Source organism: Selenomonas ruminantium subsp. ruminantium ATCC 12561 (genome assembly GCF_000424065.1).
Taxonomy (GTDB): Bacteria; Bacillota; Negativicutes; order Selenomonadales; family Selenomonadaceae; genus Selenomonas_A; species Selenomonas_A ruminantium.
In genome coordinates, this window is the sequence record NZ_AUJE01000001.1 from 1 (window position 1) to 57,217 (window position 57,217).

58 protein-coding genes, 1 other RNA gene and 1 riboswitch (1 of these 60 cut by a window edge) are annotated in these 57,217 nt (G+C 50.9%); of the genes, 42 read left to right on the plus strand and 17 right to left on the minus strand.

Annotated elements, in window-relative coordinates:
- Positions 1–251 (plus strand): IS3 family transposase (locus G598_RS0100005; protein ID WP_157833229.1); only part of this gene is annotated, 251 nt, incomplete at its 5' end.
- A 101-nt stretch (positions 252–352) separates the two neighbouring features.
- Here the strand turns inward: G598_RS0100005 and G598_RS0100010 are convergent.
- Positions 353–715, minus strand: a complete 363-nt coding sequence (locus G598_RS0100010) for a hypothetical protein (protein WP_026765194.1) — start codon at positions 713–715, stop codon at positions 353–355.
- A gap of 251 nt (positions 716–966) precedes the next feature.
- Between G598_RS0100010 and G598_RS16530 the strand changes: the two genes are divergently transcribed.
- From G598_RS16530 to ychF, 6 genes are all read left to right on the plus strand, one after another.
- Positions 967–2,175 carry a hypothetical protein gene (locus G598_RS16530; RefSeq protein WP_051179710.1) on the plus strand — a complete coding sequence of 403 codons (1,209 nt, stop codon included), beginning with the start codon at positions 967–969 and terminating at the stop codon, positions 2,173–2,175.
- A 59-nt stretch (positions 2,176–2,234) separates the two neighbouring features.
- A complete protein-coding gene (locus G598_RS0100020; protein ID WP_026765195.1) occupies positions 2,235–2,849 on the plus strand; it encodes a hypothetical protein in 615 nt (204 codons plus the stop codon).
- A 161-nt stretch (positions 2,850–3,010) separates the two neighbouring features.
- Positions 3,011–3,451, plus strand: a complete 441-nt coding sequence (gene rpiB / locus G598_RS0100025; RefSeq protein WP_026765196.1) for a ribose 5-phosphate isomerase B — start codon at positions 3,011–3,013, stop codon at positions 3,449–3,451.
- Positions 3,452–3,533: 82 nt separating this feature from the next.
- Entirely contained in the window at positions 3,534–4,787 is a 1,254-nt protein-coding gene (glyA, locus tag G598_RS0100030) for a serine hydroxymethyltransferase (RefSeq protein WP_026765197.1), read from the plus strand.
- A gap of 12 nt (positions 4,788–4,799) precedes the next feature.
- A complete protein-coding gene (upp, locus tag G598_RS0100035; protein WP_026765198.1) occupies positions 4,800–5,438 on the plus strand; it encodes a uracil phosphoribosyltransferase in 639 nt (212 codons plus the stop codon).
- A gap of 22 nt (positions 5,439–5,460) precedes the next feature.
- Complete coding sequence (ychF, locus tag G598_RS0100040) at positions 5,461–6,567, plus strand: redox-regulated ATPase YchF (protein WP_026765199.1); 1,107 nt, start codon at positions 5,461–5,463, stop codon at positions 6,565–6,567.
- Positions 6,568–6,590: 23 nt separating this feature from the next.
- Here the strand turns inward: ychF and G598_RS0100045 are convergent, their stop codons facing one another.
- Positions 6,591–7,385, minus strand: a complete 795-nt coding sequence (locus G598_RS0100045) for a carbon-nitrogen family hydrolase (RefSeq protein WP_026765200.1) — start codon at positions 7,383–7,385, stop codon at positions 6,591–6,593.
- A gap of 34 nt (positions 7,386–7,419) precedes the next feature.
- Between G598_RS0100045 and G598_RS0100050 the strand changes: the two genes are divergently transcribed.
- Positions 7,420–7,620, plus strand: a complete 201-nt coding sequence (locus tag G598_RS0100050) for a DUF951 domain-containing protein (RefSeq protein ID WP_026765201.1) — start codon at positions 7,420–7,422, stop codon at positions 7,618–7,620.
- Here the strand turns inward: G598_RS0100050 and G598_RS0100055 are convergent.
- Entirely contained in the window at positions 7,605–7,931 is a 327-nt protein-coding gene (locus G598_RS0100055) for a hypothetical protein (protein ID WP_026765202.1), read from the minus strand. The genes G598_RS0100050 and G598_RS0100055 overlap by 16 nt on opposite strands.
- Before the next feature lie 94 nt (positions 7,932–8,025).
- Here G598_RS0100055 and G598_RS0100060 point away from each other — a divergent pair, with 94 nt between their 5' ends.
- Positions 8,026–8,976, plus strand: coding sequence for a response regulator (locus G598_RS0100060; RefSeq protein ID WP_026765203.1), 951 nt, complete (start codon positions 8,026–8,028; stop codon positions 8,974–8,976).
- A gap of 103 nt (positions 8,977–9,079) precedes the next feature.
- Positions 9,080–10,456, plus strand: a complete 1,377-nt coding sequence (gene nagE / locus G598_RS0100065) for an N-acetylglucosamine-specific PTS transporter subunit IIBC (protein WP_026765204.1) — start codon at positions 9,080–9,082, stop codon at positions 10,454–10,456.
- Between the two features lie 45 nt (positions 10,457–10,501).
- On the opposite strand, the gene G598_RS0100070 is transcribed toward nagE, so the two are convergent.
- Both G598_RS0100070 and rpmF read right to left on the minus strand, forming a co-directional pair.
- On the minus strand, positions 10,502–10,702 hold the full coding sequence (locus G598_RS0100070; RefSeq protein WP_026765205.1) for a helix-turn-helix domain-containing protein: 201 nt from the start codon (positions 10,700–10,702) through the stop codon (positions 10,502–10,504).
- Between the two features lie 67 nt (positions 10,703–10,769).
- Complete coding sequence (gene rpmF / locus G598_RS0100075; protein WP_026759825.1) at positions 10,770–10,949, minus strand: 50S ribosomal protein L32; 180 nt, start codon at positions 10,947–10,949, stop codon at positions 10,770–10,772.
- Positions 10,950–11,199: 250 nt separating this feature from the next.
- Between rpmF and G598_RS0100080 the strand changes: the two genes are divergently transcribed.
- Positions 11,200–12,105 (plus strand): DMT family transporter, encoded by a 906-nt coding sequence (locus tag G598_RS0100080; protein WP_211221432.1) that lies wholly within the window; start codon positions 11,200–11,202, stop codon positions 12,103–12,105.
- A 279-nt stretch (positions 12,106–12,384) separates the two neighbouring features.
- Positions 12,385–13,251: an NAD(P)-dependent oxidoreductase gene (locus tag G598_RS0100085; protein ID WP_026765207.1), complete on the plus strand. Its 867-nt coding sequence runs from the start codon at positions 12,385–12,387 to the stop codon at positions 13,249–13,251.
- Positions 13,252–13,375: 124 nt separating this feature from the next.
- On the opposite strand, the gene G598_RS0100090 is transcribed toward G598_RS0100085, so the two are convergent.
- Positions 13,376–15,943, minus strand: coding sequence for a cell division protein FtsA (locus G598_RS0100090; protein ID WP_026765208.1), 2,568 nt, complete (start codon positions 15,941–15,943; stop codon positions 13,376–13,378).
- Positions 15,944–16,067: 124 nt separating this feature from the next.
- On the opposite strand from G598_RS0100090, the gene G598_RS0100095 reads away from it, so the two are divergent.
- Positions 16,068–17,324: a DAK2 domain-containing protein gene (locus G598_RS0100095; protein WP_026765209.1), complete on the plus strand. Its 1,257-nt coding sequence runs from the start codon at positions 16,068–16,070 to the stop codon at positions 17,322–17,324.
- Between the two features lie 372 nt (positions 17,325–17,696).
- Here the strand turns inward: G598_RS0100095 and G598_RS0100100 are convergent, their stop codons facing one another.
- Complete coding sequence (locus G598_RS0100100) at positions 17,697–18,977, minus strand: ArsB/NhaD family transporter (RefSeq protein ID WP_026765210.1); 1,281 nt, start codon at positions 18,975–18,977, stop codon at positions 17,697–17,699.
- A gap of 317 nt (positions 18,978–19,294) precedes the next feature.
- Between G598_RS0100100 and G598_RS16535 the strand changes: the two genes are divergently transcribed.
- From G598_RS16535 to G598_RS0100160, 12 genes are all read left to right on the plus strand, one after another.
- Complete coding sequence (locus G598_RS16535) at positions 19,295–20,287, plus strand: asparaginase (RefSeq protein ID WP_037362693.1); 993 nt, start codon at positions 19,295–19,297, stop codon at positions 20,285–20,287.
- 110 nt (positions 20,288–20,397) lie between these two features.
- Complete coding sequence (locus G598_RS0100110; protein WP_026765211.1) at positions 20,398–22,713, plus strand: ATP-binding protein; 2,316 nt, start codon at positions 20,398–20,400, stop codon at positions 22,711–22,713.
- A 169-nt stretch (positions 22,714–22,882) separates the two neighbouring features.
- Positions 22,883–23,344, plus strand: a complete 462-nt coding sequence (locus G598_RS0100115) for an Hsp20/alpha crystallin family protein (RefSeq protein ID WP_026765212.1) — start codon at positions 22,883–22,885, stop codon at positions 23,342–23,344.
- Positions 23,345–23,753: 409 nt separating this feature from the next.
- Entirely contained in the window at positions 23,754–24,101 is a 348-nt protein-coding gene (locus G598_RS0100120; protein ID WP_245582711.1) for a hypothetical protein, read from the plus strand.
- 35 nt (positions 24,102–24,136) lie between these two features.
- Complete coding sequence (gene atpB / locus G598_RS0100125; RefSeq protein WP_014423512.1) at positions 24,137–24,811, plus strand: F0F1 ATP synthase subunit A; 675 nt, start codon at positions 24,137–24,139, stop codon at positions 24,809–24,811.
- Positions 24,812–24,858: 47 nt separating this feature from the next.
- The gene (gene atpE, locus G598_RS0100130) at positions 24,859–25,110 is read left to right on the plus strand and encodes a F0F1 ATP synthase subunit C (RefSeq protein ID WP_014423513.1); all 252 of its coding nucleotides are present in this window, start codon (positions 24,859–24,861) and stop codon (positions 25,108–25,110) included.
- Between the two features lie 39 nt (positions 25,111–25,149).
- Complete coding sequence (gene atpF / locus G598_RS0100135; RefSeq protein ID WP_026765214.1) at positions 25,150–25,653, plus strand: F0F1 ATP synthase subunit B; 504 nt, start codon at positions 25,150–25,152, stop codon at positions 25,651–25,653.
- A complete protein-coding gene (gene atpH, locus G598_RS0100140) occupies positions 25,647–26,189 on the plus strand; it encodes an ATP synthase F1 subunit delta (RefSeq protein WP_026765215.1) in 543 nt (180 codons plus the stop codon). Before atpF ends, atpH begins: the two co-directional genes overlap by 7 nt.
- Before the next feature lie 23 nt (positions 26,190–26,212).
- Positions 26,213–27,730 carry a F0F1 ATP synthase subunit alpha gene (gene atpA, locus G598_RS0100145; protein ID WP_026765216.1) on the plus strand — a complete coding sequence of 506 codons (1,518 nt, stop codon included), beginning with the start codon at positions 26,213–26,215 and terminating at the stop codon, positions 27,728–27,730.
- 20 nt (positions 27,731–27,750) lie between these two features.
- Positions 27,751–28,602, plus strand: coding sequence for an ATP synthase F1 subunit gamma (gene atpG, locus G598_RS0100150; RefSeq protein ID WP_026765217.1), 852 nt, complete (start codon positions 27,751–27,753; stop codon positions 28,600–28,602).
- Positions 28,603–28,625: 23 nt separating this feature from the next.
- Positions 28,626–30,038, plus strand: coding sequence for a F0F1 ATP synthase subunit beta (gene atpD / locus G598_RS0100155; RefSeq protein WP_026765218.1), 1,413 nt, complete (start codon positions 28,626–28,628; stop codon positions 30,036–30,038).
- A gap of 3 nt (positions 30,039–30,041) precedes the next feature.
- Positions 30,042–30,485, plus strand: a complete 444-nt coding sequence (locus G598_RS0100160; RefSeq protein WP_026765219.1) for a F0F1 ATP synthase subunit epsilon — start codon at positions 30,042–30,044, stop codon at positions 30,483–30,485.
- A gap of 63 nt (positions 30,486–30,548) precedes the next feature.
- On the opposite strand, the gene G598_RS0100165 is transcribed toward G598_RS0100160, so the two are convergent.
- Entirely contained in the window at positions 30,549–32,105 is a 1,557-nt protein-coding gene (locus tag G598_RS0100165) for an alanine/glycine:cation symporter family protein (protein WP_026765220.1), read from the minus strand.
- A gap of 158 nt (positions 32,106–32,263) precedes the next feature.
- Here G598_RS0100165 and G598_RS19600 point away from each other — a divergent pair, with 158 nt between their 5' ends.
- Both G598_RS19600 and G598_RS16540 read left to right on the plus strand, forming a co-directional pair.
- Positions 32,264–32,434 (plus strand): hypothetical protein, encoded by a 171-nt coding sequence (locus G598_RS19600; protein WP_169534961.1) that lies wholly within the window; start codon positions 32,264–32,266, stop codon positions 32,432–32,434.
- Between the two features lie 225 nt (positions 32,435–32,659).
- Positions 32,660–34,474, plus strand: coding sequence for a putative bifunctional diguanylate cyclase/phosphodiesterase (locus G598_RS16540; protein WP_051179714.1), 1,815 nt, complete (start codon positions 32,660–32,662; stop codon positions 34,472–34,474).
- Between the two features lie 12 nt (positions 34,475–34,486).
- On the opposite strand, the gene G598_RS0100180 is transcribed toward G598_RS16540, so the two are convergent.
- On the minus strand, positions 34,487–34,924 hold the full coding sequence (locus G598_RS0100180) for a hypothetical protein (protein ID WP_026765221.1): 438 nt from the start codon (positions 34,922–34,924) through the stop codon (positions 34,487–34,489).
- Positions 34,925–35,202: 278 nt separating this feature from the next.
- Here G598_RS0100180 and brnQ point away from each other — a divergent pair, with 278 nt between their 5' ends.
- The 4 genes from brnQ (at position 35,203) to G598_RS0100200 (ending at position 40,201) form a co-directional block, all read left to right on the plus strand.
- Entirely contained in the window at positions 35,203–36,549 is a 1,347-nt protein-coding gene (gene brnQ, locus G598_RS0100185) for a branched-chain amino acid transport system II carrier protein (protein WP_026765222.1), read from the plus strand.
- 226 nt (positions 36,550–36,775) lie between these two features.
- Entirely contained in the window at positions 36,776–37,744 is a 969-nt protein-coding gene (locus tag G598_RS0100190) for a TAXI family TRAP transporter solute-binding subunit (RefSeq protein ID WP_026765223.1), read from the plus strand.
- Between the two features lie 59 nt (positions 37,745–37,803).
- Positions 37,804–38,283, plus strand: a complete 480-nt coding sequence (locus G598_RS0100195; protein WP_026765224.1) for a DUF1850 domain-containing protein — start codon at positions 37,804–37,806, stop codon at positions 38,281–38,283.
- Positions 38,276–40,201, plus strand: coding sequence for a TRAP transporter permease (locus G598_RS0100200; protein ID WP_026765225.1), 1,926 nt, complete (start codon positions 38,276–38,278; stop codon positions 40,199–40,201). Before G598_RS0100195 ends, G598_RS0100200 begins: the two co-directional genes overlap by 8 nt.
- Positions 40,202–40,288: 87 nt before the next feature.
- On the opposite strand, the gene ald is transcribed toward G598_RS0100200, so the two are convergent.
- Positions 40,289–41,413, minus strand: coding sequence for an alanine dehydrogenase (gene ald, locus G598_RS0100205; protein WP_026765226.1), 1,125 nt, complete (start codon positions 41,411–41,413; stop codon positions 40,289–40,291).
- 183 nt (positions 41,414–41,596) lie between these two features.
- A complete protein-coding gene (locus G598_RS0100215; protein WP_026765227.1) occupies positions 41,597–41,779 on the minus strand; it encodes a hypothetical protein in 183 nt (60 codons plus the stop codon).
- A gap of 165 nt (positions 41,780–41,944) precedes the next feature.
- Between G598_RS0100215 and G598_RS0100225 the strand changes: the two genes are divergently transcribed.
- Positions 41,945–42,208 carry a DUF896 domain-containing protein gene (locus G598_RS0100225; RefSeq protein WP_026765229.1) on the plus strand — a complete coding sequence of 88 codons (264 nt, stop codon included), beginning with the start codon at positions 41,945–41,947 and terminating at the stop codon, positions 42,206–42,208.
- A gap of 59 nt (positions 42,209–42,267) precedes the next feature.
- Here the strand turns inward: G598_RS0100225 and ssrS are convergent.
- A non-coding RNA gene (gene ssrS / locus G598_RS18850) (6S RNA) lies at positions 42,268–42,440 on the minus strand.
- Between the two features lie 168 nt (positions 42,441–42,608).
- Between ssrS and G598_RS0100230 the strand changes: the two genes are divergently transcribed.
- Together G598_RS0100230 and G598_RS0100235 are read left to right on the plus strand one after the other, a co-directional pair.
- A complete protein-coding gene (locus G598_RS0100230; RefSeq protein ID WP_026765230.1) occupies positions 42,609–42,923 on the plus strand; it encodes a hypothetical protein in 315 nt (104 codons plus the stop codon).
- A gap of 93 nt (positions 42,924–43,016) precedes the next feature.
- On the plus strand, positions 43,017–43,889 hold the full coding sequence (locus G598_RS0100235; protein ID WP_026765231.1) for an NAD(P)/FAD-dependent oxidoreductase: 873 nt from the start codon (positions 43,017–43,019) through the stop codon (positions 43,887–43,889).
- Here the strand turns inward: G598_RS0100235 and thiD are convergent.
- The 3 genes from thiD to thiM are packed head-to-tail and all read right to left on the minus strand — an operon-like array spanning position 43,882 to position 46,131.
- Complete coding sequence (thiD, locus tag G598_RS0100240) at positions 43,882–44,679, minus strand: bifunctional hydroxymethylpyrimidine kinase/phosphomethylpyrimidine kinase (protein WP_026765232.1); 798 nt, start codon at positions 44,677–44,679, stop codon at positions 43,882–43,884. The genes G598_RS0100235 and thiD overlap by 8 nt on opposite strands.
- 2 nt (positions 44,680–44,681) lie before the next feature.
- Positions 44,682–45,326 carry a thiamine phosphate synthase gene (thiE, locus tag G598_RS0100245; RefSeq protein ID WP_026765233.1) on the minus strand — a complete coding sequence of 215 codons (645 nt, stop codon included), beginning with the start codon at positions 45,324–45,326 and terminating at the stop codon, positions 44,682–44,684.
- A complete protein-coding gene (gene thiM / locus G598_RS0100250; protein ID WP_026765234.1) occupies positions 45,313–46,131 on the minus strand; it encodes a hydroxyethylthiazole kinase in 819 nt (272 codons plus the stop codon). The genes thiE and thiM overlap by 14 nt, the downstream gene beginning before the upstream one ends.
- Before the next feature lie 70 nt (positions 46,132–46,201).
- A riboswitch (TPP riboswitch) is annotated at positions 46,202–46,305 on the minus strand.
- Between the two features lie 189 nt (positions 46,306–46,494).
- Here thiM and G598_RS16545 point away from each other — a divergent pair.
- Positions 46,495–48,255: a diguanylate cyclase domain-containing protein gene (locus G598_RS16545; protein ID WP_051179715.1), complete on the plus strand. Its 1,761-nt coding sequence runs from the start codon at positions 46,495–46,497 to the stop codon at positions 48,253–48,255.
- A 60-nt stretch (positions 48,256–48,315) separates the two neighbouring features.
- Here G598_RS16545 and dcuC read toward each other — a convergent pair whose 3' ends face one another.
- Complete coding sequence (gene dcuC / locus G598_RS0100260; RefSeq protein WP_026765235.1) at positions 48,316–49,701, minus strand: C4-dicarboxylate transporter DcuC; 1,386 nt, start codon at positions 49,699–49,701, stop codon at positions 48,316–48,318.
- 272 nt (positions 49,702–49,973) lie between these two features.
- Between dcuC and G598_RS0100265 the strand changes: the two genes are divergently transcribed.
- From G598_RS0100265 to G598_RS19610, 5 genes are all read left to right on the plus strand, one after another.
- Entirely contained in the window at positions 49,974–50,582 is a 609-nt protein-coding gene (locus G598_RS0100265; protein WP_026765236.1) for a TetR/AcrR family transcriptional regulator, read from the plus strand.
- Positions 50,583–50,612: 30 nt separating this feature from the next.
- Positions 50,613–51,794 (plus strand): putative heme d1 biosynthesis radical SAM protein NirJ1, encoded by a 1,182-nt coding sequence (nirJ1, locus tag G598_RS0100270; protein ID WP_026765237.1) that lies wholly within the window; start codon positions 50,613–50,615, stop codon positions 51,792–51,794.
- Between the two features lie 12 nt (positions 51,795–51,806).
- Positions 51,807–52,805, plus strand: coding sequence for a putative heme d1 biosynthesis radical SAM protein NirJ2 (gene nirJ2, locus G598_RS0100275; protein ID WP_026765238.1), 999 nt, complete (start codon positions 51,807–51,809; stop codon positions 52,803–52,805).
- A gap of 162 nt (positions 52,806–52,967) precedes the next feature.
- The gene (locus tag G598_RS19995) at positions 52,968–53,105 is read left to right on the plus strand and encodes a hypothetical protein (RefSeq protein WP_157833232.1); all 138 of its coding nucleotides are present in this window, start codon (positions 52,968–52,970) and stop codon (positions 53,103–53,105) included.
- 32 nt (positions 53,106–53,137) lie between these two features.
- Positions 53,138–53,299, plus strand: a complete 162-nt coding sequence (locus G598_RS19610; protein WP_211221434.1) for a hypothetical protein — start codon at positions 53,138–53,140, stop codon at positions 53,297–53,299.
- Between the two features lie 143 nt (positions 53,300–53,442).
- On the opposite strand, the gene proC is transcribed toward G598_RS19610, so the two are convergent.
- On the minus strand, positions 53,443–54,225 hold the full coding sequence (gene proC / locus G598_RS0100280) for a pyrroline-5-carboxylate reductase (RefSeq protein ID WP_026765239.1): 783 nt from the start codon (positions 54,223–54,225) through the stop codon (positions 53,443–53,445).
- Between the two features lie 181 nt (positions 54,226–54,406).
- Here proC and G598_RS0100285 point away from each other — a divergent pair, with 181 nt between their 5' ends.
- Together G598_RS0100285 and hydG are read left to right on the plus strand one after the other, a co-directional pair.
- Complete coding sequence (locus tag G598_RS0100285; protein WP_026765240.1) at positions 54,407–55,753, plus strand: MATE family efflux transporter; 1,347 nt, start codon at positions 54,407–54,409, stop codon at positions 55,751–55,753.
- Positions 55,754–55,848: 95 nt separating this feature from the next.
- Positions 55,849–57,217, plus strand: the 5' portion of a protein-coding gene (gene hydG / locus G598_RS0100290) for a [FeFe] hydrogenase H-cluster radical SAM maturase HydG (RefSeq protein ID WP_026765241.1). It continues 80 nt past the right edge of the window; the window shows 1,369 of its 1,449 coding nt (coding positions 1–1,369); its start codon is at positions 55,849–55,851; its stop codon lies off the right edge, out of view.

Sequence of the window (57,217 nt, forward strand, 5' to 3'; positions counted from 1 at the left end):
ATCACAAATTGGAAAAACAGGGAATGACCCAAAGTATGTCCCGTGTAGCCCACTGCATTGACAACGGGCCTATGGAAGGATTCTGGGGCATCCTAAAGCGAGAGATGTACTACGGCAAACGATTTACCAGCAAACAGAATCTAATAGATTCGATTGAAAACTACATTCAGTATTACAACTACAAGCGTGTGCAACGTAATCTCGGAATCCTAACACCGATAGAGAAACACACCTTGTATTTAGCCGCATAAAAAGACCGGCAGACGAATCTACCGGCCTAAGAAATCTTATAATTTTTTATTGTCCTCTTGACGGGGAGCGGTTCATACAGCCCGTGTAATGGTTGTGATTCTTATTGAATCAGATTGTCAGCCTGACCGATGTCTGCTGACCAGTGGCGGCGTGGTGGTGGATAGTGGCGGCGTGGTGGTGGTGGTGGCGGCCGATGGTAGCGGCGGCGTTCCATTTCCCGGCGGCGGCGTTCTCTTTCCCACCGTTCACGTTCAATGCGGCGGCGTTCAGCCGGGGAGAGTTTCTCATCAATGGCAAAATCCTCAATGCCAATGGAGAAATCATAGGTTTGCATCTGCCCCGGAATCGTTACGGAGAAATCGGCGGCTTGTGGTGCTGTAGCTGCTTCTGTGGTTCCCGGCATAAAGCCGAAAGCGCTGCAAATCATGGCAGCTATAGCCAGTTTTTTCCATAGGTTCGGCATAATGTTCAACCCCTTCCTAGGTAATGAAGACATTGTGCTAAAACGGTTGATTTTTCATAAGACAAATCCTTATGGTACTATTATAATAAATAAAATAGAATAGTGCAATAATTTACATTGTTCCAATAATGTATACTTGAAATGTACATTGTTTTTCTGTGAAAAATCATAACTGCAGCAGGGAAAAGTGTTATCGGGGGAGAATTTACAGCAATACAGAGCAGGTGCGGAACTGAGGAAGGGGTATAACTATGAAATTCCGAGAAGTAGCGGCTGCTGGTTTGGCAGTCTTGCTTGTGTTGATTGCCTGGAATGGAGAGGCTTCCCGCCATCAATACGCTGAACGGCCGCTCAGCAGTCATTTGATGAAACCATGGCCGGTGGAAACACAGGATTCTGGTGGTGTGCTGCTCTTTTCCGACAGTCCGGAATATGTGAAGGAACATGGTATTTTGTATCGCGATGTGGTGCAGGGGGAGGCACGGATATTTTATTATCATGTCAATATGACTGCACAGCCTGGTAGATTGGCTGTGGTACTGGAGAATCTGGGGGCGAAAAGCACAACAGTAGTCATTACCCGGGGGGCGATGTCGATACCGAGTACGACGTATTTTGAAGTTGGCAAGGGGGTGGAAATTGGCTATATGCGCATGCCGCAGCCGGAGAAGAAGGTTTTTTTGGAAGCAGCAAGTGGTAAGCTTCTTCATCCGGGCATGGACGATTTGCTGGAGCCACGGAATCTGATGTCGGGTATGTATGATTTTAGAACCAGTGAGCGTGTGCAGGTGTCTGTTGTATTTTGCCCCGCTAATGCGGATCCGGTGAGTTTTGTCCGTAATGCCAAGGTACTGCCCAAGGATAAGGAAGCATTGCGGGGGACTTTTACGGGAATGAATCGCACGGTAAAAGCCAAGCGACCGTATGACCCGGAAAAAGATGGCATGGTGTATATCTCGATTGGGGATAATCGGTATGATGCCTATAAACAGGGGGTTGATGCTACCGATGGCAGCACGGCGCTTAACTATGGCAATTACGGCATTCTTTATCGTTATGAACTGCCGCTGCGGGGAAAAAATCCGACCTGCATGATGCTTACTCCCTTGGGAGGGCCCTATAGCGGGGCTGTGCGGGTAGAAACGGGCAGGAAGGAAGATCGTCTGGTACATACGCCTCGGGGGCAATTGTTCTTTGGCGAGGTTACGCCACCGGATTTAGAGGCAGATATTGGCCGCGATATACTGTTGACGGAGAATTTCGAACTGACGAATATTGGCAATTTCAATGCCTATAAGCGGTTTGCTCTGGAGTATTCACCACCGGGCGCATCGAATATGCCTGTACTGCTTATTTTGGCACCGAGCAGGGCGCGGCGCAGTATGTTTGACCGGCAGCGGCGTGGCACCATTGTCCATCGAGAAAGGTCTTTACACCGTAATAGAAGTGGGCTATACTAATCTAAAGAGTCTGATATTTCAGTTTTTGTTTTGGCAGTTTGTTCGTGAGGAGGGATTTTATGTTTCGCAAGTTGTTTTCCGCACTGGTGCTGGGCTTGATTATGATCTTGTCCGTGAATGCCTGTCAGGCGGGTACTTTCCAGAAGCTGTACGAGATACGGCTTTCGTCGGCCAAGTTGGGTTCAGACCAAGCTTGGTCCAGGACGTTTAACACTATGGACGGGGATTTGAAGCTGCAATTTCGGCGTCTGGCCGGGGAGGGCGATGCCAAGCGCTTCCATCTTACGGTAAAGCTGGGGAAAAAATACGTGTTTAAGAAACATTTCCCGGAGGTTGAGGGCGGTTACTCCATTATGGTCATTAAGGATACGTCTACCAGTCGTATGTTCTATGCCGTGCAGTCCATTGATCAGGCCTATCTGTATGGTTATGAAGGAGAAACGGCCAAGTTTGAAACCTATATCGACAGCGATAACTACTTGAATAAATATAATGGTGATTCGATTATTGCGGTGACGAAGGGGGGCGACTTGATTCTGGCCTTTGAACCGCCTTATGCCTCCCGTGTAGCACCAAATCAGCGCTATAGCTTCTTCTGGGATAATAATACAATCTGGTTTGCTTATCGTGATTTGGGAACCGGCTATGGCCCCATCTATAACGAAAGCCAGTGATGAAGACTTGAGGCTGGGGGCAATAGTATGTTGAACAAGAAAGTCCTGTATGAATCTTTTGACGGTGGAAGATTCATACAGGGCTTTATCAATTTTGGGTAGGCTTTTTAGGCTTATTGTGCTAAAATGGAATCTAGTATGTAAGAAAGGCGGGAATCCTGATGAAAATAACGATTGGCAGCGATCATGGTGCTGTCCAGCTCAAAGAAGAAGTGAAAATGGTTCTGAAGGAATACGGCGACGTTGAGGTAAAAGACGTGGGCACCTTCGGTACGGATTCGGTTGATTATCCCGATATTGCCGAAAAGGTCTGCGGCGATGTGGTAAGCGGCAAGGCGGATCGCGGCATTGTGCTCTGCGGCACGGGCATTGGCATTTCCATTGCCGCCAACAAGATTAAAGGCATTCGCTGCGCACTTTGCAACGATGTGTTCTCGGCCAAGATGTGCCGTCAGCACAATGATGCCAATGTTCTGGCTATGGGCGGCCGCGTAATGGGCTTTGGCCCTGCCGGCGAAATCGTCCGGGCCTTTGTGGAAGGCAAGTTTGAAGGCGGCCGTCATGAACGCCGGGTAAATAAAATCATGGCATTGGAAAAATAAAAGCCAGGATTAAAGCAAGTAAGGTAGTGAAAGTTAGGTAAAGTTTTTTGGTCTGAGCTAATGGCTCAAAGGAGGTCTCTACATGAATCTAAAGGAAGTTCTGCAGCAGTCTGATCCGGAAATCGCCAAGTATGTCAATAGTGAGTTGAACCGCCAGCGGGAGAAACTGGAGCTTATCGCTTCGGAAAATATTGTCAGTCCTGCTGTGCTCGCTGCTCAGGGCAGTGTGCTCACGAACAAGTATGCCGAAGGTTATCCCGGCAAAAGATATTATGGCGGCTGTGAATTCGTGGATGAAGTAGAGACGCTGGCCATTGAACGGGCGAAAAAACTCTTTGGTGCAGAGTACGCCAATGTGCAGCCGCATTCCGGTGCCCAGGCCAACATGGCGGTGTTCTTTGCCCTGTTGCAGCCCGGTGACACGGTGATGGGCATGAACCTCAACGATGGCGGTCATCTGACTCATGGCTCGCCGGTCAATATGTCCGGCAAGTACTTCAAGATTGTGCCCTATGGCGTGGACAAGGAAACGGAAACCATCGACTATGATGCGTTGGAGGCCCAGGCAAAGGAATGCAAGCCGAAGCTCATTGTGGCAGGAGCGTCTGCCTATGCACGTACGCTTGATTTCCCGCGACTGGCAGAAATCGCCCATGGTGTTGGCGCATACCTGATGGTGGATATCGCCCATATTGCCGGCCTTGTGGCGGCAGGTGAGCACCCAAGCCCGATTCCCTATGCCGATGTGGTCACGACAACGACCCACAAGACCCTGCGCGGCCCGCGTGGCGGCATGATTCTCTGTAAAGATGCAGAGTTTGGCAAGCAGTTCAATAAGGCGGTATTCCCCGGCATTCAGGGCGGGCCTTTGATGCACGTTATCGCTGCTAAGGCGGTGGCTTTGGGCGAAGCGTTGAAACCTGAGTTCAAGGAATATGCCAAACAGGTGGTTAAAAATGCGGCAGTTCTGGCCAAGACTTTGCAGGAGGAAGGCTTCCGCATCGTGTCCGGTGGTACGGACAATCATCTGATGCTGGTTGACCTTACGAATAAGGGGATTACGGGTAAGACAGCACAGACGGTGCTCGATGAAGTGAACATCACCGCCAACCGCAATACCATTCCGTTCGAACCATTGTCGCCCTTTGTGACCAGTGGCCTGCGCCTGGGGACACCTGCCCTCACTACCCGGGGCTTTAAGGAAGCCGACTTGCAGGAAGTCGGCAAAATCATCGCTCTTGTTCTGAGCGATGCAGAAAATGAGGAAAAGAAAGCCGAAGCACGGGAGCGTGTAGCTGCCCTGTGCAAGAAATATCCGCTCTATGCAGAGATGTAAAGGAGAATGAACATGTCTGACAAGCTTAATGTAAATGTAATTGACCATCCTCTGATTCAGCATAAACTCACCATGATGCGCCAGAAGGACACGGGCACGAAAGACTTCCGCGAACTCTTAGAAGAAATCGCTATGCTCATGACCTACGAGATTACCCGGGATTTTCCGCTCAAAGACATCGAAATCGAAACCCCGGTGGCTAAATGTACCGCAAAGGTGCTGGCTGGCAAGAAAGTGGGCGTTGTACCCATTCTGCGTGCTGGACTGGGCATGCTGAACGGCGTGGTCAATATGATTCCTGCTGCCCGTGTGGGTCATGTAGGCATGTACCGTGACCCCAAGACTCTGAAGCCGGTGGAATACTACTGCAAGCTGCCCGGTGATGTGGAAGAACGCACCCTGATTGTGGTTGACCCCATGCTGGCAACGGGCGGCAGTGCCTCCGCAGCCCTGTCCCTCCTGAAGGAAAAAGGTGCAACGAGTCTGACGCTGATGTGCCTCGTAGCTGCGCCTGAGGGCATTAAGGTTATCAATGAAGACCATCCCGATGTACCGGTTTATGTAGCTGCTATTGATGAAAAGCTCAATGAAAAAGGCTATATCGTACCAGGCCTCGGCGATGCTGGCGACCGTATTTTCGGTACGCTGTAATTATGATGAGGTGTTTTAGAAATTGAGTAATTTAGAAGTCGGTATTGTGGGCCTGCCCAACGTGGGCAAGAGCACCCTTTTTAATGCCATCACCAAGGCCGGAGCAGAAGCGGCCAACTTCCCCTTCTGCACCATCGAACCCAATGTGGGCGTAGTAGCTGTTCCCGATGAACGCTTGAACGTGCTGCATAAGATGTATGATTCCAAGAAGACTACGCCGGCATCTGTCCGTTTCGTGGACATTGCAGGCCTCGTTAAAGGCGCTGCCAATGGCGAAGGCCTGGGCAACAAGTTCCTCGAACATATCCGTCAGGTAGATGCTGTGGCCCATGTGGTGCGCTGCTTTGACGATGCCAACATCACCCATGTGGAAGGCGGCGTTGACCCGCTGCGCGATATCGACATCATTCAGACGGAATTGTGCCTTGCTGACCTCGAAGTCGTGGAAAAGCGCATCATGCGTTTGGCCAAGATTGCCAAATCCGGCAACAAGGAAGCCAAGGTGGAAGACGAAATCCTGCGCCGTGTCAAGGAAAGCCTCGATAACGGCAAACCGGCCCGTCAGGTGGAACTCACTGCAGATGAGCTCGAAATGATTAAGGACATCAACCTGCTGACCTTGAAGCCGACCCTCTATGTCACCAATGTGGCTGAAGACGAAGTGGCTACGGCTTATGAGGAAAATGCCTACGTGCAGAAGGTCAAGGAATTTGCCAAGGCCGAAAATGCTGAGGTGGTGGCTATCTCTGCCCGCGTAGAGGCAGAAATCGCTGAACTCGATGCCGAAGAAGCCAAGGCGTTCTTAGAGGATTTGGGCGAAACGGAAAGCGGCCTTGACCGTCTGATTAAAGCGGCCTTTGACCTCTTGGGCCTGCAGACCTTCCTGACCGCTGGCCCGGACGAATGCCGTGCCTGGACGATTACCAAGGGAACAACGGCACCGAAGGCTGCCGGCAAGATTCACACGGACTTCGAACGCGGCTTTATCCGCGCCGAAATCGTCAATTACGATGACCTCGTAGCCAATGGCAGTGTAGCTGCTGCCCGAGAAAAAGGTCAGGTTCGCGTCGAAGGCAAGGACTATGTGATGCAGGACGGCGATGTGGTAAACTTCCGTTTCAACGTATAATATCAGCATATAAAAAAGCTCCCTTAATGGGAGCTTTTCTCATAAAGTTTAGGGCGTCTGTCGCCAAAGACATTCATGGATTCTTTGATTTGTGCTTGTATGGCCAGCCGCAGATTGCCCTGCAGGATAGTTTCTTCCTCGTTGGCTTCGGCCAGGATTTCTCCCCAGGGGTCAATGATGGCGGAATGCCCTGCCAGTTTTTGGTCACTGCCGTCAGTGCCGGAAGCATTGCAGGCGACAATAAAAAGTTGATTTTCGATAGCTCTTGACCGAATAAGGGTCTGCCAGTGTATCAGCCGCTTCAGCGGCCAGGCTGCAGGGATAAAGAGTACGGAGATACCCGCAAGGGACAGCGCTCGTGCTGCTTCGGGGAAGCGTACATCATAACAGACCAGAATGCCGCATTTTATTCCGTCCAGCGTGAAGGTCACGAGCTTATCACCGGGAATAAAATCAGCAGACTCTCCGCTGGGAGAGAACAGATGCGTCTTATGATAAGTGGAAACAAGATGTCCCAAACGGTCAAAGATATAGCTGGTGTTAAATACCTTATCACCGATAGCATTAGCCACTGTGCCGCCCACCACATTGACCTGATACTTTTGGGCAATGGCCGCAAGCGCCTCGCGGGTTTGGCGGCCATCGGCATCAGCGTAAGAAAGTACAGGCCGTGGGTAAAAGCCCAACCGCCAAAGTTCTGGCAGGAGCAGTACATCAGGACGCTGCTCCATGGCCTGCGCTGCCATGCGGTAGAGATTGTCGATATTTTTTTCCGGCTCACCTAAAGCCACCTGCATCTGTAAAATCGCGGCTTTCACAAAAAACACCTCAACAGCAGAAAGGATAAATATTATGGAAAAGATAACCTACGCTTTAGGCGATATTGTCCGTCTGAAAAAGAAGCACCCCTGTGGCAGTTTCAATTGGGAAATCCTGCGCACAGGCATGGATTTCCGTTTGAAATGCCAGGGGTGTGGTCATCTTATCCTCATTCCCCGCACCAAATTTGAAAAGATGGTTAAGGGTAAAGTGGAAAATCAGCCGAAGAACTGATAGTAGAGATTGATTAAGAACAAAGCCACAGCAAGACCGATGGAACCCATACTGGCGGCGTTGACATAAGCTTTGACCTTATCGGAAAAGCCGGCGTGGCGGTAGAGATACGTAAGGGTAAGGGAAAGTGTCAGCAGGAAGTACATCGCCCTGTTGGTATTATCAAAATGCTCCCAGCCGATGAAAGTCAGGACAAAGGTCAGACCAATCATAATCAGCAGGAAATAATCCTTGCCTACTTTTGGCTGAGGTTCCTGCTTTACTGCTTTGGGATGCAGCTTGTTCTGCAATTTCTTATATTGTTTGGACATATTTATAGCTCCTATCTAATGAAATAATAAAAACCTGCTCTTAGTATACCATAGAGCAGGTTTTTTGGCTATTGTGGCGAAGTAAGAAAACATAGTGACGCAATTAAAACAGACGCAGGTGCAGGTGGAAACCGTACTCAGCGGCTATGAATGTCTGGCCAGGGCGGAAAAGGAGCATTTTGATTTAATCTTCCTCGACCATCGCATGCCGGGGCTGGATGGCATTGAAACCTTGCATCGTCTGCAGAAGCTGAACCAAGAGGAAAATGCCCTGAACGTGCATACTCCGGTGGTGGCACTTACGGCCAATGCGGTCAGCGGAGCGCGGGAGGAATACATTGCGGCAGGTTTTGACGATTACCTGACCAAGCCCATTGACAGTCGTAAGCTGGAGGATTTGCTGCGCAGTATGCTGCCCAAAGAGAAAGTGCGGGCGGCAGGTGTGTTAGCCGTACCCGCAGAGGAAAAACTGCCCGACTGGCTGGAATACGTCAGCGGTCTGGAACCGTATAAGGGCGTGGAGCATTGCGGCTCGGTGGCCGCCTATCTCGATGCCCTGCGCGTCTTTGCCGAATCCATTGAGAGCAACGCTGCTGAGATACAGCGTTACTTTGAAACGGAGGACTGCCGGAACTACACGACCAAAGTCCATGCGCTCAAAAGTACGGCCAGGGTTATCGGGGCCACGGAACTATCCGAAAAAGCCCGCCGGCTGGAAGATGCCGGCAACAATGGCTATGCGGAGGAAATCAAGGCAAATACCTTGCCGCTGCTGGAACTATACCGCAGCTTTGCCGTGAGTCTTTCACCGATAATTCCTGAGGATAATGCCGGGGAAAAATCGCCCATTAGTCCGGAGGAACTATCTGAAGCCTGGGAAGCTATGGGCGAGATTGCTGCAAGCTTTGACTATGACAGCCTGATGTATATGTTAGGGGAACTATCCGCTTATCAGCTGCCCGCTGCGGAGGCAGAAAAACTGGCCAAAATCCAAAGGGCCGCGGCAGTTCCTGATTGGGCAGCATTACAGAAGATTCTTAGCTAATTGGATTGTGAATAAATTGTACACATTGTAATATTTAGATAATTATGCTAAAATAAGCGAGGCAGTATATACTGCCTCGTATTTTTTATAGGGAGTGAATATTATGAGTAATTGGTTTACCAAGCTGCAAAGCATTGGCAAGGCCTTGATGCTGCCCATCGCCGTTTTACCGGCGGCGGCTTTGCTGCTGCGTCTCGGTGCGCCGGATGTGCTGAACATCCCGTTTATCACTAAGGCCGGTGGAGCGGTCTTTGATAATCTGGCACTGATTTTTTCCATTGGTATTGGCGTAGGATTGGCCAAGGATAACAATGGTGCGGCAGGTCTTGCGGGTGCTATCGGCTATCTGATTCTGACTTCGGCACTAAAGACGATTGATGAAACGCTCAATATGAGTGTTCTGGCCGGTATCGTCAGCGGCCTTGAGGCCGGTATTCTCTACAACCGCTATCATACGGTGAAACTGCCGGAATATCTGGGCTTTTTCGGCGGACGTCGTTTTGTGCTGATTATCACAGCGGCGGTATCTATTGTGTTAGCTGCTATCTTCGGTGTAGTTTGGGGGCCGTGTCAGGCGGTTATCCATGCCGTAGGCGAATGGATTATCGGTGCTGGCGCATTGGGAACCTTTGTCTATGGTGTGCTCAACCGCCTGTTGATTCCGGTGGGGCTGCACCATATCCTCAACAGCTTTATCTGGTTTGTGTTCGGTGAGTATACCAATCCTGTGACCGGGGCAGTGGCTACCGGTGACCTCAACCGCTTCTTTGCGGGCGATCCCACGGCGGGCATGTTTATGGCGGGCTTCTTCCCGATGATGATGTTTGGTATGCCGGCTGTGGCCTTGGCCATGTACCATGCGGCCAAGCCGGAGAACCGCGCTAAAATCGGCGGGATGCTGGCATCAGTGGCCTTTACGGCCTTCCTGACAGGCATTACGGAACCAATTGAGTTCATGTTCATGTTTCTGGCGCCGGCACTCTATGCGGTGCATGCTGTGCTCACTGGTCTTTCGCTGGCGGTAACGTATTCGCTAGGCGTGCTGGACGGCTTTGGCTTCTCGGCAGGCTTTATCGACTATGTGATTGACTGGGGCCTGGCGACCAAGCCGGAACTCATTATCGCCATCGGTATTGGCGTGTTTATCCTGTATTATGGTATTTTTAGCTGGGCTATCCGCCAGTTCGATATCCCGACCATTGGCCGTTATGATGAAGATCTGCCGGTCAGCAGCGGGGAAGTCACCATGAGTGAACTTTCCCAGCAGGTACTCGCGGCTCTGGGGGGCAAGGACAATCTGGAGGAAATCTCCAACTGTGCTACGCGTCTACGCTGCACGGTAAAGGACGTCAACAAGATGGATTTGGAGCGCGTCAAAAAGGTAAATGGCGTGCGCGGCGCTTTTGCTACGGGCAATGCGGTGCAGGTTGTCATCGGCACTAATGCTGAGCATGTGGCCAACGAAATTATCGCGCAATAATAAGTGCAAGAAAAAACCTTCCCGCGAAATAAGGGAAGGTTTTTCTTATACCGTAGCAATATCCAGACGGCCGAGAGCGGCCAGAATTTTTTCGTAGCTTTCGCGGCAAATGGGGCGTTTGCCTTGTTCAAATTCGATAATCAGGGAAGGGCGCATACCGCACATGAGGGCCAGGCGGCTGCAGGACAGGCCCTGGTCTAAGCGGGCACTGCGCACGAGGGAAATGGACTTAAATGATTTAACCATACACACACTCCTGGATAAAAATAAAATAACCGGACAATCGTAAGATTATCCGGTTACGAGGTACTGCTTATTCAGCAGCGGCAACAACTTCCTTGCCGTCATAGTAGCCGCATTCAGGGCATACATGATGAGGCATTTTCGGTTCGTGGCACTGGGGGCAGGAAACAAAACCCGGTGCTTCTAACTTCCAATTAGCACGGCGCTGGTCGCGGCGGGCCTTGGACATTTTTCTCTTTGGTACTGCCATTTGGTTTCACCTCCGGAACAATCCGACTTACTGTTTAGTGAAATCCATACATAGCTAGGGTTGATGCTGAATGGATTCATTTCACAATTGGTATGTGCATTGACACATGATAGTATTTTACCCTTTTTAGAACAGGATTGCAAGCTTTTTTTTCTTTTGCCTGGTTGAAATGCTAAGAGGAAGTTTTGTCTGTGGTAAAACTGGAACAGCGGCGTTATAATGAAGAAAATTGATATGAGGGAGGATTGTTGTGGGAGCACGATTAAAAGGCAATATAATGCTGCTCATGACGGCGATGATTTGGGGCGGCGGCTTTGTGGCGCAGAGTGCGGGCATGGATTATATCGGCCCGTTTACCTTTTGTGCGGCCCGTTATGTGCTGGCTATGCTTGCGCTGATTCCGGTGATTTTCCTGTTCAGCGTGCAGGCGCGGAAAAATCCGCAGGCCGGCTTGTGGGAAAAGTTTGCGCCTGACCGGCCAACGCTTTGGGGTGGCTTGTACTGCGGGCTGACCTTGGGTGTGGCCGATGCCTTGCAGCAGGTGGGCATCTGCTATACTACGGCAGGCAAGGCCGGCTTTATCACGGCGCTGTACATCATCATGGTGCCGCTGATGGAGCGGGTATTGGGCAAGCGGATTCCGAAAGTGCTGGCCTTTTGCGTGCTGCTGGCCATTGTGGGCTTTTATTTCCTCTGCGTCAATGAGGAATTGTCCGTGGGCTATGGCGATTTTCTGACGCTTTGCTGTGCGGTGTTCTTTTCGCTGCATATTCTCGTCATCGACCATTTTATGAAGAAAAAGGCAGATGGAATCAAATTGTCATGGGTGCAGTTTGCGGTGTCCTTTGTCTTTGCCAGTATGCTGACGGCGGTTTTTGAGACGGTAACCTGGGAAATGCTGTGGGCGGCACGCTATCCGCTGCTCTTTGCGGGGATAATTTCGAGCGGCATTGCCTATACCCTGCAGATTTTGGGGCAGAAGTATACCGACCCTACGATTGCGACTTTGTTGATGAGTCTGGAATCCGTCTTTGCGGTGTTGGCTGGCTGGGCTGTGCTGGGCGAAGTGATGAGCGGGCGCGAGATTTTTGGCTGTGGGCTGGTGTTTGTGGCGGTGCTGTTAGCACAGCTGCCGTTGCCGGTGTTGAAAAGGTAGATTGCACTAAATGATCGGAACGGCACTGGAGAGGGGCTTGATTTGCAGATTGCGCTAAATGTCTGGCATGGAAGACCGTGGTGTCTAGCAGCTTGCGCCGGTTACCACGGCGCGAGTTTTTCTTTGCTTCTAGTGGTGTTTGGTTTGCCAGCCAGCGGAGCAGTCGTTCCGTCCGCAAAACAAGCACCTCGGCCCAAGAAATTTTGCAGGAAATTTGCTTTGTGGAGCGAAGTCTTTCTATGTCTGGAGTTATCTGTGGAAAGGAAGATGAATATGGGCATTAAGAATATCGGTTTTATTGGTACGGGCATTATGGGCGCGGCTATGGCTGGGCATTTGCTGGAGGCGGGTTTTAACGTGAGTGTTTATAACCGTACCAAAGCCAAGGCGGAAGGCCTGCTCGCCAAAGGGGCACAGTGGTGTGAGAGCCCTGGTGCCTGTGCCAAGGGACAGGATGTGGTCATTACGATTGTGGGCTATCCTAAGGACGTGGAGGAAGTTTATCTCGGTGAAGATGGGATTTTGGCCAATGCCAAGGCTGGTGCCTATGTGGTGGATATGACGACTTCGTCGCCGATACTGGCGGAAAAAATCTTTGCCTGTGCGCAGGAAAAGGGGATTCATGCGGTAGATGCGCCCGTCACCGGTGGGGATACCGGGGCGAAAAATGCCACCCTGTCCATTTTAGTGGGCGGGGAGGAAAGTGCCTTTGCGGCCTTAAAACCGGTATTTTCGGCCATGGGAACAAATCTTGTCTATATGGGGACAGCCGGTGCCGGACAGAAGGCCAAAGCCTGCAATCAGATTGCCATTGCCGGAGCTTTGGCCGGGGCTTGTGAGGCCTATGCCTATGCCAAGGTTTCGGGCATTGACTTGGAGAAAACCTATCAGGCGATTTCAGCGGGGGCTGCAGGCAGCTTCCAAATGAGCAATGTCGTGCGCCGAGGGCTGGACGGTGACTTTGAACCGGGCTTTATGCTGAAGCATTTTGGCAAGGATTTGGCCATCGGCACGGAGACCTCGGCGGCCTACGGTACGGCACTGCCTGTTTTGGCACAGGTGCTCGGTGAGGTGCGGCAGATGGAACGGCTGGGTGAAGGTAATAAGGGCACGCAGGCGCTGTTGCAGTATTATGGGCTTAAGTAACTGCTTGAACTGGTGATGGGGATTGGTAATACATAGAGGAAAACGCAGCATGGAAGAAGGGAAAGTTGTGGTATGAAAAGACCGTCAGGCAAGTGCAGTGCTTGCTTGACGGTCTTTTGGCGTTTTAATCCCGCCGGATAAAATCGGCGATGGATTTCCGGACTGGTTTATCCGGTTGTGCAGAAGTTTGGCTTTGACCAATCGCTTCAGCCAGCCCAGGGATATGCTTTGCTGGTTCAGCGTGGTGCATGGGGGTGGCATTAGCGGCATTGATGGTGCTGAGGGTGGGCACGCCATGTACGGCAGTGGGGGGCGCAGTATTGGGCGTATTGGCAGCCATTGCCGTTGTGCCGGACATAGCCGACAGTGACGGCGTGATGGGGACATCACGGCTGGTGAGTTTTACTTCCAATGTATCGCCATTTTTCACTGGGTCAACGAAGTCTACAGGCTGACCGTTTACCAAAATCGTAAAGTTTACCCGGCTGGTGGCTGCAGGGGGTTGGAAATTTACGGCCAGCAGGGCATCGCTGACGGTCGTGGTTATGCGTTCGCTGGTATGGTAGGTTACTTCGCAGCCGTCATCGATAATGGTGCCGGGGCTGGCTGTGCGGCCGTTGACCATCAGTTCTACATTAGCAGAAGGAATGGCATATTCCTTGTTTTCATAGTAAATCAATACGTTCGTATCGGCGTTTTTGATATTCAGGATATCGCCCAGTTTCGGGTCTTCATCGGCAATGTATTCCACATGATCGCCTTCATGTATGGGCATGGAAATGCTGGCCGGGGCATCGTTAAGGAGAATTTCCGGTGTGCAGCTGTAGGTGGTTTCCTTGCCGTTCAGGGTATAGTGAATCTTGCGTCCTGTGGGAGGGTAGCCGGCGGCAAGCAGGGCCTCACCAAGGCTCTTGAATTCGCGGCTTTCAATGACATCGCCGTCTGCTAAAAGCTGATCGGCTTCGGCTTCTTTGCCGTTGACGGTGACGCGCTGGCGGATATGTTTTTCCCGGCCGTTGATGTAGATGGTGTATTCCTGACCGGCTGTTACCAAATCGCCCAGACGTACTGTAGGCGTAGTGCCGTTTTCACCGGGGATAACGGTAATCCTGGAACCGTCACGAATCACGGTATCGAGACTGGCTTCTTCGTCACCCAGCATGATTTTGGCAAAGGTGCCCAAAGTGCCGGGGAAGAATTTTTTCTCGGTGCCGATATTGACCATAAGGCCTAAGCCGGGGTGCCCGTTATACTTGCGCATATTGATGCCTGCATTCAGCAGGGCATCGGCAACGGTAAGTTCCCGGAAGTTAAAAAGACTGTATTCTTCTTCGTTGACGTAGACGGAAAGAAAGTGCAGGGTGTTTAACGAAGCGATTTTGAGGATACCCAATGGTGTTACCGCATCGGGATAGTGAAGTGCTTCGGGAATGTCTACGATTCCGTCCACCATATCGGGGGTGCGTACAGCTACGCGTGTTTCCGGCATACCCAGAGCATCAGCCACAAAATGGGCGAGTCCGGGTGTCTGAGAGCCGCCACCAACCAGCATGACGGCCTGCGGGGTGTCGCCGTTGAGCTCGAAAATCTGTTTGGCAATGGCATTGGCCAGGTTTTCGATATTGGGCATAACCGGGTCGAGGATATCGACCGCAGACAGATTGTATTCTGTACCCAAAATATCGGTGAAGGTTACATCTTGTCCGGCAGCAGCTTCTCGTTTTATGCGTTCAGCAATGTTGAAATCCAGCAGGAAACGCTGGCTGATGGCTTCGGTTACTTCGTCACCGGCCAGTGGTACCATGCCGTAAGCGATGACGGAGCCATTCTTGGTGATGGCTACGTCGGAGGTGCCGGCGCCGATATCGACCAGCACCAGATTGAGGTGGCGCATGGTGGGCGGAATCAGCACGTTGATAGCGGCAATCGGCTCCAGGGTCAGGGCACGCATTTCCAAATTGGTCGCATGGAGGGCACTCTGCATGGAGTCAATGACCTGCCGGGGCAGGAAGGTGGCAATGACGACGGCTTTGGCCTTTTTGCCCCGCTGGCCAATCAGCATCTTTAACTGGATATCGTCCAGTACATAGCGAATGGTGCTGTAACCTACGCAGTAATAGCGGCTGGGGTCATCTACCGTATGGCTTTCGGCCAGGGCTGCCTGAGCTGCCTGCACGCCGGCAAAGTCCAGATTGCGCTGCTGCTCGGCAGTGATGAGGCCGTTTACTTCCATTTCCGCCTCGGCAGTCATGGTGTAGAGGGCACGTCCGGCGGCAGCCACAGCGGCGGTTTTGATGGGGCCGGTCTTTTCAATCAGGGAATTTTTGACTTTTTCTACGATGGCGGCCACCTGCGGCACATCGTGAATCTGGCCGTCCAGCATGGCACGGGTCTTGTGTTCCATTCTGTCGGTAGCAATTACGTGCAGGTTTTCATCATCACCCTCCTCAGCAACGATGCCGATAACGCTGCGGGTGCCGATGTCCAAAGCAAAAATCCGTTCATGCTCCTTGACAGCCTTGGGCGGTGGTGTTTTAATGACATTGATGGCTTCGACTATCTCGGGACGCAATTCTTCTGCTGATTCTTCCACCGGCATTGCTTCCGGTGCGGGGCGGAAGGCAGTTGTTTTCGGAGCAGCGGCTTTTTCCGCTGACTTTATATCAGTGGTGTTTTTCTTGATAGTTGGCATAAAAAAACTCCTCACTTTGCATAAAATAAAAGGTTATTTGTATTATTTCGCGAAATATACATTATAATCCTGTTTTTACGAGGAAAATCTTATAATTAGCTGTTACAGAAATGAGTGTGATACTATGACAGGAAATCGTGAAGTTATTACCGGCAGTGATTTTAAGCGCATGGTGGCAGGTGCTTATAGTGAATTTTTGTTGGAATATGAAGAGATAAACCGCATGTCCGGTGCGGGGACAATGCCGGGCACCCATGTCCTGCGGACTATCGGTGCGGCAGTTATGACGCTAAAAGATACCAAAGATGACAGTATTGGCGGTCTTTCACGCCGCGTGGCCGCAGGTGCGATCTTTGGTGCCCGTGGCAGTGCCGGCGTGGTTCTGGCACAGATGTTCCGCGGTCTGGGCAAGGGGCTTTTGGGCAAGCACAATGCGACTTCCTCGGAGTTTGGCAAGGCCTTCCAGTATGGTATACTCTATGCGCAGCGTGTGATTCCGGAAAAGCCGGAGCGGCCGATTATCACGATGGCCAAGGAAGTGGCCAAAGGGGCTTATCATGCGGTGCGGGCCAATAAGCCGATTTCGGAAATCCTGGAAACGGCTATTGCTGCCGGCGAAAAAGCCCTGGTGAAAATTGGTGAGGAAGATGCCGGAGCGCGGATTATGTTTGCGTTCCTGCAGGGGTGCCTGAAAGGGCTTGATGGTAACTTTGTATCTCCTGCGGTGAGCCTGTCTTTGGGGCTGGAAGCTCAGCAGGTTGGGCTGCCTGACCCGCGTAATGATGTTGTCCGTCCGTATTGCGTACGTTTTTCTGTGAAAAATGTACAAGTGGATATGCAGGAACTGGAAGCCCATCTGCGGGAGTTTTCCACCTTTGCACTGGTGGAGCGGGCAGCAACGGGCGTAGATGTACATTTGCATACGGATCAGCCCGGCAAGGTCATCGAACAGGCTATTGGCTGGGGGCCAATCAAAGGGATTCATGTGACCAATATGAGTGAACCGCATAGTCTGTCGCCGCATGATGCCATTATGAAGGTTGCACTTCTGGCTGTGTCCGAAAATAAGGTACAGGCCAAGGAAATGCAGGATCAGGGGGTACAGATTCTGGTTACGGGCAGTGCTGTAGAAAGTCCTTCGGTGGCAGAGCTTATCAATGCTGCGCATAGCGATTTGGCCTTTGCTTATGTGCTGGTGGCTTGGAACCGGGATTTCTGGCAGGCCTTCCGGCAGGCCAAACGTTTGCTCGGGGAACGCGTTGAACTGGTGCTCTGTGAAAACAAGCAGCAGCAGGCTGCGGCTATCCGTGCGTTTGACCCGAATCTGACGGCAGTAGAGAATGCTATCGTTATGCGGGAAGCTGCAGAAGAAGCAAAATAAGCAATATCGTTCGAGGTAAAAGGCGCGAGCCACAGTATAATACTTTTTCTTCGCTGAGACAAGCTTGTCAAACGCTGCGAAAAAGCATCATACTGTGGCTCGCTTAGTGTGCGTTTATATGCGTGCTTGGCGATGGGTGAAGTTCGCTATATAAAGACGCCGGGGGTACTGGTAATATTTTCCTTCGCTGAGACAGGCTTGTCAAACGCTGCGGAAAACATCACCAGTACCCCCGGCTTAGTGCTTAGATTACAGCAGATATGCTAAGACGCCCGCGGGACTGGTAATATTTTTCCTTCGCCATAGACAGGCTTGTCAAAAGCTGCGGAAAAACATCACCAGTCCCACGGGCTTAGTTCGTCTTATGCGAGATTACGGGAGCAGGTAGCGTATGTAGACGTAGACGGTGGAGGTGATGATGGTCAGAATCATCAAGGGGAAGCCGATTTTGAGGTAGTTGATGAAGGTGATTTTTACCCCGCGTTCGGCGGCCATGCCGGCTACAATCAGGTTGGCGGAGGCGCCGACGAGGGTGCCGTTGCCGCCAAGGCAGGCGCCTAAGGCCAGGCTCCACCAGATGGGTTCGAGGTTGTCGATGCCCATGGCACCCATGTTCTGAATCAGAGGAATCATGGTGGCGACAAATGGAATGTTATCCAGCACCGCCGATACGAGAGCACTGAGCCAGAGTACCAAGAGAGAGGTGGCGGTTACATCACCGCCGGTGAGTTCTACGGCTTTGCCAGCCAGGCTGCCGATGATGCCGGTTTCGATAAGGCCGCCAACGGCGATAAAGAGACCGATGAAGAAGAAAATCGTGGCCCATTCCACGGCTTTCATGGAGCTTTCCACCAGATGATGGCTGCCGCCAGCCAAGAGCAGCAGCAGGAAGCCGCCGGCCAAAGCAATCATGGAGGATTCAATATGGGTGAGAGCATGGGTGAAGAAACCGAGAATTACGAGAGTTAATACGAACAGGGATTTTTTCAGCAGATTGTGGTCTTTTAAGGATTTTTTCTCGTTCATGGCCATGAGTTCTGCCTGCAGTTCCGGCGTGGTATGGAGGCCTTTTTTATAGATGACTTCCATAATCAGAATGACTAGTATCAGATTCAAAATGGCGATGGGGGCCAGATTGTCGATAAAGGCGACAAAGGTCAGTTCCTTCACCGCACTGCCAATCATGATGTTTGGTGGGTCACCAATCAGAGTGGCGGTGCCGCCGATATTCGACGCAATAATCTGCGTCAGCAGGAAGGGCATGACCTTCAGATGCAGTTTCTGCGTGATGCTGAAGGTTACAGGTACCATCAGAAGTACCGTGGTCACGTTGTCCAAAAATGCGGAGAACACGGCAGTAATGAGTGCCAGATAAATGAGTATCCGTTTGGGCTCAGCCTTTGCCACTTTGGCAGCTTTGATGGCCACATAGTCAAAGAGTCCGGTGTGACTTGTGACTCCGACCAGCACCATCATGCCGACCAGCAGTCCCAAGGTGTTGAAATCCACATGGTGCAGAGCGGTTTCCTGCGAGAGAATGCCCAACAGTACCATGGATACGGCACCGAGCATAGCGGCTACAGTGCGGTGGATTTTCTCCGACACGATGACCATGTACATGAAGATAAAGATAATTCCAGCGATAACGTCCATTGTAAGACCTCCTTCATAAATATACACAAAGCAAGATGAAAAATCTCTCGATTTTTCATCAGCCCTTACACGAAATCTAAGCGATTCTGCGTCTATTGGCGCCTGTGCCCTTTGGGTATGACTCGCAAAGATTTCATAGCAAAAAAGCACAGAAAAAGCCTTAAGCTGAACAGACTCCTCCTGTGCCTACGAATATCCCATAAGCGATTTGCTATTAATCTGATTCCATGATAGCATAAAAAAATAGGGATTGACAAGTCAATTTTTGGAAAATGTGTTGACTGTATGTTTACTGTGTATTGTAGAGGTGGAAGTTTATGCGAAAAAGAATACATATTTTGGCTATGGGGGGCACGATTGCAGGCAAAGCGGGCGATAGTGCGGCGACAACGGGCTATCAGGCAGGGGCTGTAGGCGTGGAGGAACTTATCGCGGCAGTGCCGCAGATAAAAGATGTGGCAGAAGTTACCGGTGAGTCAATTGCGGCCATTGACAGCAAGGACATCACGGCAGAAGAACAGCTGAGGTTGGCAGGCCGGGTGCGGGAACTGTTGCTCAAAGGCGAAGTCGATGGCATTGTCGTTACGCATGGTACCGACACAATGGAAGAAAGTGCCTATCTATTGGATTTACTGCATTTTGCCGATAAGCCGGTGGTGTTCACGGGCGCTATGCGTCCCGCTACGGCGCTGAGTGCGGATGGCCCATTGAATCTTTTGGACGCTGTGCGGGTGGCGGCAAGCGATAATGCTCGTGACCGGGGCGTACTCGTAGTGCTCAACAATGCGATTCACAGTGCCCGGCTCGTGACGAAAATTTCCACCACGGCGGTGGAAACCTTTCAATCCCCAAATGGCGGGGCAATCGGCGCTGTAAATGATGGTGCGGTGGTATTCTATCATAGTGCGGAACTGCACCATCTTCCGGGTGCGTTGAGTATCAGTGAAAAATTGACCAGTCAGCGGGAACTGCCCTATGTGCCGATTCTCTACGGTCATAGCGATGATGATGGACGCCTGATCAAATGGGCAGTCGAAAACGGGGCCAAAGGCATGGTTTATGCCGGCATGGGCAATGGAAGTATTCCTGCGCGCGTGGAAACTAAACTGGCTGTTGCCGTACAGCAGGGCATACCGGTCATTCGCGCCAGCAGCAGTGCTTGCGGTATGGTGACACAGGCGGAAGCGTCCTATGAGCAGGCCGGTTTTATCGCCAGCGGCTGGTTGAATCCCCGCAAGGCGCGGCTTTTATTGCAGGTTTCCATAAGCTGCAGCATTTCTCCTGCTGATTGGCAAAAATTTCTTGCGTAAGCAAACAGGAAAATCTTCCTTCATGGCGAATAGTACAAGCAAATAACGATAGTCTTGTAAAATCCCTTGCGTTTTCCCGTAAGGGATTTTTGCCACAAGGAGGATGGGGAATGATTCAATATAACTACAAGTTAAATTGGACAGCAGGAGATCAGGGATTTGAAAGCAAGCTGAACAAGATTTTACAGGCACTTTGCATGCGTCCGGCCAGCAAGCAGGCCAATGCGATTTTTATTCAGCTATCGTTCCATAATATGGGGATGGAAATGGCAGAAAAAATCCGGGAAAAGATTCGGGAATTTTTGCCGCGAGCAGTCGTGGCAGGCATGACGGAAATGCTGTTCAATCCGGAGGGAACGACCAGTTATGTGAGTATCAACTGTGCGTTTTTTCAGAAGGCCAAAGTGCGGCTGCTGGAATATGATGGTGTGCCGGAGGATTTTGGCAGACTGGGTTTGGAAATGGGGCAGAAAGTTGCGGCTATGCACGATGTGCGGGCGGCGATGATTCTTGGCGTCATGGCACCGAAACTGAGTAAGTTTATCGACAATTTTGTAGTGGGCAATGAAAATGTGGTGGTTTTTGGCGGCATAGCAGGTATGTATGAGGATGCTATTGAAGATGCTGCACTGAACAGTACATTGTTTTCTCTGGACCCCGGCAATAAAGAGGCCAATCAGTTTGTTTATGGCAGCAGACCGATGAGACGGGGGATTGTGGTTGTTGTGTTCAGCGGGGAAAGCCTGAGTGTCCGCGGAGATTATACTTTGGGTTGGAAGCCTTTGGGGAAGGAAATGACCATTACGGAAACGGTGGGCTACAGTGGGATCAGCAAGCTGGACGGTATGCCGGCTGTGGATATTTATCGGCATTACCTGAAGGTTAAACCCGATGATCATTTTTTGCAGAACATTGTTGAATTCCCCTTGGTCATTGACCGGAACGGCTGCCTGATTGCCCGTGTACCGCCGGGATTTGATGAGGAAGGGCGGATTTTCTTTACCGGTGATGTGCGGGTAGGAGAACGGGTACGCCTGTCTTATGCTGTGCAGGAGGATTTCCTGCATGAGACGGAATTGGCTAGTGAGAAAATGAGTCAGTTTGCTCCCGAGGCATTGTATCTCAATATCTGCGGTACGCGCAGTATATTCCTGCAGGACAAGGCTCAGCTGGAAAACATCTATTATCATCGCAGCGCCAGCCAGCTGAATGCTTGCAGCGGCACGGGTGAGATTTATTACTATCAGGGACAGGGCGGCATTTTAAACTGTGCTCTGGTGGCTGTGGGCTTCCGTGAGGGCAACAGCAAATCGGCGCTTACAATTTATGAGATGCCGACAGAGGCGGAAGATAATGCGCCGGTACTGCTGTCGGTAAGAATGGCAGCTTTTTTGGATGCTGTGACGCAGGAATTGGAGGAAACGAATCGGGAACTTCGGCAAATGGCTATGGAGGCTGAAAAAGCCAGTATTGATAAATACCGTTTCCTGTCCAGTGCGAGCCGGGATATTGCGGAACCATTGCAAAAAGTTATGGAGATGGAACGCCGCGTGCTGCAGGAAAGCAATGAGCCGCACATCAAGGCGTATGCGGCGGAAGGACGCAAGGCAGGCGAAGTCGTCCATGGCATCATTCAGCGTTTATTTGACTTTTTGGAAATGGAAGCGGGCAATTTCAAGCTCAATGAAGGGGAGTACCGTTTGGACCATCTGCTGGATTCCCTGCGGGAAGAACTGGCAGAAGGGGCTGTGGAAAAGGGCATATCCTTGAATCTGGAACTGGAGGGCAAAGTGCCCAGCGTGCTCTATGGTGATGAATTGCGTCTGCGCCAGATATTGTTGAACCTTTTAGGCAATGGGCTGAAATATACTTTGCAGGGCGCGGTGACATTGCAGATCAAAGCAGAAAAAATTGGGGCAGCAGAAACTATGCTGACAGTTCGTGTCAAGGATACAGGGATTGGCATGACCGAAGAACAGCAGGCTGAACTGCAAAATATTTTGGCGATGAATGTGGATAAAAAAGCCAGCACACTGGACGATACCGGTATCGGCATCAGCGTGAGTCAGCGTCTGCTCAACCTGATGGGCAGCAGTCTGGAAATTTCCAGTAAACTGGGTGTGGGTTCGGAGGTATCTTTCGTTCTGCACCAACGCGTGCTCAGCTGGATTCCCCTGCGTCGGGGAGAATCGGTTACGGCTAAAGTACAGCAGGAAGAAAAGGAAACCATTAGCTTAGAGGAACTGGCAGAAACCTGGGACGCTCTGCGGGAAATCGCCGATGCCTGTGAGCGGGAAAGTCTTGACTATATGTTGGAAAACCTTGAGGCCTATGTGCTGCCGGAGCGCGAAGCTGGTTTGCTGCTGGAACTGCGTACGGCGGCACAGGAAGAAAACTGGGGATTAATCCAAAAACTTTTACAATAAGATAATTTTTTTCTTTTTGACCTATTGACTTTTTGACTATTTGAGCTATAATAAAATTGTAATCAGGAAAGAGAAAAGAAAGACCGGATTACAGAAACGTTACAAATAGTCAAGAGAGGCACAGCAAGCTCCCTTGGCCGGTATAGATTTTAGAAAGGGGTTGCTGATTATGTTTGGTTTGGTTCCGTTTGGTACGCGTAAGGATTTGGCATCTGGCAATGCTCCGCAGAGCATTTGGGACGTTTTCAATGAGCCATTCTTCAATGATGATTTCTTCCCCACCATGTCAGGTTTTAATTCCAATGGCGGCATGCGGGTGGATGTCAAGGACAATGGCGACAGCTACGAGCTGACCGCCGACCTTCCCGGTATGAAGAAAGAAGATGTGAAGCTCAGTTATCAGAATGGTTATCTCACCATCGCTGCTCAGCAGCAGGCTGAGAACAACCAGCAGGATGACAAGGGCAATTACATTCGCCGTGAGCGCCGCATGGGCTCGGTAAGCCGTTCCTTCTACATCGATAATATCGATGAAAGCCGTATTGATGCGGAATTCAAAGATGGTGTACTCCATGTGAAGATGCCAAAGGCAGCAGAAGTTGAACATACGACAACGATTCATATTCGGTAAATGACACGGAAGGTTGTAAAAAATATGTTGCACATTTAGACATATTTTTTACAGCCTTTTTATTTTATGTAATTATAAATATAAATTATTATACTGACTATTTTACACTTGTTTCTAATTATTCCTTGCCTTTTAATAATAATTTGCCTATAATAGTCATTGTGACAAAATAAGATAAAAGTGGATTATTGATTTATCGTAATATAAATATTAATAATTTCGCTAGAAAAAGCGCATAAATGATTCTTTCAGGGCAGGCAAAAAATATGCAAAAAAGTTCATAAATTTTTCTGGTAAAAAAGGATATTGGACTTTTATGTTGAATTGTTAAAGATGGGCAATAGCCTAATATTCAACTTACAGGCGTTTTTGCCGGAGGAGGAATATGAAAGAAGTTTTGCCGATATTCATGAAAAGGCTTATAATGGGGTTGGGGGTTATCACCTTGGCGGTAGGCAGTATGCTCGTGGCAAACGGGCAGACAGAGCTTATCGGGGCGCTGATCATCGGCTTTGTGACGGGCCTGGTATTCTTGGGGAATATGTCCTTGCGGCTGTGGAGAGCCGCGCACGCTGCTGCGAGCAATGCGAAAAGGCAGATGCTTTGGGGGCTGGTTTTGCGTTTGCTGGTATTATTTATAGTACTCTTCGCAGCCGTCCAGATTTCTACGCAGGTGTTTTGCATAGTAGCGTTGGGGTTTGTCCTATGTTATGCTTGGGCGATGGTTCTCATGATCCGCATGAATAGCGCGAAATAAGTAACTCAGGAATTCCTGGGAGGAGGTTGAGGTATATGCATGAAATCGGTGTTCGCGAAGTAGTGCAGTTTGCCGGCTTTACCTTCAATTGGGAGACTCTGGTTATGACCTGGATTACGATGGCCATTGTGCTGCTCATTGCAGTGCTGGCAACCCGCAATCTGCAGATGGTGCCGCAAGGCTGGCAGAATGTGGTGGAGGCAATCGTGGTCTGGCTTCATGAACAGATTGATGCGACCATGGGCAAGAATGGACGCTTTTTGGCGCCGTTTGTCGTGTCGCTCTTTATGTTCCTGCTGGTTTCCAACTGGCTGGGGCTTATCCCAAAGATGGCATCGCCGACAAATGACTTGAACACCACGTTAGGCCTTGCACTCTTGGTCATTGTGATGGTGCACGGTTTGGGACTTTATATGAAGGGCGGTCATTACATCGCACATTTCTTCCAGCCCACGCCGGTCTTTGTCATCATCAACGCCATAGAGGAAGTCGCTAAGCCCATTACGCTGGCCTTCCGTCTATTCGGCAACATTCTGGCAGGTGAAATTCTTATTATCATCCTGCTGCAGCTCATGCCAATTTGGATGCCCATACCGTCAGTTATCTGGCTGGCGTTCAGTATCTTTATCGGCGGGGTACAGGCGTTCATCTTCACCATGCTGTCGATGGCATATCTTGCCAATGCAGTAAAGAGTGAGGAAGAAGGCTAAGACAAACTGGGAATTTTTTAGTTAAAGGTTTTAAGGAGGATTTTTTCATGGAAAACGCAATTATGGTAGCCGCTGCTCTCGTTGGCGCAGGTATTACGATGGGTCTTGCCGCAATCGGCGCAGGTATCGGTGATGGTCTTGTAACGAGCCGTTTCATCGAAGGTATCACCCGCCAGCCGGAAGCAAAGAGCACGCTCTTCACCAACACCCTTATCTCCGTTGGTCTGATCGAGTCCATGGCTATCATCGCAACCGTTGTTGCCCTCATCATGCTCTATGCAAACCCGCTCATCAAATAATTTCTTTTGATGTAGTTGATAAAAAAGGGGGCATAGGAATTGATCGAGTTAAATGGGACGTTTTTTGCGCAGATCATCAACTTCCTGATTCTGGTTGTTTTGCTCCGCGCATTCGCGTATAAACCCGTAGTCAACATGCTCAAAGCCCGTCAGGATAAGATTCAGGAAAGCCTTGATAAAGCCGATGCCGATGCGGCAGAAGCAGACAAGCTGCTGGCGCAGTACAAGGCGAAACTGGCTGCCGCTACCGCAAAAGCTGAAGAAATTCAGAAGAATGCTGAAAAGCGTGCTGCCGAGTTCCGCGAGGCAGAGGAGCAGAAGGTTAAAGCCGATATTGAGCAGATGAAGAAATCTGCTCAGGCCGATATTGAGCGTGACCGCGCAAAAGCTGTTGAAAAACTGCGCACCGAAATGGTGGCGCTTTCCATGGCTGCTGCCAGCAAAATCATCGCCAAGAATATGGATTCGGCTGAAAATGAAGCGCTTATCGCGGAATTTGTGGATAAGCTGGACAAGGACAAGATTGGTGATTTGCCATGCTAAACTTACAGCTTGCACATAAATATTCCCGGGCGATTTTTGAACTGGCGCAGGAAGAAGGTAAATTAGCCCAGTACGGCAAGGAACTTCTGCAGGTCAAAAAAGACCTCGAAACAGTACCGGCTGCGGTATCCTTCTTTGCTAACCCACAGGTGGAGCGCAAAGCGAAAAAGGAACTGGTTAAGAAGATGTATGAAGGGGAACTTTCCCAGAGCATCTACCACTTCCTGCTTCTTCTGGTGGACAAGCGCCGCTTTGCCCTGCTGTCCGTTATTGCGGAACAGTTCAGGGAAATGGCTAATGCCGCCCAAGGCATTGTCATTGCCGATGTGACCACGGCTCAGCCGGCAACGGAAGCACAGCAGAAGAAAATCGCCGCTAAACTTGAAGCAGTTACGGGGAAAAAGGTGGAACTCCGCCTCCACGAAAACAAGGCCCTTTTGGGCGGTGTCGTGGTCAAAATCGGTGACCGCCGTATCGACGGCAGTGTGGCCGGACGCCTCCAGGCGCTGCAAAAAGAATTACTGACGAGCAAGTGAGAAACTGGGGTGACAGCTAAGTTATGAAAATGAATCCGGAAGAAATAACGGCCATCATCAAAGACCAAATCAAGAACTACGAAGTAGACTTGAACGTCGATGAGGTTGGCACGGTTATCGAAATCGGTGACGGTATCGCCCATATTCATGGCCTCGAAAAAGCCATGGCCGGTGAGCTGTTGGATTTTGGTAATGATATATTTGGTTTGGTCCTGAACCTTGAACAGGACAATGTAGGTGCCGTTATCCTGGGCGGCGAAACCCAGATTAAGGAAGGCGCACAGGTTAAGCGTACGGGCAAGATTATGCAGGTTCCCGTAGGCGAAGCCATGATTGGCCGCGTTGTTGACGCTATCGGCCGTCCTATCGATGGCAAGGGCGACATCAAAGCCGACACGTTCCGTCCGGTTGAGTACCGCGCACCGGGTATTGCTGACCGCAAGTCCGTACATGAACCGCTGCAGACAGGTCTCAAGGCTATCGATGCCCTCGTACCTATCGGCCGCGGCCAGCGCGAACTCATCATCGGTGACCGTGGTATCGGTAAGACGGCAATCGCTGTTGATACCATCCTCAACCAAAAGGGCCAGGATTGTATCTGTGTCTATGTAGCCATCGGTCAGAAGGCTTCCACGGTAGCCCGTGTGGTGAAAACGCTCGAAGAAGCCGGCGCTATGAAGTACACCATCGTCGTAGCCGCTACGGCTGCTGACAGCGCTCCGCTGCAGTACCTGGCTCCGTATGCCGGTGTTGCCATGGCTGAACACTTCATGTATCAGGGCAAGGCCTGCCTCTGCGTATACGATGATTTGACGAAGCATGCAGCTGCATACCGTGCTATGTCCCTGCTGCTCAGAAGACCGCCCGGACGTGAAGCATATCCAGGTGATGTATTCTATCTGCATTCTCGTCTTTTGGAACGTGCTGCAAAACTCAGTGACGAACTGGGCGGCGGTTCGATTACGGCTCTGCCGATTATCGAAACGCAGGCTGGTGACGTTTCTGCGTACATTCCGACCAACGTTATCTCCATCACCGATGGACAGATCATGCTGGAATCCGATGCCTTCTATTCCGGTATCCGTCCGGCTATCAACGTGGGTCTGTCCGTATCCCGTGTAGGTGGTTCGGCACAGATTAAAGCCATGAAGCAGGTTGCTGGTACCATGCGTCTTGACCTTGCACAGTACCGCGAACTGGCCGCTTTTGCCCAGTTTGCATCTGATCTCGATAAAGCCACCAAGGCACAGCTCGACCGTGGTGCCCGCATGGTTGAAACCCTGAAACAGGCACAGTACAGCCCGCTCCTCGTACAGGAACAGGTTATGGTGATTTTCACCGCTGTCCGCGGTTTCCTGGCCGATATTCCGGTAGAGCGTGTGGTTGAGTTCCACAATGACTTCCTGAAGTTCATGCGTGCGCAGCATCCGGATATCGGGGCTAAGATTGCCGAACAGAAGAAACTTGATGATGCCATTGAGGCAGATCTTTCGAAAGCTATCGAAGAATTCAAGGAAACTGTAACATACAAAATGGCATAAGGTTAGCGAGGTGATTCTTTTTGGCTAGTTTACAGGACATCCGCCATCGCATTAAGAGCGTAAAGAGTACCAAGCAGATAACCAGTGCCATGAACATGGTGGCGACTTCGCGTCTCCGTCATGCCAAAGAGGCAGCACTTGCCAACAAACCTTATGCAGAAAAGGTCGTGCAGGTGGTACAGCAGATTGCTGCTACCGCGGGAAATGATTTTTCTCATCCCCTGCTGACTAAGCATGAGGACGGCAAAAAGCTCATTTTGCTTGTCACCAGTGACAAGGGCCTTGCCGGTGCTTATTCGTCCAATGCCTGCAAGGCAGCGGAAGCACTGGTGGAGGACAAGAAAAATACCCCGATGGTCATTGTGGGCCGCAAGGGTAGCAGCCACTTCAAGAATCGTGGTTACGATGTGGTAAAGAGCGTTATCGGCGTCAGCGAACGCCCCAACTTTGATTTGGCCAAGAAACTGGCCGATGATTTGGTGGAACGCTTTAAGACCGGAGAAATCCGGGAAGTGCAGATGGTTTATACGAAGTTTATCTCGGCAATCAACTGCGAGCCGCAGGTGCTCAAGCTCCTGCCCTTTGAGGCGGAAGAAGGCACGGAAGGCCCGGTTACCGAGTACATCTATGAACCGGATGCCGCCACGGTACTCGGAAGCCTGCTTCCGCAGTATCTCTATACCACCATCTATGCAGCGCTCCTGCAGTCTGCGGCCAGCGAACTCAGCTCCCGCATGAACGCCATGAGCAATGCAACGGACAATGCAGAAGAGCTTATCAGCAAACTGGACCTCTACTACAACAAGGTACGTCAGGCAGGTATCACCAACGAAATCACCGAGATCGTTGGCGGTGCCGAAGCTCTGAAATAAGGGCATCGTAAGGAGGTTTACCATTGGCAAAAGGTAAAGTCGTACAGGTTATCGGACCTGTCGTAGATATTGAATTCCCGGCTGGCGAACTGCCGGAAATATTGAACGCAATCACCATCAAGGGCAAAGCCGGTGAAGTGGACATCGACCTCGTGGTTGAAGTCATGCAGCACCTCGGCGACAGCGTGACCCGCTGCATCGCTATGAGCTCTACCGATGGTCTCACCCGCGGGATGGACGCCGAAGATACCGGCGCTCCAATTAGCGTTCCCGTTGGTGAAGGCACGCTGGGCCGTATCTTCAACGTACTGGGCCAGACTGTGGATAAGGACCCCACTCCGGTCAAGGCCGCTGAGTATTGGCCGATTCATCGTCCTGCTCCGGAATTTGAAGATCAGGAAACCAGTGCACAGGTACTCGAAACGGGCATCAAGGTCGTTGACCTTATCGCACCGTACGCCCGCGGCGGTAAAATCGGCCTCTTCGGCGGTGCCGGCGTAGGTAAGACCGTACTGATCATGGAGCTTATCCATAACATCGCTACCGAGCACGGCGGTTACTCCGTATTCGCCGGCGTAGGTGAACGTACCCGTGAAGGTAATGACCTTTGGGGCGAAATGAAGGAATCCGGGGTTATCGGCAAGACCGCACTCGTTTACGGTCAGATGAACGAACCTCCCGGAGCTCGTATGCGTGTAGGTCTGACGGGCCTCACCATGGCAGAATACTTCCGTGATGTTCAGCATCAGGACGTGTTGCTCTTCATTGATAACATCTTCCGTTTCATTCAGGCAGGCTCCGAAGTGTCCGCACTGCTCGGCCGTATGCCGTCTGCCGTAGGTTATCAGCCGACCCTGACCACCGATATCGGTGCGCTGCAGGAACGTATTACGTCCACCAAGGAAGGTTCCATCACCTCCGTACAGGCCGTATACGTGCCCGCTGATGACTTGACTGACCCGGCACCGGCTGGTACATTTACCCACCTCGATGCAACGACGGTACTTTCCCGTCAGATTGCCGAATTGGGTATTTATCCCGCCGTTGACCCGCTCGATTCCACCAGTCGTATCCTCAATGCCGAAGTCCTCGGCGAGGAACACTATCAGGTGGCTCGCGGCGTGCAGGCAGTGCTTCAGAAGTACAAGGAACTGCAGGATATCATCGCCATCCTGGGTATGGAAGAACTGTCCGACGAGGATAAGCTCACCGTATCCCGTGCGCGTAAGATTCAGCGTTTCCTGTCTCAGCCGTTCTTCGTAGCAGAAGTATTCACCGGTTCTCCGGGTAAATACGTACCGCTCAAAGAAACGGTGCGCGGCTTCAAGGAAATCCTTGAAGGTAAATACGATGACCTGCCGGAAGCTGCCTTCTATATGGTCGGCAACATTGACGAAGCTGTGGAGAAAGCAAAGACCTTGGAAAAGGAGGGATAATCTATGGCTACGATCCAGCTAGAGATTGTCTCCCCGGATAAAGTGGTTTATGCCGAGGACATCAGTATGCTTATCGTCCGTTCCACGGGCGGCGAGCTGGGTATCCTCCCCAAACACGCTCCTCTGGTAACGGGGCTTTTGCCTCATGCCATGCGTGTGCGTCTCAATGGTTCCGACAGGGACGAACAGCTTATCGCTGTGTCCGGCGGCTTCATGGAAGTCACTCCGGAAAAAATCACGGTGCTGGCCACGGCAGCTGAACAGCCGATTGATATCGACATCAATCGTGCCCAGCGTGCCATGGACCGCGCCAAAGAGCGTATCGCTGCTTTCCATCAGGGAGGCGACGAGGCCAGAAACATCGATATCGAACGTGCCCAGCTGGCCCTGCGGCGTGCAATTGCCCGCCTGCGTGCTACGGGAACGGAAATCGAGAATCTGAAATAAGCAATGAAAGACGGCTTGCAGTTACAAAGAACTGCAAGCCGTTTTCATGTATATACGAAATGGTTAACTTTGGTTCTCCTTTATTACGTGTAAAGCTGATGATGCAGTGCATTCGTCCCAAACTGGAACAGGCGTACCAAATGTTTCCGAATTGAATTTTTCATTTTGGTCTTCGAAATTAGCGAAGGCCTTTTTCACTTGGCCAAAGCCCAGATAGAGCAGCGGCAAGTTGCAGCAGACCATGACGATATTGGCAAAGTCGCTGAGGTTCCAGAGGGCGCTGAGGTCAAAGCCGGCAATGTTGGTGACCATGCCGAAAGCCAGCACCGTCAAATTCACCAGACGGACGGAGGCAATGAACATCTTGTTATGGGAAATCTGCCGGGCGCATATCTCGGAGAAGGATAGGAAGCCCAACAGGCAGGTGAAGGCGAAGATGCCAAAGCAAATGCTGATGACGAGTGTAGCCAGACCATAACCGGTACCACTGCCCAGCAGCTGCGCGCAGGAAGCGAGGAATTTTTCCAGACGGCCTAGTTCCATCCAGGCCGCAGAGCCATTGCCCATCCAGGCCTGTCCCATGATGAGGACGAAACCCGTCAGCGTGCAGATGACCATGGTGTCGAGGAAGACGCCGATAGCCTGAATGATGCCTTGGTCGCAGGGATGTTTGGCATGGGAGACCGCAGCGGGCATGGAAAGCGTGCCCTGTCCGGCTTCGTTGCTCATGAGACCGCGTTTGATACCCTGTGAGAGGGCAATACCCAAAGCGCCGCCGAAGATTGGCTCGGGGTGGAAGGCTTCGGTTACGACCGCATAGAAGAACCAGGGCAGGCGGTCAAGATTCAGGGCAACCATAATCACAACGGCGGCCACATAGATAACGGCCATGATGGGCACAAGTACATCGGTGATTTGGGTAATACGGCGCAGTCCACCGAAGATGGAGAACGTGGTCACGCCCATCAGCAGCAGGAAGAAAATCCAGACAAGCGTGCTGTCAGCGGCCAGCTTCATGCCTGTTATATTCTGCGTAATGGCCGTCATGGCCGATATGGTATTGAAGCCTTGGGCTGGAATGCAGAGCAGGGCATAGACGATATACAGCAGGCTCAAAGTCCCGCCGATGATGGCCGCACCACCCAAAAGTTTGCGGCCATAGCAGGGGAGGCCGCCGACATATTCATCTCCCTGTTTGTCCTTGTAAATCTGCGATAGGGTGGATTCCACAAAAGCTGTAGCCATGCCGAAGAAGGCGGAGAACCACATCCAGAACAGGGCACCTGGCCCGCCGGTGGAAACGGCCCCGGTCACGCCCAGGATATTTCCGGGGCCTACGCGCATCGCCGTAGAGAGAAGGAATGAGGCCAAAGGGCTGATGCCCTGCTCCGTCTTTTGGCTATGTATCAGGGTGTTCAGACCATAGCGGAAATATTTGACCTGCACAAAACCCAACTGCAGGGTGAAATAAATGCCAGTTCCCACTAAGAGAATGATGACCAATGGCAATTCACCGATAATAGGGATCTGGGCGTACCAATTCAAGTTGGTCGGGAACCCCCAGACCAAATCGGCAAGATTTTGGAAGACAGCACATATACTGCTGATTAGTTCATACATGAATAAAGACCTCCTGTGACATGTTTAGATAAGCAGGCGTCTGACTGCCGGAATTGCTATCTAAATTGTAGCATACCCAATATAATATGGATATTGGTGTTTGTGCTGTGTATTTTGTAGTCTGTGCGCATGTTGATTGATGGCATTTATGGTGTGAAATGGTGGAAAAAGACTTAGTAGATTTTGTATATATGAGCAGGAAAAATAAACGTTCTGACGAATTATTAATAAAAGATTATGGGATGCTGGCGGCTGGTTTGCTGGCTGTGGCAGTGATACAGATACAAAATGCACAGGAGTATGCGGAAAGAAAAGTCGGCGTATCATGAAGTCTTATTTATGAAGATTTGACTGTGCGTGTAAAGCAGAAGAAGCAGGTATTTGCTCATGGTAAATGGAAATACGCCCGTTGTCGATGGAATGGCTGTCAGCGGGCGTATTGTTACTTTCGTAATTGTATCACTTTGGTGCCAAGGAAAATTTTCAGGCACATTTTTGAGAATGGATATGATATACTAATGCTAGTAAGATTATCCTGAAAGGGACGATGGTGAATGGAGCGCAGTGAAATTACGAGGCTGGTAAACAAGTTTATCCGGGATTATTACGAGTCTGGCAGTACCACGGGAATTTATGACTTGCTGGCCGAGGACGCCATCGCCTTTGGTGTGGGGTCATTAAGTTACGTTCAAGGGCGGGACGGGGTCATGGAGTTCCTGGCGGCTAACCGGAATAAATTATCCATGGTCAAGGTGCGTAAACTTGCCTGTGGAGAGGTAGGTACTGCCCAAGGCTTTACGATACGGGCAGCGGTAGAATTTTCTACCCATAACCGCAGACATGTCACACACCGCCTGCTGATGATGTTCCGGGATACGGAAAACGGCTGTTTGCTTTGCGGCATCAATGTGCAGCGTGGCTTTGCCAGTTTTTTGTATAACCTGCATTATGACCGGCTGACCAATCTTTACAATAAAAAAGCCTTTTGCCGGAATGTCGCTGATGTGCTGGCGCAATATCCTGATACGGAATTTGAGATTATGCGCTTTAACATTGCCCGCTTTAAGGTCATCAATGACTTGTTCGGTGAAGAGATGGGGGATAAACTACTGCGGTATGTGGCGCAGTTTCTGTCCAGCATTCAGCTCACGCCCTGTGTTTATGGGCGGCTATATGCGGATAATTTCTTGTTGTGTTATCCAACGCGGGGCAATCTGCGGGAGCATCTGATTCATTCGTTGCAGATGCTGGCGGTGTCCTTTGCCTTGGATTATCGCATTGATTTTTATTTTGGTGTGTATACGGTCAAGGACAGGAATCTGTCTGTTAATTCCATGCTGGACAGGGCAGCGATGGCGCTCTTTAAGGCTTCTCGTAATGGCTTGGCGGTCTGTGGCGTGTATGAAGAAGACATGCGGGCCAATATCGTCAATGAGCAGGTCATCGTCAACAATATGAACGGCTCCCTGGAGCGGGAGGAGTTTATTGTCTACTATCAGCCTAAGTACGATTTGCTTACGGAAACGATTGTGGGGGCTGAGGCCCTGGTGCGCTGGGCACACCCCAAGCTGGGCTTTATTTCCCCCGCCAGGTTTGTGCCGATATTTGAGCAGAATGGCTTTATCTATCAACTGGATAAATACGTCTGGGAGAAGGTTTGTCAGCAGCTGCGTGCGGATATTGATGAGGGGCGTACGGTTTTGCCGGTATCCATCAACGTATCCCGGGTGGATTTTTATAGCCCCAATTTGGTACAGGTGTTTGAGGATTTGACGAAAAAATACAATCTTGACCCGCGCCTGTTGGAATTGGAACTTACGGAAAGTGCCTATGTGGAAAATCCCCAGCAGATTATTGAAATCATCGGCGAGCTGCAGGCTAAAGGCTTTGTCATTTTAATGGACGATTTTGGCAGCGGTTATTCTTCATTGAATATGTTGAAGGATTTGCCGGTGAATGTGCTGAAAATCGATTTGCGGTTCTTGTCGGATTCCAAGGGCGTAGAAAATGGCCGGGCGGACAATATTTTGGATTCCATCGTGCGTATGGGCAAAAGGCTGGATTTGCTGGTGATTGCCGAAGGGGTGGAAACCCAAAAGCAGGTAGATTTTTTGCGGTTGATTGGCTGTGAGTTTGTCCAGGGATATTTTTTCTCAGAACCAGTGCCTGGTGAAGATTACCGGGAGCTCATTAAAAACGATTTTGTGGTGGAACGCCGGGAAGTTCTTTATTCGGAGTCTGATAGTGGAACGGTGCTTACGCTTTCCAGTCAATTGAGTATGCTGATGGAGGAACTTCGGGAAATTGCACCGGAGCGGGTTGCTGCAATTGAGAAAAAAATAAAGGAAGAAGCCGCTGCTCTTTGGTGAGCAGCGGCTTTGTCAATTTTTGGTGATGTTCATGTCGGCATGGTCGGCTTCGGCCTTTTGAATCATGATTTTGAGCCGTTCGATATTTTTCTTGTGGCGCTCGATGGCAAAACCTATGCGAACGTGTTCTTCTTCGGTGAAGTCGGGATTCTCATAGGATTTTTTGATGCGTTCCAAACGTTCCTCGACATCGCGCAGCTCGTCTTTCATGGGTTTTACATGTTCTAAAGCGAAACCGTAGACGGCGCGTATCTGGTCTTCTACATACTGGGCATAACCCGGTTCGCCGGAGGATTTTTCCAGCCGCTTGGCGATATGGTAGATGATGTCAAAGGGGGATTCCCCGCTGTGAATCATATGGACAATTTCCATCTTGGCTTGCTGTTCCACGCCGTGGGGCTGGGTAATCAGCGGGTCAAGTTCTTTTTTTTCTGCGTTATCTTCGGCCATTTTGCATTTCCTCCTTAAATCTATGTATTTTCGTGGACAATTTTGTTTACAGTATAACAGATATATCTAGGAAATAAAAGTTTACGAGTTTACACTGAAAATACAAAAAGGCTCTTGCAATGTCTTTTGTCTTTGTGCTATAATACACCTATCCTAAAACGAAGGTGAACCTTGGAGTTCATGTCCGGGAAAGTGGGACATGGGCTTTTTATATGTTCACTTGCGTGCATTGTGAGTGGACAAAAGGTGTATTTTGTAAGAAAAGAGTGTGAGTAAGTATGAAGCGAATGAGCAAAGGCGAAATCCTGACCGTCGGCCTGATGATGTTTTCTATCTTTTTTGGGGCGGGCAATCTGATTTTTCCGCCTGCCTTGGGGCAGGCTGCCGGCTCAAACAGCATTATTGCCATGATGGGCTTTTTGGTAACAGGCGTAGGACTGCCGCTTTTGGGTATTACCGCCATTGCCATGCAGGGCGGTAAATATGTGGAGTTTATGAACCGCAAAACCTATCCGTGGCTGGCTACGGCACTGCTCGTTATCCTCTATCTGACCATTGGCCCTGTGTTTGCAGTACCGCGTACTGGGGCAGTATCCTTTGAAATCGGTATTCGTCCCTTCCTGGCTGCAGAAGATTTGACTCTGGGCCAGTTCATCTACACGATGTTCTTCTTTGGCGCTACCTATTATCTGGCCATGACGCCGAACAAACTCATTGACCGTGTAGGCAAGATGCTGACGCCAGCACTCTTGATTTTCCTGGTTATTCTGTTTGTGAAGTCCTTTGTAACGCCGCTGGGCGAAGTGCTCGATGCAACGGGCGCTTATATCACGGCTCCGTTCTCCCAGGGATTCCAGGACGGCTATCAGACGATGGACCTTTTGGCGTCCTTGTCCATTGGTACCATTGTGGTTAATGCCATCCGCATGCGCGGCACGACGGATAACAAATCCGTCAGCAAAATCTGCATCATCTCCGGTTTTATCACGGTAGCTTTGATGACTTTGGTTTATGGTTCACTTGCTTACATCGGCGCATCGAGCGCCAGCGTACTGGGCGGTGTGGAAAACGGCGGCCAGCTCTTGGCTGGGGCTGTAGGCATATTCTTTGGTCCGGCAGGCAACCTGCTGGTGGCGTTCATCATTGCTCTGGCTTGTCTGACGACCTCCTGCGGTATGATTTCCGGTACGGCCTGGTACTTTAACAAGCTGTCGAACAATCGCATTTCCTATGCCCGTCTCGTGCAGGTGTCCACGGCGTTCAGCTTTGTGGTATCCAATGTGGGGCTGACGCAGATTATCTCCCTTTCGGTACCTTTCCTCGTAGCGATTTATCCGCTGGTTATCGTATTCGTGGTACTTTCCCTCTTTGATGGCATTATCGGCTGGCGTTACAGCATTTATCGTCTGGCCATCAATGTGACCTTGTTCTTTGCTGTGCTGGACGGTCTGGCTGCGGCTGGCATCAAGTTCCCGGCATTGACGGACGTGCTGACCGCGTATGTTCCGTTCTATGATATCGGTATGGGCTGGTTTGTACCGGCTGTAGTGGCAGCTGGTTTGGGCTGGGTTGTGTCTTCTTTCCGTGATGCCCGCGATAATGATGCATTGACGGCAGAACAGTAAAAATTATATACAATTAAGCTGTGTCTTATAAAAAGGCGTTGTTTCCCAAGTGGAAATGACGCCTTTTGCTGTTAAATTGTGCAATGTATACACACATACATTACAAAATGTCTGCTTTTTGCAGAATCAGGCTTGTCAGTGTATACTCTCTATGCTATAATGATATACGAGATATATAACTATTGTTTTAATTATATGGTCAAATGACACAATAGGAGGGGTAAGTATGAAGTTTGCAAAATGGAAAAAAGCCCTGATGGCAGGGCTGGCGGTTGTGGCTATGGCAGCGGTGCTGACAGGCTGTGGCGGCGGTGACAATACCGCGGAGAAGAAGTTCTTGAACATCGGTACTGGTGGTACGGCAGGTACATACTACCCCATCGGTGGTGCCATGGCAGAAGTGCTCAACAAGGACATTGCCGGTATGAACGCTAGTGCGCAGAGCACTGGGGCGTCTGTTGCGAATATCAATATGCTGAAGGATGGTTCTGTGGACTTGGCCATTGTTCAGAATGATATTACCTATTATGCCGTGAACGGCACGGAGATGTTTAAGGAAAAGAAAGTGGATGGCCTGAAGGGCATAGCCACGCTTTATCCGGAAACCTGTCAGGCAGTAACGCTTGATAGCTCCGGCATTAAGACGATTGCGGAGCTGAAGGGCAAGAAGGTGGCCGTAGGTGCTGCAGGCTCTGGTGTAGAGGCAAATGCCCGTCAGATTCTGGAAGCCTATGGTGTGACTTATAATGATATTCAGCCGCAGTATCTTTCCTTTGCGGAAGCCGCCAATGCATTGAAGGACGGCAATATTGATGCTGCATTCCTCACGGCTGGTTATCCGACCTCTGCTGTACAGGATATCGCTTCCCAGCATAAGGTTCGTCTGCTGCCAGTAGATGCAGACAAGGCTGATGCTTTGATTGCCAAATATCCCTTCTATACCAAGACGGTGATTCCGGCTGGTACTTATGCAGGCTTTAATGAAGAAGTTCCGGCTGTATCGGTTATGGCTATGCTGGTTGCCAATGACAAGGTAGATGACAGCTTGGGGTATGAGATTGCTAAAGCAATCTTTAAGAACATTGACCGCATTCATGCTGCGCATTCTGCAGCTAAGGCTATCTTGAAGGAAAAGGCTCTGGAAGGTATGCCGCTGCCGGTCAATGCTGGTGCAGAGAAGTTCTTTAAGGAATAAGAGGGGATTTGTGGGGCTGTTGCACGTTGTGTGACAGCCCTTTTGGTAAGGTGAATGTTTTGCAGAAGGAATTTTTGCTTTGTGTTTTAGGGGTGTTATTAGCCCTGTGGCAGGTGCTTACCCTGCCCTGTCTGGTGCTGCGGGCAGGCGGAGACAGGCTTTATATCGGTGAAGTGGCAGTTGGTTTTCCGCTCTCCCTGCGCTTTATTCACTCTGTCCAAAAGACGCCTGTGGAGGAGTTTTTGGCGGTGAAAGAAGGCTGCCGCAGCTTTGTCCTGAATGCGACGAAATACCAGTCCTTTGGTGTGGGGCTTCCCTTTGATAAAAGAGAGGGGGAGTTCCATCAGGAAGGGGATTTTTATTGGCTGCGGGGGCAGAATCGGAAATTTGACCGACTGGATTTGCGTACAGGTGTGGGAACTGAACTCACGATAAATATTGGCGGGCGTAGTTTTCCTCTTTATGAGCAATATAAGCCGGGGACGCTGGTCACAGTGGAATTGATGCCTTTATGGAAAGGATTGGTTATGCATGAATGAACATGATGTGAAGACCGCTAATGCGGTTCTCAAGGAGTTCGATAAAGAATCGGACACGATGGAATACACAGGGCTGATGAAGAAAATCGTGGCGTTTATTGCCATCTGTTTTTCTGTATTTCAGCTCTATACGGCAACTTTTGGGGTGTTGGATGCCCAGCTGCAGCGTGGCGTGCATTTGGGCTTTGGCCTGACTTTGGTGTTTTTGCTTTATCCGACGCGGAAAAGCTGGTCACGGCACAAGATTCACCCGCTGGATTTAGTGCTGGCTATTTTAGGTGCGGCGGCACCGGCGTATATCATCTATGAGTATCAGCATTTGGTGCTGCGGGCCGGGCTGGTATCGGATACGGATTTAGTCGTCGGTGCTATCGGCATTTTGCTCGTGATTGAAGCGGCCCGCCGCGTGGTCGGGCTGCCGATGGTCTGCGTGGTGCTGGTATTTTTGGCCTATGCTTTTGCCGGTCCCTATATGCCAGGGGTTCTTGCCCATCGCGGCTTGACGGTCGGGCAGCTGGTCGGTCATCTTTACTACACGACCGAGGGTATCTTTGGTATTCCTTTGGGCGTGTCTTCGACCTTTATCTTCCTGTTCATTCTCTTTGGGGCCTATTTGGAGTCCACGGGGCTGGGCAAATTCTTCATTGATTTGGCAAACTCCATTGCCGGCTGGGCTAGCGGCGGCCCCGCAAAAGTTGCGGTACTGTCCTCAGGCCTTATGGGAACCGTATCCGGCAGTTCCGTAGCAAATGTGGTGGGAACAGGTTCGCTGACCATTCCTATGATGAAAAAACTGGGTTATCACAAGAACTTTGCCGGTGCAGTAGAGGCGGCAGCGTCTACTGGCGGACAGCTCATGCCGCCGGTAATGGGGGCAGCGGCTTTCCTGATGGCAGAATTTGTCGGTGTTCCCTATATTGATATTGTAAAAGCTGCTGTTGTTCCGGCGCTCTTATACTTTGCCGGCGTCTGGCTTGGCGTGCATTTTGAAGCTAAGCGGGGCAAGCTCAAGGGGATTCCCCGCGAGCAGCTGCCGCATTTCTTCACGCTCTTAAAAGAGCGCGGCCATCTGGCACTGCCGCTGATTATCATCGTCTATCTGCTGGTATCGGGGTATACCCCCATGCGGGCAGCCTTGGTAGCGATTGTGCTGGCCATTCTCTGTTCGGCGCTCAGAAAGTCTACCCGTATGAAGCCCATCGAAGTCATCAATGGTTTGGAAAAAGGTGCCCGCAATGTGCTTGGCGTACTGGTTGCCTGCGCGGCGGCCGGTATCATCATCGGTGTGGTAACGAAAACCGGTGTGGGCCTGAAATTGGCTTCAGGGTTGTTGACCCTTTCGGGCGGATTGCTTTTGCCGACCATGTTCTTTACGATGATTACGGCGATTATCTTAGGCATGGGCGTGCCGACCACGGCGAACTATGTCATCACCTCCACGATTGCGGCACCGGCTTTAGTGCAGATGGGCGTGCCGGTACTGGCGGCGCATATGTTCGTATTCTACTTCGGCATTATCGCGGACGTTACCCCGCCGGTGGCACTGGCAGCTTACGCTGGGGCAGGTATCAGCGGCGGCAACGCACTCAAAACCGGGGTCAATGCGTCCAAGCTGGCAATTGCCGCCTTTATCATTCCCTATATCTTCGTCATGTCGCCTGTGCTCCTGATGATGAGCGGTACCATGGGCGAACTTATCCTGTCTACGGTGACGGCACTTTGCGGCATGGTGGCGATAAGCTCCGCGCTGATTGGCTATCTGGCTGTGGACTGCAAGGGCTATGAGCGGCTGGTACTCATTGTGGCTGGCATGCTGATGATTCAGCCGGGACTCGTTACCGATGGTATCGGTTTGGCTATTTTTATGCTGATTATCTTTGGCCAATGGAAACGCCGTCCGCATTTGGTGACGGATTAAAAGTAAAAAACTGGCGTATGGTATCGCACCATACGCCAGTTTTTATGCTGTTTTTCTAATTGGTTTGTTGGCTTGTATAACGGGATTTTAGGGGAGCAGGAATTCCTGCTTATCCGTGAATGCCAGTCCCAGAGCATCGGCCACAGGACGATTGACCAGCTTGCCGGCTACGGTATTCAATCCTTCTGCCAGGCCGGCATCTTCTCTGCAGGCGGCTTTCCAGCCTTTGCTGGCAATTTTCAGGGCGTAGGGCAGAGTGGCATTCGTTAGTGCCAGGGTAGAAGTGCGGGAGACAGCACCGGGAATATTGGCTACCGAATAATGCACTACGCCGTGTTTGGTAAAGGTGGGATTCTCGTGTGTAGTCACCCGGTCACAGGTCGCAATGCTGCCGCCCTGGTCGATGGCCACGTCCACAATTACGGAACCTTTTTTCATAGTCTTGACCATATCTTCCGTAACGAGCTGCGGGGTCTTGGCACCGGGCACTAAGACCGCGCCAATGAGCAGGTCGGCACGTGCCACCCATTCAGCAATGTTGAAACTGTTGGACATTACCGTGGCCACCCGGCCGCCAAAAACATCATCTAAATAGCGCAGACGGTCAATGGACAGGTCAATCACCGTCACACGGGCACCCAATCCTGCGGCAACTTTGGCCGCATTGGTGCCGACTACACCGCCGCCGATGATAACCACCTGTCCCGGTGCCACGCCGCTGACACCGCCCAAGAGGACACCTGCACCGCCATAACGGCTTTCCAAAAACTGTGCACCGATTTGTACGGCCATGCGTCCGGCAATTTCACTCATGGGAGCCAGCAGCGGAAGCGAACGGCCATCTCTGCCCACTACGGTTTCATAGGCAATTCCCGTCACATTATGTTTCAGCAGGGCCGCAGTGAGTTCTGGTTCCGGTGCTAAATGAAGGTAGGTAAAGAGAATCTGTCCCTCATGAAAAAGGTCATATTCCTCCGGCAGAGGTTCCTTTACCTTGATAATCATTTCGGCATCAGCAAATAACTGTTTTTTATCCGCTGTGATAGACGCTCCCACGGAAACATAATCCTCATCGGTAAAGCCGCTGCCCAGACCGCCGCCTTGTTCCACGAAAACCGTATGGCCTGCCTTTACCAGTGCTTCTGCGCCAGCAGGGGTAAGTCCAACACGATTTTCATTATTCTTAATTTCCTTAGGTACACCAATCCGCATGATATCGCCTCCATAACATGATAACACTAAATCGATATTGATTTTCCTAAGTAGTTCTTCACTAAAGCCATATTTTCCTTCAAGCAGTTTTTGGTTTCTACAAAAAAGCGGCCCGCAGGCACTTTCGAGCCTGCGGGCTGTTTGGGGTTGCTGAAGCAGTTGTTTTCCTGCTCCATTTTGCCGTCAGTTTTTAGATTGCAGAGTCGTCCACAACATCTGCGAACTGAGGGAAGTGACGGCATGTTGTTCAAACGCTTCCTGCATTTTTTTTCCCAGACCAATCGTGTCCAGGAGCACTGCGTCCGTGGCTTCTTTTAGGAGGAGAATCTGTTCCTCCAACGTAGAAAAGCTGATGCCGGGTTCCAAAACGTCCGAACCTCCTGTGGAATTATATTTGGTCATAAGACCGTGTACTATTATACTAGATGAAAATATTGCTTGGCAATGGGGAACGGAATTTTTTGACAAGGGCAAAGACGAAAGGTATAATATTTGCATTGTATTAAAGCTGTTAGAGAAAGTGAGGCTTTTATGATAACCAAAGAATTAATTGCTCGGATAAATGAACTGTCCCGCAAACAACGTTCTGTGGGCTTGAATGATGAGGAAAAGCAGGAGCAGAAGAACCTGCGGGAAATCTATTTGGAAGGTATCCGCGGCCAGATGCGGCAGATGCTCGACAATATCGAAATCGTGGACGCCCCGGTAAATGCTCCAGTAAATAAAATGGGGCAGAATCCGAAGATTACCCATATCAATGAGGTAGCCATCAATCTGCGCCCTTACTTGCATTGATTTATCTGTAAATGCGTGAAAAGGGACTGCCACCCATGGATAGCAATCCCTTTTCAAAGAAGGGGTCCAAACTGCCGCTGCCTTAAATGCCCAAAACCTGCGATCAGCAGGTGGGTGCCCTAAGTTTAGCTTCCGCGAGACGCCGAGGCGAACTTCCACTAAAATCAAATCAGGCTCCCTGTAAAAAATGTAGGTTGGACATTTCAAAAGCCCGCGCACACCCCAGGCTTATCCTTCTTTGTAAGTATAGTAGCACAAAAAAAATGCAAGTGCAAGACTTGACAAATACAAACTTTTGAAAATATTTACTTAATTTGGTTATTTTGGCAAAAATTTGTAAAAAGAGCCTGAATCATATATAATTAAGGGCAGATAATGATGTCGAAAAGGAGAACTTGCCATGGAAAATAAATTCAGTGTAGCCATAAGCTTTGGCCGCGATTTGGGTTGGATAGATTATGATGGAGAGAGCAAAACGGCAACGGTCAATATTAATAATGAAGAGGCCAAGAGCCTGACGGAAAAATATTTGGCAGAGACGCACAGCATCAATGTGCCTCATGAAACCCTCATGGACTTTACGCCGGAAGAAATCGACCCGCTGGCCGATGTAAAAAGCTTCAAACTGGCACTGACCCGTCTGTGGAACAACACGAAGGTGCATGTGGATTGGAGCAGACCGGTAGATTACGTAAAAAAGCATCCCAGCTACTAAGAAAATCGCATAAATCGTGACCGGCTCACTTTACGGTGGGGCGGTCTTTTGTTATGTTTAGGACAGAAAATTTTGGTCGAGGGAGTGTTGTTTATGGGGAAAGTGGTAATCATCGGCTCTGGGCCGGCGGGGGTGTCGGCAGCGCTTTATGCCCGGCGGGGCGGGGCAGAGGTGACGGTATTCAGCAAGGGGCTGTCCCTTAGCGGGCTGGAGAAAGCGGAGAAGATTGAAAACTATTATGGGCTCGCTGAGCCGATTTCGGGAGCCGAACTGCATGCGCGGGGAATTGACGGAGCAAAAAAGATTGGCGTGGAGTTTGTGGAAGATGAACTTCTAAGCTTGATGTTCAATGATACCTTTACCGGCTTTAAGATTACGGGTAAAGACCATATGCTGACCGCGGACAGCGTAATTGTGGCAACGGGGGCGTACAGGCAGTCACTCAATGTACCGGGTGTGAAAGAATTTGCGGGCAAGGGCATAAGCTATTGTGCAACCTGTGATGCGTTCTTTTACCGTGGCAAGACAGTGGCTGTGGTCGGCGCTGGCGTTTATGCCCTGCATGAAGCGCAGGCGCTATTACCGCATGCGGCACAGGTATTTATGTTGACGAATGGTACAGAACCTGTCGCAGAAGTTCCGCAGGCAATCCGCGTCTGCACGGCAAAAATCGCCGCTATAGAAGGCGGCGAACGGGTGGAGAAGGTGCTCTTTGCCGATGGCACGCAGTTAAAGCTGGACGGCGTATTTATGGCTTTGGGGACGGCAGGCAGTACCGCCATCGCCAAAAAAATTGGTGCTCAGCTGGATGGGAATCATATCCAAATTGATGCCCATGGTGCTACAAATGTTCCGGGGCTATTTGCAGCTGGCGACTGTACCGGCGGGCTTTTGCAGATTGCCAAGGCGGTATATCAGGGCGCTGAGGCAGGACTTTCTGCCGTAAAGTACCTGCGAACTAAATAGCCCAGCCGTGATGCAGCGGCCCTGCGCCATGCCCCAGATTGAGGCCGGCCTGCAGAGCGCCTGTGATATAGGTCTTGGCGTTCTTTACGGCCGTTGTTAATTCTTCCCCTTTTGCCAGATTGCTGGCAATGGCAGAGGACAGGGTACAGCCGGTGCCGTGGGTGTTGGGATTGTCGATATGTTCGCCTTTCAGCCACAGGGGGCCGTCTATGGTATAGAGCAGGTCGTCGGCATCCTGCAAACGGTGGCCGCCTTTGCAGAGCACATTGCAGCCGTAAGTTTCGTAAAGTTTTTGGGCGGCTAGTATCATATCTTCGTGGCTCTTGATTTCCATATCGGCCAAAACCTCGGCTTCCATGAGATTGGGGGTAATGACTGTGGCCAGCGGCAGGAGTTGTTCTTTCAATGCTGAGATGGCGTCTTCATTCAGCAGCCTTGCTCCGCTGGTGGCCACCATTACGGGGTCGACCACGATGTTTTTTGCGTGATACTGGGTGAGTTTAGCGGTGATAACCTCAATCAGTTCGCTGTCAAAGACCATGCCGGTCTTGATGGCATCCGGGAAAATATCGGTAAAGACGCTGTCCAATTGTGCGGCAAGAAAATCAGGGGCCGTTCTAGCTACGGCGATTACGCCTGTGGTATTTTGCGCAGTCAGGGCGGTGATGGCGCTCATGCCGTAGACGCCGCTTGCAAGCATGGTCTTGAGGTCAGCCTGAATGCCTGCTCCGCCGCTGGAGTCGCTGCCCGCAATGGTCAGAACGGTTTTGAGTTCGCATTTTTTTTCCATAATCAAAGCTCCTTTGCAATAAGCTGTCGCAGGTTTGCGGCGGCTTTTTTTATGTCCTCTTGGGCAAAGATGGCCGATACCACGGCGGCGCCGGCAATGCCCGTGTCGGAAAGCTGGGCGATATTATCTGCGCCAATGCCGCCGATGGCCACCACGGGGATATCCACGGCAGCCGTGATGGCTTTCAGTGTATTCAGGGGGACTTCGACGGCATCGGTCTTCGTGCCGGTGGGAAAGACGGCGCCTACGCCTAAATAATCGGCGCCGTCCCTGCAGGCGGTAACAGCCTGCTCGATAGTCTGCGCGGATACGCCCAGAATTTTATCCGGCCCTAAAAGTTCGCGTGCTTTAGCGGCCTTCATATCGTGCTGGCCGATATGAAGGCCGTCTGCATCACAGGCCAGCGCAATGTCCAGATTATCGTCCACGATAAAGGGAACATGGTAGTTTTGGCAGAGGGTCTTTATTTCCTTGGCGGTACGCAGAAATTCGTCAAAGGACAGGTGCTTTTCCCGCAGCTGTACACAGGTCACGCCGCCGGCCAGGGCTTTTTCTACCGCTGCGGCAAGGGATGCGCCATTGAGCCAGCGGCTGTCGGTGACGGCGTAGAGCTGTAAAGCGGCAGCGGTAATATTAGCGGATTTCATATTTTACCCCCTTATTTAGTTCTGCAGCCGTCAGGTGACAGATGGTGTCGATTATGCGGTTGCGGTAGGTGGCATTGCCTTCATGGGGAAGAAGGTGCTTATGGGCAATCTCGCCGGCCAACCCCATAGCCATTACGGCGGCAGCGGAGGCTTCCAAAGGCTTTGCGGGACTTGCGGCAATGCAGGCGGCAACAAGGGCGGAGCATTGACAGCCGGTGCCCGTGATACGGCTCATTTCCGGATGGCCGTTGCGGATGATATAGCAGTTTTTCGTGTCGGCAACCAAATCAATGGCGCCGGTAATGGCCACAATGGTGTTTAACTGCTGGGCGGCCTGCTTGGCAAATTCGCAGGAATTTGCGAGGTTTTCCTCGGTGATGCTGTCCACGGCGGCGGCATCTACGCCCTTAGTATTGCCTGTGCCATGAATCAGGGTCTTGATTTCCGAGATATTGCCCCGCACGCAGGTTATGCTGCCGGTCTGTAAAATATCCAGCGCGGTTTGCGTCCGCAGCGTGGTGGCGCCAGCCCCTACCGGGTCGAGCACAACCGGATGGTTTAATTCCTTTGCTTTGCGGGCGGCGCTCAGCATGGCCGGGATGGTGCGCTCGTTGAGCGTACCGATATTCAGGCAGAGCCCTGTGGCAAGCTGCGTGATTTCCGCCGCTTCGGCTGCATCATCGGCCATGACGGGGCTGGCCCCACAGGCCAGCGTGATATTGGCCACATCATTTACCGTCACATAGTTGGTGATGTGGTGAATCAGCGGCGCAGTCTTGCGGATGTTTTCCCATGTGTTAAACAAGTTGATTCCTCCTTCAGTTGGAGGGAAAAGGGCAAACGAAAAGGACTATCCAATTTTTGGATAGTCCCGAAAAAACGTTATTCCTACTTCCCTACGTTGGCATTATCCAAATCAGGTGCGGTCGAAGTGCATAACTTCCTCTCAGCCCGTCTGCGAGCTCCCGTGTATGTGATTATATCTTTAGTTTAGCGGTCAAGGATAGTTTTGTCAAATAAATGTGGTTATTAATAAAGTAAATATCTTCTGTTTTGCTTGTCTTGATAATATTGCCTTTCGGTGCTATAATCGGGGCATAGAGAAGCGTATGACAAGGGGAAACGCCATTCAGGTCGTTGCCCCTTTGTCGTTTGTGGAGGGATATTTTTGTCGGGGAAAATTTTTACGATTGAGGAGAAGTGCAAGGCCTGCAACAAATGTATTGCAGTCTGCCCCGTAGATGCAGCCAATCAGGTTTATCGGGCGTATGACCGGGAACGTAAGGTAGCGGTAGGTGAACGGTACTGCATTTCCTGCGGCGCGTGTATTAAGGCCTGCGACCATGGCGCCAGAGACTATCGGGATGATACGGAGCGTTTTTTCGAGGACTTGGCGGCAGGGGAAACGATTCATCTGGTGGCAGCACCTGCAGCTCAGGTAAATTTTCCGCAGCTTTTTCGCCTGTTTGGCTGGCTGAAATCCTTAGGCGTAGGCAATATTTATGATGTGTCGTTGGGGGCAGATATTGCGACCTGGGCATATTTGCAGGCGAAAAAAGCCTTGCATTTGGACTCCATGATTGCTCAGCCCTGTCCATCTATTGTGAATTACTGTGAACGTTATCTGCCGGAGCTTCTGCCGTCGTTGGCGCCGATTCAAAGCCCGTTAATCTGTCTGGCCATTTATTTGCGGCAGGTTGAGCATTTAGAGGGGAAGATTGCTTTTTTGTCGCCCTGTATTGCCAAAGCGGATGAAATAGAAGACCCCAATACGGGCCAGCAGGTAGCCTACAATGTCACATTTGACAAATTAAAACAGAAACTATTGGCGGAAAATATTGCCCTGGACCAGTTTCCTGAAGTGGGATTTGCAGGAAAAAATTCCGGGATTGGCCATGTTTACAGTCGGCCGGGCGGGTTGAGCGAAACGGTTCGGCTGACGAATAAGGATATGTGGATTCGTCAGCTGGATTCTGTGCGCGTTTCCTATCCGTATCTGCGCGAATACCATAACCGTCAAAAGGAGCATAAAACTGTTCCGGAACTGGTGGAGATCCTGAATTGCAGGGGCGGCTGTAATTTTGGTACGGGGACAGACCACTGTACAGCGCTGGATGATGTGGATTACAAGATTAATGCCCGCAAGCGGGACAAGATAGCCGAGCAGGTTACGGAAAAGGATGAAGGGACAATCTACGCCATTGAACAGTATTTTGCTGAAACACTGGCTTGGCAGGATTTCCGGCGCGAATATACGAACCGAAAAATTAAAAATGGCTTCTTTGAAGATGAAGATTTGGAAGAAATCTATATTCATCTGCGTAAGTATACGCCGGAATCCCGTGAAATCAACTGCCATGCCTGTGGTTATGGCAGCTGCAAGCGATTCGCTCAGGCCGTGAAACTGGGGATTAACGTAGTCGAAAACTGCATCAGTTATGAGCGCAGCGGCCTGCTGCACGATACGCTGACGCCGCTTTTGAATCATGCCGGCCTGGAAGATGCTTTGGAGCATTTCCTTTGGAAGTATCAGATAAACGAACTGGAGAATGTATGTGTGTTGATGATGGATGTGGATGATTTCAAGCAGGTCAACGATTCCTTTGGGCATGATGTCGGGGATGAGGCATTACGGGCCGTGGCCCAGTCTATTCTTGAACATATAAGCCGCAAGGATGCTGCCGGTCGCTGGGGCGGTGATGAATTTATGATTATCCTGTCCAATACGGAATTTGAACGAGCACAGGAAATCGCCGAGAGCATCCGTGAATCCGTCAGAAAGGCGAATGTTCTGCCGGGAGGAGCGATTTTTACTTCCAGCATTGGCATAGCAGAAGCCAGAAAAGATGATACCCCGCTGACCGTTTTTCAGCGGGGTGACAGAGCCTTGTATAATGCCAAGAAGTTCAAGAAAACACAGGCTAAATAATATTTGCATGAAAAAAATAGTCAATACACCATGTGCGTGATGTATTGACTATTTTTGTGTTTAAAAGAATAAAATCAATGTTACCGCGATGTTGACTATAGTAGCCACAGCTACAGGGATAAAGGTGCGTTTAGCCAAATCCATCGGCGAAAGGCCGGCGGCACCAGCCACAACAATCATGACGGCGGCGATTGGGGAAAGGGAACGTGCCAGGTTGGACACGAAGTTCATGGGCAGTACCAAAAGCACCGGAGCGATGCCGGACAGGGCGGCCACTTTCGGGGCCAGCGGCACAAAGGCGAAGAACGTGGCGTTGCCGCTGCCGGTAATCAGCGTGGCGGCGATGATGATGGCGACGAAGACGAACATCATGCCGATACCGCCAAGACCGGCGTTTTGGGCGCTGGTAATCAAGGTATCAATGGCGCCCAGAGAGATAAGGCCCTTAGAGAATGTTTCAGCGGCAACAACGAGGGTGACAACCGTGGCCATCTGCAGGCCCATGCCGTTCCAGAAAGCGCCGATATCCTTGCAGGCTTTGAGCCCGTCGCGATGGCGCAAAAATTCAATGAGCATGGTCAGGAAAATACTGATTAACGTAGCCAGGCTGATATCCATTTTGATGCCCGTGTGTTCGTTGAGCCCGAAGAACAGTACCAACAGCAGCGGCAGCATGGGCAAAAGCGCATAGAAGGACGGCACAGCGGGTGTTTCCTGCGCTTTTGCCTGTTCTGCGGTTACGGCAGCGGATACGTCCTTACCTGCCATTTCGTCCGGATTTTTGACGTCAAGATGTTTCTGCACGAAGAAGTGGGCAATGGCGAGCGCGCCAATGGTGCAAAGGCCGACCGGCACCTGATACTGCATGAAGTAAGGCACGATTTCCATGCCGATGAGTTCCGCGGCAAAGATGTTGTCAGCGCCAGCCGGGCCCCAGCCGGGGGCAGAAGTGGTCGCGATAACGGCGCAGGCGGCGATGCGGCTGACGCCTAAGCGCACCAGTACCGGATACATGGTCACCATGAGCAAGAGTCCGAAGCCGGAGGCAGAACTGATGAACATGGCGAGAAAGTTGCCGAGTACAGAAGTAAGAGCCAGTACCACATAGGGATGGCCGAGTTTTTTCAAGGGCTTGATGGCGATGCGTACCAAAGCGGTGCTGGCGCCAATGCTGTCCATATATTTGGAAAAACCGCCAATCAGCATGATGATCATGCCGAGTTTTGCCGCACGGCTGCTAAAGGCCAGGCTGATGGACTGAATGATATCCAGCCAAGGCGAACCGGTTGACTGCTTGGCTGGGAGAATTTCACCCAGACCGAAGACGAGTGTCAGCACCATCATCACGATGCCGGCGGTAAAAAGTACAGGCTGCGCCGGGTACTTTTTGAGTACGAAGCGGGCAACCCAGGCCACCACAACGATGGCAATGAGAAGACCTAACATAAAAAATAATACCTCCGTAATTAGCAATGTTACATTCTTTTATCTGCTGTTGTGCATTGCTAATGCAATATTGTATTAGTGAAAATTATTGTGAAATAATATCAGATAATACTTACTTATCATATAATAACTTGCGGTTGACTGCAAGGAGCGTTTTTGCGATTGCGTCTCGTTATAAAAATGAATCAAATTCATTTTTTTCTTTTCAGCAGCGTTTTTTTTCGATATAATAGAAAACAGAATGAAATACATATGAACGGGGCGATGCGGTTATGGAAGAAAAAATGGGCCGCCGGGAGCGGAAGAAGATGTTATCCCGGCAGGCGATATTGGATGCGGCGGTAGTGGTATTCAGCAAAAAGGGCTTTCGTGAAGCGTCCATTGCGGATATTATGAACGGTGCGGATTTGGGCACGGGAACGTTTTACAATTACTTTCAGTCCAAGGAAGAGCTGCTGGTGCATCTTTTGGGGCGTTTTGTTGCCGAAGTGAATACTGCGATTGAGGAATTGCGGGGTGAGGGCCGGCCTGCTTGTGAGCTTCTGTCCGTTGCTTGTATGATGACGGCGAAGTTCCTGGACGAAAATCGCTATGTTCTGCCGTTGTTCTTAGCGGCGGCTGACCATTCAGGGCTGCCGGAAGATGCCGAGGAACGCAAAAAAGTGCCCACGCCGGGCTTTAAGCCGCTGTATGAGCGGATTTTGCGTGAAGGGCAGGAAGCTGGCGAGGTGCGTGATGATGTGCCCGCTGAACTCATCACGGAGATGTTTCATTCCATTTATCAGGCGACGGCGTTCAGCAAACTCTCGATTTCCTTTCAGGAAAACGTGGCGATGAAGATGCGGCTGCTCTTGGATGGGATTAAGAAGCAGCCGAAATAATGTGTATTGTGTTTTTAGGAGAAGGATTAGATGATTAGTGTAACGAAGCTGTTATTTGCGCGGGAATATTATGGGGATAATCTGCGCTATACGAAAAATGCCCACACGATGCGAAATGGGGCGGCCGAAGGCATGGGGCCGGTGGTGGTCTGGAACTCCACGAAAACCTGCAATCTCAAATGCATGCACTGCTATATGCAGTCGGATGCGCAGAAATACAAAGACGAGTTGACAACGGAAGAAGCCAAAAAGTTTATCGACGATTTGGCTGATTTTCATGTGCCGGTGCTGTTGTTCTCCGGCGGGGAGCCGTTGATTCGTCCGGACTTCTTTGAGCTGGCGGAATACGCGCAGAAAAAGGGCGTACGGCCGACCCTTTCCACGAATGGCACCCTGATTACGCGGGAAGTTGCCCAACGCATCAAGGATATCGGCGTGGGCTATGTGGGCATCTCTTTGGACGGCCTCAAAGACGTCAACGATAAGTTCCGTGGCGTGGAAGGCGCTTATGAAAAGGCCATGCAGGGCATTGAAAACTGCGTGGCTGTAGGCCAGCGTGTGGGCCTGCGCTTTACCATCAATCACCATAATATTGAGGAACTCGACAATATCTTTGATTTTATCGAGGAAAAGGGCATCAATCGCGTATGCTTCTACCATCTCGTGTATTCCGGCCGTGGGGAAAAGATGGTCAATCAGGACGTAACGCCAGAACAGTCCCGCAAGGCGATGGACACGATTATCCGCCGTACCCGCGATTTTGAGGAACGGGGCCTCGAAAAGGAAATCCTCACGGTGGATAATCACTGTGATGGTGTTTATATGTATTTGAAGGCGTTGGCTGAAGGCCGTGATGAAACGGCAGAGCAGATTAAGAAGTACATTTCCATGAACGGCGGCAACCGCTCCGGCATTGCCTTTGGCGAGGTTGACCCGCTAGGATATGTGCACCCGGACCAGTTCACCCAGCATCATACATTTGGTAATGTGCGGGAGAGAAAGTTCGGCGATATTTGGACGGATGTTTCGGCAAGTCCGATTCTGGCCGGCTTAAAGGATAGAAAGCCTCTGCTCAAAGGCCGCTGCGCCAAATGCAAGTTCCTCGACAACTGCAACGGCAACTTCCGTACGCGTGCTGAAGCGGTGACGGGGGACTTCTGGGAATCTGACCCATCCTGCTATCTGACCGATGAAGAAATCGGCATCAAGTGAGGAGGGCGCAAAATGAAAATTGTATCCTGGAATACGACCAACAATTGCAATATGTACTGCGCCCATTGCTACCGTGATGCAGGCTGCAAGGCAGAAGATGAACTCTCCACGAAGGAGGCGAAAAAGCTCCTGCGGGAAATTGCCAAGGCCGGTTTCAAAATCATGATTTTTTCCGGCGGCGAACCATTGACCCGTCCGGATATTGTGGAGCTTGTGAAATATGCTTCTGATTTGGGGCTTTTCCCGGTGTTCGGCACCAACGGCACGCTGATTACGCTCGAAATGGCCAAAGCCTTGAAAGAGGCTGGAGCTCGCGGCATGGGCATTTCGCTGGATTCGCTGGACAAGGAAAAGCACGACAAATTCCGCGCCTTCCCCGGTGGCTGGGATGGCGCGGTACAGGGCATGAAGAACTGCCGCGAAGTGGGGCTGCCCTTCCAGATTCATACGACGGTGATGGATTGGAATCAGCAGGAATTGGAAGCGATGACGGATTTTGCCGTGGAAATCGGTGCCAAAGCCCACCATTTCTTCTTCCTGGTGCCGACCGGCAGAGCCGCGACGATTGAGGAAGAATCCCTGCGGGCGGAGCAGTATGAAGATGTGCTGACCCGCATTATGAAGAAACAGCAGGAAGTGGATATTGAATTAAAGCCGACCTGTGCGCCACAGTTCTTGCGCATTGCTGACCAGTTGGGCATCAAGACGCGATTCCATCGTGGCTGTCTGGCAGGCATTAGCTATTGCATCATCAGCCCGCGGGGTAAGGTACAGCCCTGTGCTTACCTCAATATGGAATTGGGCGATGTGCATGATACGCCCTTTGATGAAATCTGGAATAACAGCGAAGTGCTGAAGAAACTGCGTACGCTGGAGTATAGCGGTGGGTGCGGCAGCTGCAATTACAAAGGTGTCTGCGGCGGGTGCCGGGCCAGAGCGGCTTATTACCATGGCGGGGACTATATGGCGGAGGAGCCTTGGTGTCTCTATCATGGACGCAGAGGCGAATAAGAAGGATTACCACCGTGGGTTCGTGGTAGTCGGGCGGGGCCGTCAGCATTGCCACGATTCCGCTTAGCCCCTTTGCTAAAATATTTTTTTGCCTTTTATATAACGGGAAACGTCTAAACTCACTGCGTTCAAACAAAGACGTTTCCCGTTATTTTTAGTGGTATGGGCAAAAAAATATTTCTTAACGCCAAGGGGCGAACGCTCCACTGCGGCAATGCTGACGGCCCCGCCCTGAGTTACTTACGCATCGGTGCCCTCGCGCTGGTTGACATCGGCGTGGTGGAGCGTGCCTATTTATAAATGTGTGGACAAATGAAGAAAATGTCAGTAGGTTGCAGGATTGCAATGTTGAGGGGGTGAACCCAAAATCAGCAGAGCAGCAGGCACTAAGGCGGAGCGGCCGGGAACTGGCCACAGCGAAGCGTATGGCCGCTGGCGTAAAGAAAATCATTTTTGCCCACCACAAGAAAAAACGCATAGCATCTACTGTTTGAACGCAGTGAGTTTAGATGCTATGCGTTTTATAAGAGGCAAAAATGATTTTTAGCCAGCGGTCTTAGCGTAGTCGTGGCCAGTTCCCGGCCGCTCCGCCGCCTTCCCTGATGATTTGTATCCTTTAATAATGCACTAGGCGCGGTTACGTATTCATAATCGCATCAACGGACTTAATGCACGCATTGCGCAATCCGTATTCTTCGAGTGCCGTAACCCCGCGGATGGTAGTCCCCGCCGGACTGCAAACATTATCTTTGAGCACGCCGGGATGGGTGCCAGTTGCGAGCTGGAGTTTGGCCGAGCCGAGCACCATTTGGGAAATCAGCTTATAGGCATCTTCGCGTTTTAAGCCGTATTTTACTGCCGCATCCCCATAGGCCTCGATAAAGAGGTCTACAAAGGCCGGGCCGCAGCCGGTGACGGTGCCGCCGATGCCCATGAGGTGACTGGGCAGTTCCTGTACCAAACCCACGGCGGCAAATAGTTTCTTGACTTCTGCGTGTTCCTCTGGCGTAAGGGTATTGCGCTCCTCAAAGAGCAGTACCCCTTCACCGACCATAGCCGGGGTGTTGGGCATGATGAATTGCAGGCGGACACCTGCGGGCAGGGCCTTTTCATAGCGGGCAAAGTCCCAGCCGGCGGCGATGGAGATTAGGGCTTTGCCCTTTAATTTATCGCCAAGCTTTGCCAGGACGCTTTCAATCTGGTAGGGTTTGCAGGCCATTACCAATGTATCACAGGTATCTGCCAGTTCCTGTACGGTCTTTACTGCGGTAAAGCCGATAGCGGCGGCGTTTTTGGCCAGTTTTTCCTGGTTGGGGGCAAAGGCATAGACGTTATCCTTGGCGATGGCGCCTGCGTTAATAAAACCTGCGGCGAGTGCCTGTGCCATATTTCCCATGCCGATAAATCCGAGTTTTTCCATCATGTACCTCCTGCAATATATATTGAAGTTTTGACGTAAATCACTGCCCCTATTGTAACATAAAATCAGAACAGACAACGCGATTGCAGAAAAAATTTCTGGCAGGTGTTGTTTATTTTTGGCGGTGCGTTATAATAAGATAGCATTTTGACTTTGGCGTAAGTATATTGAGGTGAATAGAATGTTAAACACAAGGGACATGGATATGCTTCATGGCTCTTTTTGGGATAAGCTGATTATTTTTGCGATTCCGTTGGCGCTTACCGGCGTTTTGCAGCAGCTCTTCAATGCGGCGGATGTGGCCGTTCTGGGGCAGTTTGTGGGCAAGAATGCCATGGCGGCCGTGGGGAATAATATCTCCGTTATCGGCATCTTGGTCAATCTGTTTATGGGATTGTCCTTAGGCTCGAATGTGGTGATTGCCCGCTTTATCGGGGCGAAGAAGCCGGAAAGAGTGGGCACAGCGGTGCAGACGTCCTTTGCCCTGGCGGTGGCAACAGGCTTTGCTCTGCTTGCATTTGGTGAGCTGATGGCTGCGCCGATTATCAACTGGCTGGAGGTGCCGGCCGAAGTTGAGGAGATGGCGGAAACGTATCTGCGGGTGTATCTTTTGGGCCTGCCCTTTATCGGCATGTATAACTTTGAAGCGGCTATCCTGCGCGCCCGCGGGGATACGCGCACGCCGCTTTTGGCTTTGGCTGTGGCCAGTGTGGTCAATATCGCGCTGGATCTGCTCTTTGTCCTTTGGGGCTGGGGCGTTATGGGCGTGGCGCTCGCTACGGTTGTGGCTACCGGCGTCAGCGCCTTTATTCTGTTCTGGTTCCTGACGCATTCGCAGGATATTTTGCGCCTGCATTTTGACGGCTTTGCGCTGGACGGCCATCTGCTGCGGGATATTGTCGCCATTGGCCTGCCTGCGGGCATTCAGGGCATGGTCTTTTCGTTCTCGAACATTTTGATTCAGGCAGCGGTAAACAGCCTGGGGCCGGATGCCATGGCGGCTTCGGCGGCCGCGTTTGCCATTGAGGTCAATGTTTACTGCGTGCTCAACGCCTTTGCGCAGGCTACGACCACTTTTGTGAGTCAGAACTATGGTGCGGGCAATCTTCCACGCTGTTTCCAGATTACCAAAGTGGGCATGGGGCTGGATATTGCCTTTACCGTGGCGATGGGCGTTATCGTGATTGGCTTTGCGCGGGAATTCCTGTCCTTGTTCAATGCCGATGAAACGGTAGTGGAGCTGGGCATTATCCGCTTTTGGTACATTGTGGCGCCGCAGTTTTTGCAGGTCTTTATCGATGTGTTGTCCGGTGCTCTGCGTGGCTATGGCTTTTCCCTGCCGCCGGCACTGCTGGCACTTGTGGGCATCTGCGGGGTGCGTATTACCTGGCTTTATACGCTTTTCCCTGCCAGTCCCGACTATGGCACGCTGATGGCCTGCTATCCCGTGAGCTGGCTGATTACGGGGATTTTTATCGGAATTCTTTATCGTTATTGCCGGGGGCATATTAAGCTGATTCGGGTGTAAACAGGATAAAACACGAAAATTAATTATCATGAATATGGGGATTGTGCTATACTAATGGTTAGAGAGCTTTTGTAAGCGAAAGGAAGATGACCATTATGATAGAATACAATCCCCATTCTTTGCGTGCCGAAGAATTTATCAATGATGCAGAAATCCGCGAGACATTGGACTATGCGGAAGCGAACAAGGATAATTTTGCCCTGATTGATGAAATATTGGAAAAAGCCCGCCCGGTCAAGACGGGGACGGGCTATACCTGCAAGGGGCTGAGCCATCGGGAGGCCTCGGTACTGCTGGCCTGTGAAGACCCGGAACGGGTTGCCCGCATGTACACGATTGCCGAGGAAATCAAGCAGGCGTTTTACGGCAACCGCATTGTGCTGTTTGCGCCGCTGTATTTATCCAATTACTGTGTAAATGGCTGTGTCTACTGTCCTTATCATGGACAAAACAAACATATTCCCCGCAAGAAACTCACACAGGAGGAAGTGCGGGCCGAGGTTATGGCGTTGCAGGATATGGGACATAAACGTCTGGCCATTGAAGCCGGCGAAGACCCCTTCAATAATCCGTTGGAATATATTTTGGAATGTATTCATACGATTTACAGCATTAAGCATAAAAACGGTGCTATCCGTCGCGTGAATGTGAATATCGCGGCTACCACGGTGGAAAACTACCGCAAGCTCAAAGAGGCAGGCATTGGCACCTATATTCTTTTTCAGGAAACCTACCATAAGGAAAGCTACGAGCGACTCCATCCCACGGGGCCGAAGCACGATTATGCTTACCATACCGAGGCCATGGACAGGGCGATGGAAGGCGGCATAGATGATGTGGGCCTGGGCGTGCTCTTTGGTCTGGAAGGTTATAAGTATGAGTTTGCCGGTCTGCTCATGCACGCAGAGCATCTTGAGGCTGTGCATGGCGTCGGCCCGCATACCATTTCCGTACCGCGTGTGAAAAAGGCCGATGATATCGACCCGGAAGCCTTTGACAACTCCATCAGCGATGAAATCTTCACGAAAATCGCTGCCTGCATTCGTTTGGCCGTACCGTATACCGGCATGATTATCTCCACCCGCGAATCTGAGCAGGTGCGCGAGCGCATGCTGCAGGTGGGTATCAGCCAGGTCAGCGGGGCCAGCCGTACCAGTGTGGGCGGCTACACGGAAAAGGAACGGCCCACGGATACGGAACAGTTCAATGTGTCCGACCAGCGCACTCTTGATGAAGTAATCAAGTGGCTGATGGAAACGGGACATATTCCTTCCTTCTGCACGGCCTGCTATCGGGAAGGGCGTACGGGGGACCGCTTTATGAGTTTGTGCAAGAGCGGGCAGATTGTCAACTGCTGCCATCCCAATGCCTTGATGACCTTAACGGAGTATTTGACGGACTATGCCAGCGAGGAAACCAGAGAACTGGGGTATAAGCTTGTAGAAGAAGAACTCAAGAAAATCC

Coding starts and splice junctions, on each gene's coding strand:
- nirJ2 (WP_026765238.1), top strand. CDS start 51,807: ATGAAAATTGTATCCTGGAATACGACCAACAATTGCAATATGTACTGC.
- proC (WP_026765239.1), bottom strand. CDS start 54,225: ATGGAAAAACTCGGATTTATCGGCATGGGAAATATGGCACAGGCACTC.
- G598_RS0100190 (WP_026765223.1), top strand. CDS start 36,776: ATGAAGTTTGCAAAATGGAAAAAAGCCCTGATGGCAGGGCTGGCGGTT.
- nagE (WP_026765204.1), top strand. CDS start 9,080: ATGAGTAATTGGTTTACCAAGCTGCAAAGCATTGGCAAGGCCTTGATG.
- atpA (WP_026765216.1), top strand. CDS start 26,213: ATGAAAATGAATCCGGAAGAAATAACGGCCATCATCAAAGACCAAATC.
- G598_RS0100020 (WP_026765195.1), top strand. CDS start 2,235: ATGTTTCGCAAGTTGTTTTCCGCACTGGTGCTGGGCTTGATTATGATC.
- glyA (WP_026765197.1), top strand. CDS start 3,534: ATGAATCTAAAGGAAGTTCTGCAGCAGTCTGATCCGGAAATCGCCAAG.
- G598_RS0100165 (WP_026765220.1), bottom strand. CDS start 32,105: ATGTATGAACTAATCAGCAGTATATGTGCTGTCTTCCAAAATCTTGCC.
- G598_RS0100200 (WP_026765225.1), top strand. CDS start 38,276: ATGAATGAACATGATGTGAAGACCGCTAATGCGGTTCTCAAGGAGTTC.
- G598_RS0100115 (WP_026765212.1), top strand. CDS start 22,883: ATGTTTGGTTTGGTTCCGTTTGGTACGCGTAAGGATTTGGCATCTGGC.
- G598_RS0100225 (WP_026765229.1), top strand. CDS start 41,945: ATGATAACCAAAGAATTAATTGCTCGGATAAATGAACTGTCCCGCAAA.
- G598_RS19995 (WP_157833232.1), top strand. CDS start 52,968: ATGGGCAAAAAAATATTTCTTAACGCCAAGGGGCGAACGCTCCACTGC.
- thiE (WP_026765233.1), bottom strand. CDS start 45,326: ATGAAATCCGCTAATATTACCGCTGCCGCTTTACAGCTCTACGCCGTC.
- G598_RS16530 (WP_051179710.1), top strand. CDS start 967: ATGAAATTCCGAGAAGTAGCGGCTGCTGGTTTGGCAGTCTTGCTTGTG.
- G598_RS0100090 (WP_026765208.1), bottom strand. CDS start 15,943: ATGCCAACTATCAAGAAAAACACCACTGATATAAAGTCAGCGGAAAAA.
- rpiB (WP_026765196.1), top strand. CDS start 3,011: ATGAAAATAACGATTGGCAGCGATCATGGTGCTGTCCAGCTCAAAGAA.
- G598_RS0100230 (WP_026765230.1), top strand. CDS start 42,609: ATGGAAAATAAATTCAGTGTAGCCATAAGCTTTGGCCGCGATTTGGGT.
- atpE (WP_014423513.1), top strand. CDS start 24,859: ATGGAAAACGCAATTATGGTAGCCGCTGCTCTCGTTGGCGCAGGTATT.
- G598_RS0100010 (WP_026765194.1), bottom strand. CDS start 715: ATGCCGAACCTATGGAAAAAACTGGCTATAGCTGCCATGATTTGCAGC.
- atpB (WP_014423512.1), top strand. CDS start 24,137: ATGCATGAAATCGGTGTTCGCGAAGTAGTGCAGTTTGCCGGCTTTACC.
- thiD (WP_026765232.1), bottom strand. CDS start 44,679: ATGGAAAAAAAATGCGAACTCAAAACCGTTCTGACCATTGCGGGCAGC.
- G598_RS0100160 (WP_026765219.1), top strand. CDS start 30,042: ATGGCTACGATCCAGCTAGAGATTGTCTCCCCGGATAAAGTGGTTTAT.
- ald (WP_026765226.1), bottom strand. CDS start 41,413: ATGCGGATTGGTGTACCTAAGGAAATTAAGAATAATGAAAATCGTGTT.
- brnQ (WP_026765222.1), top strand. CDS start 35,203: ATGAAGCGAATGAGCAAAGGCGAAATCCTGACCGTCGGCCTGATGATG.
- atpH (WP_026765215.1), top strand. CDS start 25,647: ATGCTAAACTTACAGCTTGCACATAAATATTCCCGGGCGATTTTTGAA.
- dcuC (WP_026765235.1), bottom strand. CDS start 49,701: ATGTTAGGTCTTCTCATTGCCATCGTTGTGGTGGCCTGGGTTGCCCGC.
- G598_RS19600 (WP_169534961.1), top strand. CDS start 32,264: ATGGTGGAAAAAGACTTAGTAGATTTTGTATATATGAGCAGGAAAAAT.
- G598_RS0100120 (WP_245582711.1), top strand. CDS start 23,754: ATGAAAAGGCTTATAATGGGGTTGGGGGTTATCACCTTGGCGGTAGGC.
- G598_RS0100050 (WP_026765201.1), top strand. CDS start 7,420: ATGGAAAAGATAACCTACGCTTTAGGCGATATTGTCCGTCTGAAAAAG.
- upp (WP_026765198.1), top strand. CDS start 4,800: ATGTCTGACAAGCTTAATGTAAATGTAATTGACCATCCTCTGATTCAG.
- rpmF (WP_026759825.1), bottom strand. CDS start 10,949: ATGGCAGTACCAAAGAGAAAAATGTCCAAGGCCCGCCGCGACCAGCGC.
- G598_RS0100095 (WP_026765209.1), top strand. CDS start 16,068: ATGACAGGAAATCGTGAAGTTATTACCGGCAGTGATTTTAAGCGCATG.
- G598_RS0100285 (WP_026765240.1), top strand. CDS start 54,407: ATGTTAAACACAAGGGACATGGATATGCTTCATGGCTCTTTTTGGGAT.
- nirJ1 (WP_026765237.1), top strand. CDS start 50,613: ATGATTAGTGTAACGAAGCTGTTATTTGCGCGGGAATATTATGGGGAT.
- G598_RS0100100 (WP_026765210.1), bottom strand. CDS start 18,977: ATGGACGTTATCGCTGGAATTATCTTTATCTTCATGTACATGGTCATC.
- G598_RS0100070 (WP_026765205.1), bottom strand. CDS start 10,702: ATGGTTAAATCATTTAAGTCCATTTCCCTCGTGCGCAGTGCCCGCTTA.
- G598_RS0100265 (WP_026765236.1), top strand. CDS start 49,974: ATGGAAGAAAAAATGGGCCGCCGGGAGCGGAAGAAGATGTTATCCCGG.
- G598_RS16540 (WP_051179714.1), top strand. CDS start 32,660: ATGGAGCGCAGTGAAATTACGAGGCTGGTAAACAAGTTTATCCGGGAT.
- G598_RS0100180 (WP_026765221.1), bottom strand. CDS start 34,924: ATGGCCGAAGATAACGCAGAAAAAAAAGAACTTGACCCGCTGATTACC.
- G598_RS16535 (WP_037362693.1), top strand. CDS start 19,295: ATGCGAAAAAGAATACATATTTTGGCTATGGGGGGCACGATTGCAGGC.
- G598_RS0100110 (WP_026765211.1), top strand. CDS start 20,398: ATGATTCAATATAACTACAAGTTAAATTGGACAGCAGGAGATCAGGGA.
- G598_RS0100235 (WP_026765231.1), top strand. CDS start 43,017: ATGGGGAAAGTGGTAATCATCGGCTCTGGGCCGGCGGGGGTGTCGGCA.
- G598_RS0100055 (WP_026765202.1), bottom strand. CDS start 7,931: ATGTCCAAACAATATAAGAAATTGCAGAACAAGCTGCATCCCAAAGCA.